The sequence below is a fragment of the Myxococcus sp. CA023 genome (genome assembly GCF_010998615.1).
In the GTDB taxonomy this organism is placed as follows: domain Bacteria; phylum Myxococcota; class Myxococcia; order Myxococcales; family Myxococcaceae; genus Myxococcus.
The window spans coordinates 115,344-162,695 of the sequence record NZ_JAAEAH010000009.1 but is presented as its reverse complement, the minus strand read 5'-3'; the positions used below and the strand labels follow the sequence as shown (position 1 = coordinate 162,695).

Here is a 47,352-nt window from a genome sequence, read left to right as displayed (position 1 = left end):
GCCACCCCCACCCCGCCTGCGTTGCAAACGCCCACTGCCCAGCCCACCTTCCGGCGAAGGATGCCCGCGCGTGAACGTGACAAGACCGATGTGCTGGAGTCGCCCTGGCTCTCCCAGCAGGCCATGGCCCAGTTGTTCCGGGGGGAGCTGAGCCGCTCCGATACCTGGCGCACGCGCCTGGACACCACCACCAACTGGGCGCTCACGACGACGGCGGCGGTCATCTCCTTCGGCTTCGCGTCGACGCAGAGCTCACACGTCACCTTCCTGGTGGGCATCTGGATGGTGGTGTCGTTCCTCCTCATCGAGGCGCGGCGCTACCGCTACTACGACTTGTGGAACCGCCGGGTGCGCCTGCTGGAGGACGGCTGGTGGGCCCCCATGCTCCGGCACGAGCCGGTGGACCCGGACGCCCTGCGCGAGCTGGCCCTGGAGCTGGAACGGCCCCAAATCCAGCTTTCCCTCTTCTCCGCCATCTCCACCCGGCTCAACCGCGCCTACGGGCCCATCCTGATGGTCCTGATGATGACGTGGTTCGTGAAGGTCTACAGCCACCCGAAGCCGCCCGCGGACCTCGACGAGTTCCTGGCGCGGGCGGGGGTGGCCTGGATTCCCGGCGAGGCCGTGACGGCCACCCTGCTGCTGCTCACGCTGACCGCGTCCTACCTGTTCCTGTCGTCCTTCTTCATCCGGGCGCCCCTGGGTGAGCTGCGGACCCGGCCCCGGGGACGCCGGGCGGCCCTGTGGGAGTCCTTCTACCGGCCCTATGCCATCCACACCCGGCGCAAGCCCACCCGGCGCCCGCGACCGTCCTCCACGTCCGAGCACTGACTCTCGGAGCGGATGCCCTCCCGCCCGGAAACCGGCCGGGTGACCCGCCAGAGTGTGCCTACCTCATGGCCCCCATGCCTCCGGCTGAATCCCAGGCGTTTTCGTCCTTTCGACACCAGGGAAATTGTGCTGTGACTCCGCACCCATGGCGACCACACGAACTGTCACGATCATCAATGGCGATGGCATTGGCCCCGAAGTCATGGCGGCCACCGTTCGCGTCCTCGAGGCGCTCAAGGTCCCCCTTGATTTCGAGTACAAGGACGCAGGCACGGAGGTGGTGGCCAAGTACGGTACCAACCTGCCTCACGAGACGGTGGAGGCGGTGCTGCGCAGCGGCATCGCGCTCAAGGGCCCCACGGGCACAGTGGTGGGCGGTGGCCTCCCGTCGGCCAACGTGGGCCTGCGCAAGCGGCTGGACCTGTACTCGTCGCTACGGCCCGTGAAGAGCGTACCGAACGTGAAGACGCGCTACGAGGGCGTGGACCTCGTCGTGGTGCGTGAGAACACGGAGAGCCTCTACGCCGGCCTGGAGCACATCATCGTCCCGGGCGTGGTGGAGTCGCTGAAGATCATCACCGAGAAGGCCTCCACGCGGATTGCCCGCTTCGCCTTCGAGTACGCCCGCAAGCACGGCCGCAAGAAGGTCACCGCCGTGCACAAGGCGAACATCATGAAGCTGTCGGACGGCCTCTTCCTGGACTGCTGCCGCAAGGTCGGCCGTGAGTTCCCGGACGTCACCTACGAGGAAGTCATCATCGACAACCTCGCCATGCAGCTCGTGAAGGACCCGACGCGCTTCGACGTGCTGGTGGCGGAGAACTTCTACGGCGACGTGCTCAGCGACCTGTGCGCGGGCCTGGTCGGCGGCCTGGGCGTGGTGCCGGGCGCCAACATCGGCGAGCGCACCGCCGTCTTCGAGGCCGTGCACGGCACCGCCCCGGACATCGCGGGCAAGGGCATCGCGAACCCCACCGCCCTGATGATGTCCGCGGTGATGATGCTGGACCACCTGGAGATGGGCGAGGCGGCGCGCCGCATGGAGAACGCCATCTTCAAGGTGTACGGCTCGGGCGAGGTCCGCACCGGCGACCTCGGTGGCAAGGCCACCACCCGCGAGTTCACCGACGCCATCATCGCCGCGCTGTAGTTCGCACGGCGCAGACTGTGGATTCAGGCCCGGGACACCTTCACGGTGGCCCGGGCTTTTTCGTGTCCGGGTTACACCTTCGTGAACTTCACGCCGGTCCCTGACGCCCCTACCTCTCGGTATCCAGGTCCACACGAAGTGCGGGAGAGCCACCGAAGCGGGCCAAGCTCACTCCGTTTGAGAAGGCACTGACGTAGGGGGCACTTGCTCCGGGCCATCCTGTATCGGCGGCACAGAAGATGACTGAGCGTCGGGATTCGGTGGCTGAGCCGGGGCAGACGGGGACGTTCGTGCGGGCGAAGCAGTGCCTGTGTCCCGAGCAGGCTCGACGGGATGCGGCGGCATTTGAGGCGGTGACGCTGGAGGCTCCTCGCTCGTCGGAATCGGAGCCTTCGCGACCACCTCCCCCTGAGCCGTCACTGCATAGACCTCCCACCAGTCGAGGACACGTCCACTCGGACCGCCACAGCGGTCAAAGCGTTGGTCCACCGCCACGAAGTACAAGCCCGGCGTCGGCCCCGCGAAGACGGAGACGTCCAAGCCCTGCTCCGGACTCGAACACCCCCCGAAGAGGTTTGGAAATGGGTTGGTCCTCACCACCTCGCGAATTGCGCCCGAGGCAGCCAACGCGGCACCAGCCTCCATGGGTTCTACGACGGTTCTGGACGAATGCTCATCCGGCCACGGGACTTCACCCTTCCAAGCGGATGCAGGCGCGGCGCACCCTTGAAGCACCGCGACCAACCCTGTCACCGTCAGCGCCTTGCTCATTTTCCCGACCCTAATCACGGAGTAACTGCAAACCCCCGCTACGACATTGGGGGGCAACGTTCCGAAACGGAGGACGAGGAGGAGTGGGGGCACAGATGCCCAGCGTGACCCAACTGCCCCTGGCTTCGCTCCACTGCTGGACCTCGCCCGTGGGGAAGTAGCGAAGGAAGAGCCGAGTCCCATCCTGGCGCTCCGCCACCAGTGCGGATGCCATCTCGATGACGGAGCCCATGAAAGCTGCTGGAGCAGGGTTTCCAGGTATCAAGCGCACTTCCGCCATGGAAACGAAGGGCTTGAACGCGTCCGTAGGCCACACGCTCAAGTCCTGCGACGAAGGTGCTGCGGCACACGGATGGTTGTGGACGAAACCCACGACCCACACCTGCGAAGATGGATAGTCCTCATCCTTCACCGCGAAGAACGGACGGCAGGAAGCATGACTCCCCCGAACGGGCTCTGCCACCCGCCAGGACAAAGAGTCTCGACCGCCCGCTACGTACACCGTCGAGCAATACTCCGTGGAGAGCCCCACGACGGGACGCCGTGTTCCCGGGTCGCACGCAGTCGCCCCAGGGAGCTTCAGCAGCGCCTCCGCCACATCCCGAAGAAGGCTTATCGGGATGGAAGCATCTCCTGTGGGCATCTCGACAGCGGGGACTTCTGTCCACGGGCCTCTCGCAACCTCCGCGTCGGAAGCGGTCATTGGGGGTGGAGTGGAACCTGCGCATCCCGCCACGAGGTGGAAAAGCAAAGCGCCAAGCCTGATGGAGCCAGAGAAAGCCATCGGCACAAATTATAGACGCGGTTCAACACACAGAGCGAACATGCGCCAGACGCACAGCGAAAGCGACACACGCTTCGACCTTCGCCGTACCCGCTTTGTCACCTGACATGGCCGGAGCGTGGTGGGCCAGTTCCTGGTGGAGAACACCAGGCCTCGCCCTCCGCGAGCAAAGCCCGACGCCCAGCGCGTCAGCCGACCGTGACCTTCCGCACGCCCCGCGCCTCGAGCAGCGCGGGCAACCGCTCACGCTGGTCGCCCTGGAGCACCAGCGTGTCGTCCTCCACCACGCCGCCGCAGCCGAGCGAGTTCTTCAGCGCCTTGAGCCACACCTCGCGCTGAGCCACGGGCAGCTCCAGGTGCTCCACCACCGTGACTTCCTTGCCGCCACGGCCCTTGCGCTCCATGCGAACCACCGCGCGCGCGGGGCCCTTGGGTTCGGCCTTCACAGGCGCCTGAGCCACGGGCGCGGCGGGAGCCTGGGGCAAGGCCTCCCGCTGCACCGCGAGCGCGGCGAACGGATTGTTGAAAGGAGCCGCCGGTGCCACCGGCGGCTCACCCTTCTTGTCGCGCTTGCCCATGGTGCGGGTGCCGCGTCCTCAGTGGTTGTGGCCCGCGTGGTCGTCGTGGCCGTGGCCATGGCCACCGGCCGGGCGCGGGCGCGGCGGAGGCAGCACGTCGAAGCCAGGGGCGCTCGGGTTCCCGTCCGCCATCACCAGCGCGTAGAGGAACGGCGCGGAGGGCGCCGTCTCGCGGCCGTTCACCAGCACCAGCGGCGTGCCCTGGATGTGGTGGCGCATGGCGTAGCGGGAGTCCTCCTGAATCTTCGCCGCCGTGGCCGGGCTGTTCATGCACACCTCCAGCTGCGAGCGCGGCACCGAGCCGGAGGACGCGATCTCCACCGCCCGCTCCGTGTCCAACACGGCCTGCGCGGCAAACATCTTCTCACGCAGCTCCCAGTAGTCCGGCGCGCCCTCCAGGCAGATCTGCGCACGCGCCGCCACACAGCGCACGCTGGGCGCATCCGGGCCCCGGCGCGGAATCGCCGGGTTGCACGCGCCATCCAGCGGGAACTGGCGAGCCTCCAGCGACATCTTCCCTTCGGGAACCCGCTTCTTCAGCGCGGACAGCTCCTCCACCAGCATCTTGCAGTGGGGGCACTTGCTGTCCGTCCACTCGACAATCTTCACCGGCGCATCCACCGGACCGTAGCGGTGGCGCGCGGGCGACGCGGCGGGCTGCGGCGTCCCACTGCGGTACGCGGCCAGCGCGTCCGCGATGAACTGCTGGTGCTGCGGCGGCAGCGAGCGCAGGAACTCCTCCAGCGACGCGGGCGGAGGCGGCGGCGTCTGCGGCGTCACGCCCGACATCGGCGTGCTGGCCACCTGCGGCGCGGGCGGCAACAGCGCGGCACCGGACGCCTCAGACGCCTTGGGCGTTGCCCCGCCGGGCAGCAGCGTCGCCAGGAAGACCGCGACAGTGACACCCGCCGTCCACTTCAGCGTGGCGCCCCACTCGCCCGCGCCGGGCAGCAGCGGTCCGGGCAGGCCCTTCCAGGCCACACCCGCGAAGGCCACCACCAGCGCATAGGTCGCCAGACACGTGGGGCACAGCGCGCCCGACTGCGCGCTGGCCACGGCGAAGACAACCACGGACACCAGGCCCGCGGCGGCCACCAGCCGCAGCCCGTTGGCCGCCGGACGCACCGGACGGCCCGAGCGAGCCCACGCCAGGAACAGCGCGGACAGGCCCACCGCAACCAGACCCCACACGAGGCCCAGGGCCGCCACGGGCAGGCCCACCAGGTCATGCACGCGGCTGGCGAAGGCGGAGTTCCACACCGTCTCGCAGTTCACCGTGTCGGAGACGCCGCACACGGTGGAGCCGCCACCGCGCAGGGTGAGCAACTGCATCCACTGGAAGATGGACAGGCCACTCTCCGCGAGGCCCAGGACCAGCAGCGCCAGCGCGCCACGAGTCGCCACGGGAGTGGGCGAAGGGGAAGACGTCGAGCTCATGCATGCTCCGGGGGCGGGGACATCAGAACAAGGAGGCGGGCGGCATCGGGGCCGTCGTTGGCGACGCCGTGTTCGGCGCCCGCGGGGGCGAAAATGGCGGCGCCAGGGCCGTGGACTTCCTCTTCGGCGCCCACGCGAAAGCGGCAGCGCCCGTCGAGGACGACATACACCTTGTCCGACGTGGCATGGCGGTGGGGCTTCTGGGCCTGTCCCGGCAGGAGGCAGTACACGTCCAGGAAGAAACGGCCGGACTGGAAGACATTGTGCTTCAGGAGCTTCTCCGGTGAGAAGTCCTGGAAGGACGACAGGTGCTTCACATCCATCGTGGCATTCGCTCCTTCGCCTCTATATAGCGACGGACATGGAACCGCTGTCTCTGCATTTTCTTCACGAGAAGGCGGGCGCCCGCTTCGGCGCAGTGGGCGGCCGGGAAACCGTGGCCGGGTATGGAGACTCGGAGGGAGAGTACCGGGCGGCGAAGGCGTCCGTGGCCCTCCATGATGCCTCCTACCGCGAAACCCTCCGAATCACTGGGGAAGACCGGGCCTCTTACCTACACGGGATGGTCACCCAGGAGGTGAACAACCTGCCAGTGGGCACCGCGGCCTATGCCGCCATGGTTACCGTCAAGGGGGCCATGGTGGCGGATGCCCGCATCCTCAAGCGGGAGCCAGACCTCCTCCTGGATTTGGAGCCCGGCACCGGCACCAAGGTGCGGGAGTTCCTGGATAAATACCTCATTTCCGAGGACGCCGAGCTCCACGAGGCCACGGGGGAGCTGGCCCTGCTCCGGCTGCTCGGGCCCCTGACGGCAGACGTCCTGTCGGCCGCCCTGGGCAGCCCCCATGCGCCGCTGTCGCACCATGCCGCCCGCACGGCCACGCTGGCGGGCCATGAGGTGTGGCTGCTGGGGAGCACCGCCATCGAGCCCCATGGGGTCGACGTGTGGGTGCCGCGCGCCGGCCTGGAGGACGCCTGGCGGGCCCTGTCCGACGCGGGCGCCGCTCACGGACTGAAGCCCCTGGGCTTCGAAGCCCTGGAGCTGCTCCGAGTGGAGGCCGGCGTCCCCCGGTACGGCCAGGACATGGTGGACACCACCATTCCGCTGGAAGCCAACCTGGCGAACGCCATCTCCTACAACAAGGGTTGCTACATCGGGCAGGAGGTCATCGCCCGAGCCACCTTCCGCGGCCACATGAACCGCAAGCTGACGGGGCTGTTGCTGGGCGACGCGGACGTGGCCCCTGGCACCGAGCTGCGGCGCGGGGAGAAGAAGGTGGGCTGGCTGACCAGCGTGGTGCAGTCGCCTGTCGCTGGGCAGCGGGTGGCCCTGGGCTACGTGCACCGGGACTCGCTGGAGCCGGGCACCGAGCTGACGCTGGCGGCGGGCCCCGCCACGGTGAAGGTGGCGTCCCTCCCCTTCTCCGCGTGAAACAGTCCCAGCATACTGGTGAGCCATGTTCCCTGGCTCACCGAGCACCCTGCTTCGGCCCGCGCTACTGCTCACGGCGCTGTCCCTCTTCCTGACGGGCTGCTTCAACGTCGAGCAGGACCTCTGGATTGAGCCAGGAGGTTCGGCGCGCCTGGTCGTGGACATGGGGATGCCCAAGTCACTGACGGCGCTGGCGCGGCTGGGCGGCGCGACGGAGGCCAAGGAAGCGTTGCTCGCGAAGGCGCGCGAGGCGGAGCAGGCGCTGCGCCAGGACCCGGAAGTCTCCCAGGTGATGCTCCGGGACTACGAGAAGGACGGCCAGGTCCATCTCGTCTACGACGTGACGGTGAAGGACGTCACCCGGCTCCCGGAGCTCTACCGCCGCGCCGCCGAGCAGCACACCCAGGGCCAACCGTCGTCGCCGAAGGATGCGTGGGACTTCCGCATCGAGCGCCAGGGCGGGGACTACATCTACACCCAGCGCTTCAACCCGGAGAAGGCCTTCGCCACGCCGGTCGGCATCGGTGACGACGCCGCGGAACAGGCCGCTCAGGAGCTCGCGAAGGGCATGGTGAAGGCCATGCTCGTCAACAACCGCTTCACCCTCCGCATCCACGGCCCTGGCATCGGCGAGACGAACGGCACGGTGAACGAGCAGAAGGACACCGTGGAGTGGAAGCTCAACCTCGCGGAGCTGATGGATGCACCCGCCGAGGGCCGCGAGTTCCGCGCCGTCATCCACGGCGGCGAGCCGCTCTGGCTGTGGCCGCTGGTGCTGGGCGTCCCCCTGGTGGTGCTGCTGCTGACGGTCGTCGCCGCCCGGAAACGCCGGGGCGTCGCCGCCCGATAGCACGCCCCCCTGGCACGCCTGTCGCGGTGCCCCTGCCGTCGCTGTCCCTCCCCATCAATGATTTCGAGGACTTCGCGCTGGAACGGACCTTGCTGAAGCAAGCGTCCGAGCATGCGATCCACGTCTTCGCTGACATGGCTGTCCTTCATCACTGGCGCGACCGTCATGGCGTCGGAGATGGCGGCGTCACGACTGATGGCGCCCTATTTCGGCAGCAGCACGCCCGTCTGGGCCGCGCTCATCTCCCTGGTCCTGGGTGGGCTCGCGCTGGGCGCGCATCTGGGAGGCCGCGTGGCGGACCGCTCGGGGCGCCTGACACTGCTGCTGAGCGCGCTCTGCCTCTCCGCGCTCGCCCTGGCCATGTTGCCCTTCCTCGCGCGGGCGCTGCTGCCCGGCGCCACGGCCGCGGTGCTGGGGGGACGCCCCATGGAGGGGCTGGGCCGCGTGGCATTGCTGATGATGGTGGCGATGCCGCCCCTGCTGGTGCTGGGCGCGGTGGGGCCGTACGTGCTGCGCGTGGGACTGGTGGGAGTGGAGTCAGCGGGCACGCATGCCGGACGGCTGTCTTCCGCATCCACGGTGGGCAGCATCACCGGAACGCTGCTGGCGGCCTTCGTCGTGCTGCCGCTGCTGGGCACCGCGCGCACCATGGCGCTCTTCGCGGCGGTGCTGGGGCTCACGGCCTCCTGGCACCTGAGGTGGCGGTGGCGACTGCCCGCCGTGGGCGTGCCCGTGGTGGCGCTGGCCCTGGGTGTCCACGCCCTGCCCCGCGACCCCAAGGCCGTGGACGTGGCCGAGTCCCCCTATGCCTTCATCCAGGTGGTGAAGGACGAACACGGCACCCGCTCGCTCGTCTTCGATGAGGGCTACGCGGTGCAGAGCGTCCACCGGCCTGGCCTGCCTGTGCGCGGAGAAGTCTTCGGGCACTACCTGCTGGTCCCCGCCATGGCGCAGACAGCGCCACGAGCACCCCGGGTGCTCATCCTGGGCCTGGGCGCGGGCACGAGCGCCAGGGGCCTGCGGGAGACGTACCCCGGCGTGGAGGTGGTGGGCGTGGAGCTGGACGCGGAGGTGGTGCGGCTGGGCCGTGCGCACTTCGACCTGCCCTCCGAGGTGGAAGTCCACGTCGGAGACGCGCGCGCCTTCCTCGCGAGCGACACCCGCCAGTACGACGTCATCCTGGTCGACGCGTTCCGCTTCCCCTACGTCCCCTTCCACCTGACGACGCGTGAGTTCGCCGCCGCCGTGGCCACGCGCCTGAAGCCCGGTGGCGTGGCCTGCTTCAACGTGGGGCGCTACGCGCAGGAGCGCGCGGTGGTGGAGGCCGTGGGCGCCACGCTGGCCACCGTCTTCCCGGAGGTGAAGGCTGCCGACGCGCGCAACCACAGCAACACGCTGCTCTTCGCCGGAGCCCCAGGGCTCGCGGAGCGGCTCGCGGAACGCACGCCGTCCCTTCCCACCTCGCTGCGCCCGCTGGCGGAGCGCGTGGCCGGAGAGCTGAAGCCGGTGCCCGCGGGCGAGCCGCTGACGGACGACCAGGCCCCGGTGGAGCTGCTCACGGACGCCATCCTCCTGCGGGCCCTTTCGAGCGGGAAGAGGCTCCAATGAAGCGCCTGCCCGCGATGCCGGAGTTCCTCGCGCCGCTGCCCCTGTTCGCGGTGGCGCTGATGGCGGTGAATGACCGCTGGCTCAAGCCCGCCTTCCACAACGCCCTCACCGGCAAGCTGTCCGACGTCGCCATCTGCTTCTTCCTGCCGCTCTACGTGTCCGCGCTGCTGGCGCTGGTGACGCGCTGGCCCAGGGCCCGCAGGGTGGCCGTGGGCGCGGCCTTCACCGCATGCCTCTACACCGCGCTCAAAATCTCCCAGCCCGCCGCGGACCTCTTCTGTGAGCTGCTGCGGCCCCTGGGCGTGCCGCTCGGCATCCGGAGCTTCCGGGCCTGGGCCGACCCCACCGACCTCGTCACGTTGCCGCTTGTCTGGGCGGCGGTGCGCTACAGCCGCGCAGCCGCCCGCGAACCGTCGTCCCTCCCTGCCTCACCCTCCACTGGAGTCAACGCGTGAAAGTCATCCTGATGAACCTCGCGGCCACGGCCGCGCTCGCCACCACGGCGGTGCTGCTCGTCGCAGACTCGGGAGGGAAGGGCTGCCACCAGCCCGCCCAGAGCGTCACCTTCGACGTGGGCCACAACACCTGCGGAGCGCCGGGCATCCTCCAGGTGAGCACCCCCCAAGACACCTGTCGCCTCGACGTGGAGGTGGAGGAACGAACGGGCCTGCCCATGACGGGGGACGTCTACGACGGCACCGTGGACCTCCGCCAGGGCATCAACTGGTACCTGGCGGATATGAACGTCTTCATCCACTTGAACACCGACGGTGGAACCCCGCCAGCCGACACGGACAGCGGGACACCGGTCGAGGTCAACCGCGCGTGCGAAGTCCTGCTCGAGGGCGAGGTCCTTCGGCTGAAGTGCACCGCGCGCAATGCGAACCTCGCCAACGAGCAGGTGCACGCCTGCGAGGCCGTGCTCACCCCGCGCTAAGGCCCCCGGCGGCCAGAACCCCCACGCAGCCGCCGCCCAGCACCAACCACGCGGAATTGACGCGATAGCGGATGAGCAGCACGGCGGCCACGGCCGCCAGTGCCACCGGCAAGGGACTGACCAGCACGGCCCGCCCCAACTGCCACGTCACCACCGCCATCAGCGCGAGCGACGCCACGTTGACGCCGTCCAGGAAAGCGCCGGCCACCCACGAGCGGCGCAGCCGTGGCACCAGCGGGCCACTCAGCGCCACGAAGACGAAGGCGGGCAGGAAGATGCCCGCCGTGGCCACCACCGCGCCTGATGGGCCGCCCATCACGTAGCCGATGAAGGTGGCCGTGGTGAACACGGGCCCCGGCGTCACCTGCCCCACCGCAACCGCGTCCAGCAACTGGGCTTCGGTCAGCCAACCGTAGCGCTCCACCAGCCCGGTGCGGAGGAAGGCCAGCAGCACGTAACCGCTGCCGTACAGCACCGAACCCACCTTGACGAAGAAGAGGAAGAGGCCGTGCAGGGTGAAGGGGGCGGCGGCCGTGGCGGTGGCGGCACCCAAGGGCAGCAACGGCCACAGCGGCGCCACCCCCGCCCGAGGCGCGCCTTGCCGCTGTCGTTCCATGCCGCGCCACGCGAGCACGACGAGCCCCGACAGGAGCAGCAGGAGCAGCTCATTGACGCCCATGAAAGCCGCCGCCACTGCAGCCGCTCCCACGCTGGCGGCCAGCGGTGTCCGCACGACGGTGCGCAGCAGCCCCCAGAGCGCCTGGGCCACCACGGCGATGATGACGGCCTTTACGCCATGCAACACGGCGTCCACCTTCGGCAGCGTGCCGAATCGCGTGTACGCCCAGGCGATGGCCGCGACCATGAAGAAGGCGGGGAGGATGAAGCACGCGCCCGCCACCAGCAGGCCGGGCCAGCCCGCGCGCCGATGGCCGATGTGGATGGCCAGCTCCGTGGAGTTGGGCCCCGGAATCAGGTTCGTGGCGCCGAGCAGGTCCACGAACTCCTCGCGCGACAGCCAGCCGCGGCGGCGCACCACCTCGTCCTCCATCATCGCGATGTGGGCCGCCGGCCCGCCGAAGGCGAACGTCCCCAGCCGGAGGAACAACCCCGCCAGCTCCCGCAGCGCGGTGGCGCGGTCCACCGGCGAAGCGGGAGACGACGGAAGGCCACCCTGCGGGGACGAGGAGGGACGCATGGGAATCGAGTGTCCCGAGGCGCGCTGACGGCGACCGCGCCCATGACAGGCGCGGCCGCCACACCGGACTCAGGCGGGAACCGCGTCCGGCTGCCGGTCGGCCTGGGCGGCCTGGAAGGCGGGCAGCGCCTGGCACTCGGCTTCAATGCGCAGCAGCGTGGGGTACGGCGACAGGTCCACGCCGAAGCGGCGCGCACCGTAGAGCTGCGGCACCAGGCACACGTCCGCGAGCGACACCGCATCCCCGACGCAGAACCGCCCCACCGTGGACTGCACCGCCGCCTCCAACGCCTCCAGGCCCCGCGTGTTCCAGTAGGCCGACCACGCCTTGTCGTCCGCGTTCAGCGCCTGCTTGATGTGCTGCATCACGGACAGGTTCTGCAGGGGCTGGATGCCGGAGTTCACCATCTCCGCCAGCATCCGAGCCTTCGCCCGGAGGAACGCGTCAGCGGGCAGCAGCGCGGGCGCCGGGAAGCGCTCCTCCAGGTACTCCAGCACCGGCAGCGACTGGGACAACCGGCGCACCGAGCCATCCGCCTCCGTCCACTCCAGCGTGGGCAGCGTGCGCATGGGATTGACCGCCCGGTACGCGGGGCTGTTCTGCTCGCCGCCGTCCTTCACCAGGTGCACCGGCACGTAGTCGAACTTCAGCCCCTTCAGGTGCAGGCCGATGCGCACCCGCCAGGACGCGGACGAGCGCCAGTAGCTGTAGAGCCGAAGGCCCGTCATGGAACCTTCACCACCTTCTGCGAGATGCGGCCGAACACGCTGCGGCCCTCGGCGTCCGTCATCTCGATGTCGATGGTGTCACCCGGCTTCATGAAGGGCGTCTTGGGCGCGCCCTGCTCAATCGTCTCAATCATCCGGCGCTCGGCGAGGCAGGAGATGCCGCGCTCGCGGTCCGCGTTGGACACGGTGCCGCTGCCCAGGATGGTGCCCGCCGTGTAGCTGCGCGTCTTGCACAGGTGCTGGATGAGGTCGAAGAAGGAGAAGTGCATCTCCGGACCCGCGTCCGTGTCGCCCACCTGCTGCCCGTTGAGCACCGAGCGCAGCCGCAGGTGGATGCGCCCGTCGTGCCAGGCCGCGCCCAGCTCGTCCGGCGTCACCGCGAAGGGGCTGAAGGCCGTGGCCGGCTTGCTCTGGAAGAAGCCGAAGCCCTTGGCCAGCTCGTTGGGGATGAGGTTGCGCAGGGACACGTCATTGGCCAGCATCAGCAGCTTGATGTGCGGCGCCGCGTTCTCCGCCTTCGTGCCCTGGGGCGTGTCGCCCAGGATGGCGCAGACCTCGCCTTCGAAATCCAGGCCCCAGGCCTCGTCGGCCAGGGGGATGTCGGCGGTGGGCGCCAGGAAGTCCCCGGAGCCGCCCTGGTACACCAGCGGGTCCGTCTTCAACGTCTCCGGGGGCTCGGCGCCGCGCGCCTTGCGCACCAGGATGACGTGGTTGAGGTACGCGCTGCCGTCCACCCATTCGTAGGCGCGCGGCAGGGGCGCGTGCAGGGCGTTGACGTCCAGCGGGCGGCTCTGCACCGTGCCCGCCTCCAACTGGGCGTCCAGCGCGCGCAGTTGGGGTTCCTTCGTCTCCCAGTCGTCCAGCGCGGCTTGCAGCGTGAGCGCCACGTTGGTGGCCAGCGCATAGGCCGTGTTGTCCCGCTTGACGACAATGAGGCGGCCGTCACGGGTTCCGTCCTTGAGCGTCGCGAGCTTCAATGCCGGGCTCCCCGGCGGCCTCCGAGGAAAATAGCCGGGCCGCCTCGTGTGTCCGGGCTTTTCCGACGGAGATTCCGGGGTGTCAAGCAAGACGGACACGCACCGCCGGAGAAAAGCGAACGGCCGACACGTCGCGAAAAAAGAGCGCACGGGCGGAACCGGCCGCCCGTGCGCTCCTTGCTGCTTCAGTCACTCACGCCCGGAGCGGATTCACGACCTCGGGGCAGTGCCAGTACGTGTACTCGCAGGCCTCCTGCTCGGCATCGCAGGGCACCTGGATGATGGTGATGGCCTCGCACGGATGGCGTGGAGCCTTGCTCTGGCCTCCACCCCTCGTGCGGCCTTCGTCGGGGACCGCTCCCTGGGTCTCCAGCGCGTCCTTCGCGTCTGGAGGTGGCGTCACCCCCGCCGGATGGACGGGAGCGGATGCGCCCTTCGCCGGGCCTCCCCGGCCCTTTCGAGAAGTCCCGCGCGAGTCCTGACGCGACTCCTGCGTGGACGCCACCGGCGGCGCCGACACCACCGGCAGCAGGCCCGGGGCGGCGCCCAGCACCGCGCCCAGGACGTACAACTTCGTGTTCATGAAACCCCCTTGCCGGGTGCAGCCGCCGTCGCGCCCCTTCGGCGCGCCGGTACCGGAGCAGCGGCAAGGACGTCAGTACCAGGTGGGTCTGACATTCCCTGCCCTTCCGGACAGGGCCGGGAAGGTGCCGCCAGGGCGCCCCTTCCGCCCTCCCGCTCTAGACGTGTCACCGGCTGCGGCTAGGATGGCGCGCCCGCCCGGAGCCCGTCACCGTCATGCCATTCCAGATCACCGTTCACTCGCAGGACCGCATCCTCGAGGTTGTCTATCCCCCGCAAGTCACGACCGCGGACCTGGCCGAGTACCTGGCCGACGTGAAGAAGGCCATCAACGACCTGGCCGGTGAGTGGTCCGCCCTGGTGGACCAGTCCCAGCTCCGGGTGATGCCCAGCGACGTGGTGACGGCCATGGCCAGCCTCAACGCCTTCGCCCAGCTCCACGGCATGAAGCGCTCCGCCCGGGTCGTCAGTGACGCCCCCTCCGGACTCCAGGCCTGGCGGATGACGAAGCGCGCCATGCTGAGCATCCCCACCCGCACCTTCGAGACGCGGGGGGAAGCCCTCCAGTGGCTGCGCGACCCCGACGCGGACTGAGGCGCGCGCGGACTGTCCGCCAGCAGACAGCAGGAACGCCTTTTTTCACATATATTGCGGCGGCCCGCCCCCGACGGGGCTGGGCCTCACATCTCCCGTAGGAGTGGTTGTCTCATGCGTATCCCCCGGACCGACGCCCGCAGGAAGCTGCTCGGCGCGCTGTTGTGTACCTTCTCCGTCGCGGCCTGTGGACCGGCCCAGGAGGGCGAGCCCGCCGGCAGCGGCTCCACCGAGCAGCCCGTCGTCTATGGCAACGACGACCGGATGGACGTGTACGCGCACCCCGACGCCACCCTGCGGCAGTACGCCATGCAGGCCAGCGCCGTCATGGTCGATCCGTTCGAGATTGACGACTCGGACCCCAACAACGTCGTCTTCGACAGCCCCACCCTGGGCGAATACGTCAACCTCTGCGCGGGCCAGCGCTTCATCGACGACCCGTCGCCCGGCTACTGCTCGGGCACGCTCATCGACGATGACCTCCTGCTGACCGCCGGCCACTGCGTGGAAACCGCGGCCGACTGCAGGGACTTCAAGTGGGCCTTCAACTTCTACCGGCCTGACGCGAACTCGGTGCAGACCATGACCACGCAGGACATCTTCAGCTGTAAGGAGATTGTCGTGCGGCGGGACAACACCTCCAGCGGCCGTACGCTGGACTACGCCATCATCCGCCTGGACCGTTCGGCGGCGCCGCGCTTCACGCCCGCGCCCATCCGCCCGGGCAACGCCGCCTTGACGGTGGGCGCCAACGTGGCCGTCATCGGCTCTGGCAGCGGCATCCCGCTCAAGATTGACTCGGGCGGCAGCGTCCGCAACGGCCGCGCCAGCACGCTGGACTACTTCGTCGCCACCACCGACACCTTCGGCGGCAACTCCGGTTCGGCCGTCTACGACATGTCGAGCCACACCATCGCCGGCATCCTGGTGCGCGGCACGACGGACTACGTCTACCAGGGCAGCTGCCGCGTCGTGAACCAGTGCGCGGAGAACGGGTGCAGCGGCGAGGACATCACCTACGTCCGCCCGGCCATCGAGGCGTTCTGCGCCGCCAACACCAGCGCCCGGCTGTGCAACACCACGCCGCCGCCGCCGACGTCCTTCGACTTCACGGCCAGCGACACCCGCAACGCCACCGTGAACACCACCCGCCACACGGTGGAGCTCACCGCCGGCCAGAGCCTCACCGTGGGCACCTGCGGCCTGACGGGCGCCAGCGCCACCGGTGACACGTGGCTGCGCGTCAATGGCCCCAGCGGCATCGAGGTCGCCTCCAACGATGATGGCTGCGCCACGGGCCGCGGCTCCAAAGTGACTTTCACGGCCGGCGCGGCTGGGAACTACGAAATCATCGCGGGCTGCTACGACAACACCAGCTGCAGCGGAAAGGTGACGTGGACCATTGGCACGGCGACGCCGCCGGCCACCTCCGGCACGTTCAACTACAGCTCGGTCAACTCCGACAGCGCGCGGCAGAACACCACCAACGAGAACGTTACCCTCACGGCCGGCCAGAGCCTCTCCTTCGGCACCTGCAACGTGGCGGGCGCCTCCGGCACGGGTGACTCGTTCATCCGCCTGTACAACGCCGCCGGCACGCAGGTGAAGTTCAACGACGACGGCGCCGGTTGCGGCTCGCTGTCCCACGCCACCTACACGGTGCCGGCGGGCGCGGGCGGCACGTATCAGATTCGCGCGGGCTGCTACGGCAACACCAGCTGCAGCGGCACGGTGGGCTGGAGCGTCCAGTAGTCACGTTCCACCGACGAGGTGGGCACCGCGGGGCGCGTCACTCTTCACGGAGTGGCCGCCCCGCTGTCGCATCTGGCCACCCGCTCGCGGTTGAAGGTCCTCCCCGTAAAGCGTTAAAATTCACACATTCGGCCGTTCGGTCCCGGAGCGTGCGTGGTCCTGAGGATTCGACCCGAACAGATGGCGTGCCTCGACACCTCGGTACACGGCGCCTACGTGAGCAGCGTGGTGCGCTTCCTGAGGACGCAGCTTCCCCAGGAGAGCGCGGACCTGAAGGAGCAGGAACTGCGCGCGCGGGCCGAGCGCGGCATCAACGCCGCGGCCCAGCATGGCATCACCGCGCGCTGGGACGTGGCCCGCTTCATCGCCTGTCAGCTCTGCCTGGGCGAGCACTTCGACACGGACCCGGCCCATGCCTGGCCCCAGGCCGTGCTCGCGCGGCCGTACCTCACGCCTTCCCGGAAGATGGACTGGATTGAGCGCCACTACCTGCGGCCCCGCCGCGGGCGCTCCCCAACCGTGCCCTGACCATGCCCTACCTCCCCCTGCGCTGCGACTGGACGCACTTCGCTCCTTCCCAGGAGACGCTCGCCGTCACCTACGACCCGCCGGATGAAGGGCGGCTCGTCTCCGTCCAGTTGGAGGTGCGCGACCACGCGGACACCCTCGTGTACCGCTCGGACGCGCTCGACTGCCGCGGTGGCCCGGCGGCCATCACCTGGTCGGGCGCGCTGAACGTGGGCAATGACTCCGTCCAGGAACCCTTCGCCACTCCGCTGAGGGCGCCCTACACGCTCCGGGTCGAAGCCGTCATCGAAGCGGATGCGCGCGAGGACCTGCGCCAGCCCGAGGACATGCCCAACACCGAGCTGGGCAGCGTGGCGCCCTGCGAGGCCCGGCGCGACGAATCACTCCCGGAGGAAGAAGCGAGGGAGCTGCCGCCCCCACCACCCACCACCGCGCGAGTCAACGTCCTCTACCATTCGGTGGAGGTCGTCCGCGGACCCTGGCTGGCCACCGGCGAGGTCTTCGTCCGAGGCACCGCCGACAGCATCTGCCACAAGCTCAACCAGCTCGGGTACTACGCCGGCCCTCCGGCACGCGCGGCGGCCAACACGGACCTCCTGGACAAGGCCAAGGAGCGCTTCCGTCGCAACCACGGCACCTTGCGCCTCCAGGCCGCGCCCACGAACAACGACTTCGAGAACGCGCTGGACGGCGCGCTGGGGCACGCCCATGGCGCACGGCCAACGCTGGCCGATGACCAGAGCAACCCCGTCCCGGAAGGCACCGCGATTCCCGGAGGGAATGGAGCGCCGCTGCGGGTCTACGTGGAGGCCGTGGGCTTCGACGAAGACCTCGCCAACCAGACCGACGAGTTCATGCGGCAGATTCCTCCCAACCGGGGCAACGCCGCCATCGACTGGAGCACGCTGCACAACAAGACGAGGAGCGAGGCCGGCAAGCTCAACCGCCCGCTCGTGCCGCTCGAAGCGGTCATCTACCTCAAGGGCCATGATGGAAGCCGCGTCGCCGCCCCCCGGGCCGTGGGCGCGGTGCGGGTGGACTGGTCCGCGCTCGAGCCGGGCGAGGACGTGTCGCACCTGCCCTTGAATCACGGCCTGCACTTGGGAACCCGGGCCTACGTCAACCGCGTCTTCGGCAGCGACTTCGTCGACCTCGCGGGCGACGGTGGCACGAACTGCCCCGTGGCCTACGGCGGCATCCGCACCAAGGACGGCAACTTCCGCAACCCCTTCTGGCGGGAGCCCCAACCCTATGCCCCCTACGCAACGCCCACGGAGGACGCCAGGGCCAGGAAGCTCTGGGTCCCTGCATTCACGGATGGCGCCGCGCATCCGAACCGCGTGGGCCGCTCGGGCATCTACCTCCAGCCGTCACTGATTGCCGGCGACCGTTACCAGGTGCGAGCGCGGCTCAGCTACGCGGGCCGCGGCAATGCCATGCAGCTCGAAGCCGCCAACCCCGTCTGCCAGTACGAGACGAAGCCCATCGTCGTCTGGCGCCGGGTGGAGGTCTTCGGCATCGTGGGCTGGCCGCTGCGCAACCACGGGAACCTGCCGCAGAAGTGCCGGGACCGCTACGCGGAGGCCTACCTGGAGGTCGACTTCTCCCACACGCTGTACCGGCGCATCTCCCAGGTCATCAACGACACGGACTACTCGGACTGGTTCACCCACATCCGGACGCACGTCAAGCCGACCGTCGCCAACGTCGTCGGCCTGCTGGACACCACGCATGTGCATGACGCCAGCCCCGTCGTGCGGCTCAACCCTCACGCGAAACTCAGCGACACTCAGAAGAACAACATCTGGTTTTTCGTCAGCGACATGTTCAACGAACTGGTCAGCACGGCGAACGTCCGCAGCGCCGGCGGCTTCCTGCTCTCGCGCATCTCCGACAGACTCCGCACCGGGCATGCGCCCTGCGGCGGCATCGTCATGCTCGAATACAAGCTGTCGGACGACATCGTGGACGCGCTCGAGACGTCGGACGCCGGAGAGGTGCCCACGACCTCCAACGGCAACGGCGACCTGCTGGGCATCATCGACCAGAGCGCGGATGCGAACCCCGACTTCGTCTTCACCCACGAGGTGGGCCACTGCTTCTGGTTGACCCACCACGAAGCCTCCTCGGGCGTGGTTCCCCAGCACCACGACCCGCTCGACCACAACTGCATGATGAGCTACCCCGACTGGGAGCAGAAGCGGCCGCAATACCCGCATCATGCGCCGGCCCGCTTCGACCCGCACTTCTGCGGCAAGTGCAACCTCAAGCTGCGGGGCTGGGACATCACCCACGACGACATCCTGGCGCTCGACCCGCCCGCGCCGGTCGACAAGCTCAGCACCCTCTTCTATTACGACCGCGCGGACCCCGGGCTGCAGTGGAATGTCGAGCTGGGGCACGTGAGCGACGCCTTCGCCCTTGCCTCACGGGGTCCGTTCCGTGAGCGCTTCTTCGACCGGGACGCGAACTTCGACACCTGGGTGGACCAGCTCGGCGACTGCGACATCTACCACCACGTCACCCACGGGAACGTGCGCTGCTCGAAGCACGCCGTGCGCCTCGCGTCCATGGACATGGCTTATCCCCGCTACCCGACGTGGTGCAGGAATGACCAGTCCAAGGTGAAGGGGCTGGCGGCCAAGGAGGAGGAGATCTGCGTGGACACCCGCTTCGACCCGGTCGCGCTCACCCAGTGGGCCAAGGAGTCACTCATCATGCCGAAGCTGGGCTGGAGCCTCTTGAGCCCCGACCACACGCTGAGAAGCGTCATCCAGTGGACCGTGGACGACAACGACAGCAGCCGCGACGTCGAGTTCACCTACGAGGCCATCGAGCGGGCCTTCAAGCGCGGCAAGAAGCCGCCCCGGCTGCTCGCCTTCTTCAGCTCGTGCCTGATTGGCTGGGAGCACCACTTCGCCCGGCTCTTCATCGACCATGGCACGCCCTATGTCATCGCGTTCCGCAGTCGCTACCAGACCTCCCAGGCCCTGCCCTTCAGCCAGGAGTTCTACCGCATCCTGGCCCTGGGCAAGCTCGAGCCCCAATTCATCCACCGCGCGTTCCAGACCGCGGCGACGGGCCACCCCCACGCCGAGCCCTGCCTGTTCACGAAGGACAACATCGTCCGCTGCGTCGCGAAGACCAAGGCGGGCGAGGCGGAGTTCCATGACGTCAAGTGGGACTCCAAGGAGTTCTACGAGCCGCGCTTCCCCACGCAATGACGCATGGCCCTCAAGCAGGCCACACCCCACCCTTGACAGTCCCGAGTCCCAGGTCTAACGCAAGGCGCCATGAGCACTCCCCAGTTCCCGCCCTCTCCGACGCGCGCCATCAGCAGTGACGGCCCCTTCCGAGCCCTGCTGCTGGAGAACATCCACCCGTCCGCGGGGGAGATGCTGGCCGCCGAGGGCTTCCAGGTGGAGCGCGTCTCGTCCGCCCTCAAGCCGGACGAGCTGGCGGAGCGGCTGAAGGGGGTGCACCTGCTGGGCATCCGCAGCAAGACGACGGTGCCGCTCGCCGCGCTGGAGCACGCGGAGAACCTGCTAGCCATTGGTGCCTTCTGCATCGGCACCAACCAGGTGGACCTGACGTCCGCCAACACGCACGGCGTCCCCGTCTTCAACGCGCCCTTCAGCAACACGCGCAGCGTGGCGGAGATGGTGATTGCGGAAATCATCGTCCTGACGCGGCAGCTCTTCGACCGCAGCCGGGAGGTCCACGCGGGCCAGTGGCGCAAGGTGGCCACCGGCAGCCATGAGGTGCGCGGCAAGACGCTGGGCATCATCGGCTATGGCCACATCGGCTCGCAGCTGGGCGTCATCGCCGAGGCGCTGGGCATGCGCGTCCTCTACTTCGACGTGATGACCCGGCTGCCGCTGGGCAACGCGCAGCCGGCCATCACCCTGGAGGAGCTGCTCGGCGCTTCCGACTTCGTCACCCTCCACGTGCCCGCGCTGCCCACCACGCACATGATGATGGGCGCCGAGCAGATTGCCCAGATGAAGAAGGGCGCGTGCCTCATCAACGCCAGCCGCGGCACGGTGGTGGACATCGACGCGCTGGCGCGGGCGCTCCAGTCCAAGCACCTGGGCGGCGCCGCGGTGGACGTCTACCCGGAGGAGCCGGAGAGCAACTCGGACGGCTTCGTCACCGCGCTCCAGGGCCTGCCCAACGTGGTCCTCACGCCGCACATCGGCGGGTCCACGGAAGAGGCTCAGGCCTCCATCGGCAAGGAGGTGGCCACCAGCCTGCTGAAGTACTTCAAGGCGGGCGCCAGCACGGGCGCGGTCAACTTCCCGCACATCGAGGCGCCGCTCATCCCGGGCACGCACCGCATCCTCAACGTGCACCGCAACATCCCGGGCGTGCTGCGCGACATCAACCGCATCGTCTCCGACCTCAACGCCAACATCCACGCCCAGGTGCTCAGCACGGACGCCAACATCGGCTACCTGCTGATGGACCTGGACCAGGACGTGTCCACCCCGGTGTGCGAGGCCATCGCCGGGCTGGAGACGGACATCAAGACGCGCATCCTGTCCTGACGTCCGGCGCCCTCAGGCATCCACGACCTTGCCCGGGTTGAGGATGCCTCGAGGGTCCAGCGCCCGCTTGAGGGTGCGCAGCAGGGCCAGCTCCGCCGGCGCGCGTGAGTAGCCCAGGTAGTCCTTCTTCAGCAGGCCGACGCCGTGCTCGGCGGAGATGCTTCCGCCGTGCTTCTGCACCAGCGCGAACATGGTGGGGTCCGCCTGCTTCGTGTGGGCCAGAAACTCCGCCTTGTCCATGGCGTCTGGCTTCATCACGTTGACGTGCAGGTTGCCGTCGCCGATGTGGCCGAAGAGGCAGATTTCCCAGCCCGGGTAGCGCGCGCTGAAGATGGCCTCCAGCTCCGCGCAGAAGGCCTCCAGCCCCGCCACCGGCAGGGAGATGTCGTTCTTGTGCGGCAGGCCGGTGGCGGAGAGGCTCTCGCTGATGCCCTCGCGCAGCGCCCACAGCTCGGCCGCCTGCGCCGCGCCCTGGGCCTGGACGCCGTCCGTCACCAGCTCGCGCTCGAAGAGCGAGCCCAGCCAGCCCTCCACCGCCGCGGCGTCCTTCGCCTCCGCCTCCAGCAGCACGTAGCACTCGCTGGGCGTCTCGAAGGGCGGGCGCAGCTTGCGGTGGCGGCCCAGGCGCGCCATGCACCTGTCGGTGAAGAACTCGTAGGCGGAGATGCTGAAGGCGTTCTGCCGGCGCGCGTCGCGGAACAGCCGCAGCACGGCCGCCACGTCCGGCACCGCGAAGAGGAACACGTCCTGCTTGCCGGGGAGCTGGGTGAGCTTGAGGGTGGCCTCGGTGATGACGCCCAGGGTGCCCTCGCTGCCGATGAAGAGCTGGCGCAGGTCGGTGCCGGTGTTGTTCTTCTCCAGCGCGCCATTGAGCTCCAGCACTTCCCCCTGGGCGGTGACGACCTGGAGCCCCAGCACCCACTGGCGCGTGAGGCCGTAGCGGATGACCTTCACCCCGCCCGCGTTGGTGGCGATGTTGCCGCCCACCGTGCTGGAGCCCTTGGAGGCGAAGTCCACCGGCCAGGTGAGGCCGTGCTCCGCGCAGTGGTGGTGGACGGCCTCCGTCACCGCGCCCGCCTGCACGCGCACCGTGTTGCCGAGCAGGTCCACCGGCCCCATGCGCGTCATGCGCTGGAGGGACAGGACCAGCTCACCCCGGGCCGCCACCGCGCCGCCGGCCAGCCCGGTGCGGCCACCGGAGGGCACCACGGCGATGTGATGCTGGTGGCACAGGGCGAGCAGCCGGGAGACCTCGTCCGTCGTTCGAGGGAGCGCCACGGCGGCGGGGGCGGGCGTGTAGACGCGCGTCCAATCACGGCCGTACTCCTGGAGCTCCCCTGGCTCCCGAGTGAGGAAGTCTACGGGGAAGCCCTCGGTGATGGCCTGGAGGAAGTCGGCGGGGAGCGCGGCGGTGGACATGCCTCTAGGCGTATTGCAGCCGGACGGCTGTGACAAGGTGCAGCACGGGGCGCGTTGGCGCCGAATCCGCCAAGGAATCGAGCGTAGGGCGTATAGGGCGGAGTGGGCCCACGGCGGAATCCGCCCGTTTTTAGCCCCTCCGCGAGGAACCCCTTATGCCGAAGTCCCTGTCCCGGCGCATCCAGGCCCTTCCCTTGCTCGCGGCCCTGTTCGCGGCCTCCACCGCGGTGGCGGAGCGGGCTGAAAGCGGCCGGGAATACGTCTTCACGACCGTGGATAGCTACACCGTCCGGCTCGAAGGCAGCATCGAGATAACGGGTGTGCTCCAAGGCGAAGCATCTCCCCGAACGCTGACCTTCTCGGCGCCAAACAACACCCAGAACAGTGCGGTGGCATACCGCGACCGCTGCGACCGACTGGCCCTGCTCGCCATGACCAAACCTGGCGCCTACCTGTTCACCACGTCGTCGGGAGGCAGCATCAGTTACCACCAATTCGCCTGCAACCTGACCCGCGTCCCCTAGCACCGCACGTCGATGGCACGAACGGCGCCCATGGGGACGAACCGAAAGACGTGGCTGGCGTTGACGCTGACCGTGGTGGGACTCCTCGCGGGGTGTTCTCCGGAAGCAGGCCCCACGGAAGAGGACGCGGACGGGGACGGTGTCGCGGACGCGGCGGACTGCGCGCCCGGCGATGCGAGCCGGTGGCGGCTCCTGGAAGGCTCCGCGGACGATGACCGCGACGGCGTGGGCGCTGGCGCGATGCGCGAGGTCTGCGCCGGCGAGCGCCTCCCCGAAGGCTGGAGCCAGCAGAGCGGCGACTGCGCTCCGGGCGACGCGACCCGCTGGCGGGAGCGGGCCGGGCTCTATCCGGACCAGGATGGAGACGGAGCGACCGCGGAAGGCCCGGTGACGGGCTGTGTGGGAGAGCCGCTCGTGGGCTACCGCGAGCAACCCGGCGCGCCGGACTGCGACGACAACGCCCCTCGCTTCGCCGCCTCCACCCAGCTCTGGCCGGACGTGGACTTCGATGGCATCGGCAACGGCGAGCCCATCTTTCACTGCGCGGGCAGGGACCTGCCCCGGGGCTACGCGGTGGTCGACGGCGACTGCGCACCCGACGACCGCGCGCGCTCGACGTGGCGCGACTACACCCACCGGGACGCGGACGGCGACGGCTTCACCGTGCCCGAGGAAGGCCGGGTCTGCTCCGGCATGACACTGCCCGCCGGCTACGCCCTGGAGGCGCGCGGCCTGGACTGCGACGACACGAACGCCGCATGGTGGCAGGAGCGCACCGTCTACGCGGATGTGGACGGAGACGGCTTCGGCAGTGGTGGCCCCGTCATGCGGTGCACGGGCCGCACGGCGCCTCCCGGCTACGCGCTGGACTCCGTTGACTGCGCGCCGGAGGACGCCACGCGGTGGCAGTGGCGCTCCTATGCCCACCGGGACTCGGACGGTGACGGCGACACGGTGCCCGAACAGGGCGTAACCTGCAGCGGCGCGGCGCTTCCTCCGGGCTATGCCCAGTGGCCCACCGGTCATGACTGCAACGACCGCGATGCCACCGTCATGGTGACCTGGCACGTGTATTCCGACGATGACGGGGACGGCTTCGGCGCAGGCACGCGGCAGACCTTCTGTGCGGGCCGGCAGATTCCCGTTGGGTACTCGGCGGTGAACACCGACTGCGACGACACGGCCCCCCTCCTCTGGAGGCTCCTGGCCTACTCGCACCGGGATGCGGACGGTGACAGCTTCACCGCGCCGGAGGTGGGCACGGTGTGCTCGGGCATGGCGCTGCCGCCCGGCCATGCCACCACACCACGAGGGAACGACTGCGACGACGCGGACCAGAGCATCCACACTACCGTCCAGGCGTGGACGGATGCGGACGGGGACGGCGTAGGCGCGGGGGACGCCGTCGCGCTGTGCACGGATGGCACGGTGCCCGCGCCGTGGTCGGCTCAGGGGACAGACTGCGCGGCGGAAGACGCGGCGCGCTGGCGACAGGTGGCCTACGCGCATGTGGACCGGGACGCGGATGGGCACACCCACCCCGAAGCAGGGACCGTGTGCACCGGTGCATCACTTCCCGAGCCCTACTTCACCCAGGCCACGGGCAATGACTGCGATGACACGGACGCCGCGCGCTATCGTTGGACGGTTCTCTACCCTGACGTGGATGGTGACGGCGTAGGCACCTCGCCCCGCACGATTCCCTGCATCGGCGCACAGACGCCCCTGGGCTTCTCCCTCAAGGGATACGACGTAGACGACTCGGACGCCTCCATCCAGGAGGACCCCGAGGACGACCTGATGGTGGAGCTCATCCTCGACTAGACGCAGACGCTGGCAACGCCAGACGCAATTTGAATTACAATTCCCAGTCGGCGACAGGTGGCTGCCACAGGCACTCTTCCGCGTCGAAGGCCTCCACCTCCGGCCCGAGGAGTGCTTCCCCCGCACACACTGGAGTCCCGCCGATGCGTCTCGCAAGAACCTCATGGCTCTGGGCCCTCCTCCTGGCCCTTTCCGCCTGCACCCCTGACAGTCCCGCCCCCACTCCCGACGCCGGCACACAGCCACACGACTCAGGGACACAGCTCGGCCGCGTGACGGGGCAGGCCCTCCTCGAAGGGGAGAGCCACCATGAGGGCACCACCGTCATCCTCTCCGGCGTGAGCGACAGCGTGACCACGGACGCTCAAGGCCGCTTCACGTTCGACAACGTCCCCACGGGAACGCACACCGTGGCGGCCCATCGGAGCAACTACGAGCAGGCCGAGGACACGCTGGAGGTCCAACCGGGTCAGACGACGTCGGTCGACCTGTCGCTGAGCCGCCGCCAGGAAGCCCTGGTGCTCGAGGCGCCCGCCCTCACCGTGCAGCGGGGCCACCTGAAGCTCACCGGCTCCGGCTTCGGCGAGGCGCGCGACACCTCCCGCGTCTCCATCGGCGGCGTGGACGCCGAGGAGTACCTGTCCTGGTCGGACACGGAGGTGGTAGTGCGCGTGCCAGGGAGCCTCGTGCCCGGCGAGCAGGAGGTCGTCGTCACGCCTGGCGTGGATTGGAAGCCCACCGCCACCGCGTCGCTGCGAGTGCTCCGGCAGCGGACCCTCGCGTATGCGGCCAACTGGGGCATTGGCGTCCTGCCAAACAACACCGTCACCGTCTGGGGCTCGGCCGACTCCCCGAATGATGTCACTCCGACTCCAGCGGGACTTTCCGATGTCGTGAGCGTGGGCGCGGGGGCGACCTTCGCCGTGGCCCTGCAGGCGGATGGAACCGTGGTCAAGTGGGGCGGCCCCGACCCCGTCCCGGTGCCCGCGGGCCTGTCGGACGTCGTGGACATCAGCGCGAACGGAGTCCTGGTCCTCGCGCTCAAGCGGGATGGGACGGTCGTGGCCATCGGTTCGGAAATCGACCAGCAGACGCATGTCCCTGACGGGCTTCAGGACGTGGTCGCGGTATCCGCGGGGGCATACCACGGCATGGCGCTCAAAGCGGACGGCACCCTCACCGTCTGGGGGCAGGACGTGTTCGACCTCCTCGTCGTCCCGGCGGGCCTGGACGACGTAGTGGCCATCGCCAACACGAGCAGCAGCGCACTGGCGCTGCGGGCGGACGGGACCGCGGCCGTCTGGGGATTTGGCGCGGCGTACTACGACCTCGCGCTCACCCCGGACCTCAGCGATGTCGTGGATGTCGCGGGAGGCGAACACCACTACATGGCGCTCCGGTCCAACGGCACCGTCGTCGCCTGGGGGAACAGCGCCTATGGCCAGACGACGCTCCCCGCGGGATTGGCGGATGTCGCCGCCGTCGTGGGCCAGGCCTTCAACAAGAGCCTGGCGCTCCGGCGCGACGGCACCATCGCGGCCTGGGGAGACACCTCCTCTGCCTGGAACCTGCCTCCGCCGGGCCTGGTCCTCCGCGTCCCTGCCCGATAGCCCCACGCCGCTCCTCCGGCGCCTCACCTCGAGAGCCGGAGTGACAAGCATTCCGAGGAATACAGGTTGCACATGGAGTCATGCGGAGGAACACTCCGGCATGCTCGCAATCCAACGGAGAGACGCGGCGATGACAGCTCCCGTCCAGCTCGACGCGCCCGACATCCAGGATGTGGTGCGGAGCCGAACGTTGGGGCTGGCATATGTCGGCACGGTGCTGGTGGTGGCGCACAACGCGCAGCCACCGGCCCCCGACGACTGGGCGCGCTACTGCGAGCTCATCGCGCGTCACCAGGACACGGCCACCGGGCAGCTCGTCCTGGCCGAAGGGCCCGGGCCCAATGCCACCCAGCGACAACAGGCGCTCAACCAGGTGCCCAAGGACTACGTCATTCCGCCCACGGCGGTGTTCACCGAGTCCCCACTGGTCCGCGGCGTCGTGACGCTCTTCAACTGGTTCACTCCCCGGGCCATGCGCGCCTTCATTCCGGGGGACGTCCCGGGCGCCGCGCGGCACCTGGGCTTGAGCGAAGAACAGGTGCGGCGGCTGGTGGACATCGGCAAGACGGTGCGGCCGGCACTGCCGTGACACGCACCGGCTACGGCTGGATGCCCTGCTGGATGCGCAGCTCCCGGATGCCCTTGAGGATCCGGGGCGCCGTCAGCAGCATGTTCTGGTTGAGGAGCTTGCCGTCCACGGGGATGCAACTTCCCGACACACATGCGGTGTACGCGGGGCACGGTGACTCGCACTGGAAGGACTCCGTCGACACCTGGCAGGTCTCCGAGCAGTAACCGGAGAGGCAGGCCTCGTGCCGCATGCACGGCTGTCCATCTGGAAGCTGGCACAGCTTCGTCGCGCCACACTGCGTGGGCGAATGACATTCGGCGTTGCTGTCACAGCGTCCGTCATCGCGGTTGCATTTGCGCTCCGCGTTACAGAAGAAGCTGGCGCAGTCGCGGTCGTGCTCGCAGGACTCCTCCGGCTCGAGGAGACAGACGGACGAGCCCAGCACGTCGGCACACGTCAGCGCGCCCGGGCAGTCCTCCGGGGAGGTGCACTCCTTTCCCAGCGGCACCGTGCACCCCACGCCGGGCTCACAGAAGCCGGTGATGCACTGGGAGCCCGCCTCACAGGGCTGGCCTTGCGATGCCAGGCACACGCCCCCATCGAGCTGCTTCGCGCACGTCAGCCCCTTGCCACAATGCCCATCTGGACAGGGCGCCCCGGGGCTGGGCTGCCGCGCCCTGCCCGCGGCGAGCAGGGAGGCCACCGTCCCCAGCAGGATGAACGTCCCCACCGCCATGACAGCCCAGTTCATGGGGAACGCCCTCGCGGCGGGCGGCGAGGAGACCACCTCGACGGTGACGGCGGGCCCCTGTGCGAACCGCGCGTCGGGGCCGTCGCAGTCCTCCACTCGCAGGTGGAAGGTGAAGTGGCCCGGTAGCGTCCCCGCTGGCACGCGGAGCCGGATGAGGATTCGCTGCGCGCCCGTCGGAGGAAAGTCGCGCTGGGTATCGCCGTCGATGAAGAACCACTCGCGCCGGGCGCCTGCGTCAGGCACCACCGAGAGGCGCGCGCGCACAGGTGCACGCGAGGCGTTGATGACGTGGAAGACGGCCTCCCCCGTCCCGCTGGGGGACAGACGGAGGGTGTCCGTGACCGCGGAGATATCGAAGACGCGAGACATCGACCTGCTCTCTTGGAGGACCGTGCGGCATTGAGCGAGTCAGGCCAGCGCTCCCGCCTCAAGCCCGGCGGTTCCCCCATCGCCCGGCCTGTCGCGGAAGGCTGTCCGTTCCATCATTCGCCTCGACGTCGCGTCCCTGCGGTGGCCACGGGTGGAGGCTCGCTCCGTTCCCAGGCCTCCGACGTGGCCGCCCGAAGGCCCCGAGCCGCCGGGCTCAGTGCATACGCCGCGAGCAACTCTGGCCCCACGCCCCACGCATCGGAGACACCGGGAATGGAAGCCACAGGGCCCACGCTCCACGCATCGGGCGCACCGGAGACGGACGCCTTCAGCCGCGCGCTCCACGCATCGGGGAAGGACGCCTCGGGCGCCATGCCCCATTCATCAATCCAGGACGTCTCCAGCGTCCCGTGAGCAGGGTTCGGCGCGGTGGCACTCGGTGGCGTCTCCTCGGAGGTGACAGGCGACGGGTGGCTTTGCGGCATGTCACTCCTCCTTCAACGGCAGGCGGATGAGCAGGGGCTGGGGCTCGGCGGCAAGCACCTCCGGGTCCAGCTCGAGCAGCTCACCCTTGGCGCGCACTTCCAGCCGTCCCAGCGTGGCCACAGGGGGCACGCTGGGAAAACGGAAGCAGCCCTTGGCATCCGTGCGCGTGGTGAGCTTCAGCGTGGGCAGCTCGACGAGCGCGCCCGGAATCGGCACGTCCCCCGGGCCAACGACACAGCCCAGCAGCGCCTCCGCGGGTGTCGGCGTGGCCTGGGGCGTGGCGGGAAAGAGCACCCGGTGGATGACGGGCATCGCGCGCTCCCGCCGCACCGGGACGCGCAGGCGAAAGCAGGGACGCGGCGCGGTCCTCAGCCCGGCCCACACCGTGGTGGGCACCGGCGTGAGCTCCACCTCGAAGTCCGCCTCCTCCATGGCCGCGAAGACGAGTTCACCCAGCAGCCGGTGCGCTCGCTCCGGGGACTCCGCCCCCGCGGTGATGAGGTAGCAGACCGAAATCTGCAGCGACGCGCGCCCCCCGCCCCCGCTCCGGACCGGAGGCGCGGGCCCCAGCTCCAGCAGGTACAGACAGACGCCTCGCTCGAGCGATTCGCGGTCCGGCACGCCCAGGAACACCGGGACATCACCGGCAATGCGGCCCACCCACGCCTTCAAACGTTGATCGACTTCGTCGATCATCCGGACCCCCCGTCCTGGGCCGGTCGACCCGGGCCACTCGCAGCCCGGTGCTTTCCGGACTTGCAACGTGTCACCGGCTTCCAGGTGCAGGTATTGACCGGCGGGGCGGAGCGACGTCCGGCCTTCAACAACCCCCGGCAATCTCAGGGGAAAAGAAGGCGCACAACTTCCGGACGGCTGGGACGGATAATTCCAAGACGCGCCACCCCCACGCGCACCGGGATTCCTCTACCATGGCCACGAAAGTCAGCGACAGCCCGCGTCCTCTCCCCTCACTTCCGCCGCGCGCCGCCGTGGCGAAGGACGCCCGGGCCTCCGAGTCCCCGGCGAAGCCCGCCAGCGCGCCTCCCGGTTGGAACGCGGACCGCTTCGAGTCCTCGGCCCGCGCGCCCCGGCCGCTCGTGTGCACCGTGCCCACGCCGCCGCCCACCGCGCCGGTGGAGCCGGCACCCGCGCCGGAGCCGGAGGTGGACAGCGTCGCGGTGGACTCGGACCCGATGACGCACATCGCGCACCTGTCCTCGGACGAGCTCCAGGGCCGCGACAGCCCGTCAGCCGGTCTGGATGCCGCGTCGCTGTACGTGCAGCAGCACGTGCAGAAGTACGGCCTCGTCGGCCCCAACACGAACAACCCGGACAACGCCTTCGAGCAGCGCTTCGACGTGTACTCGTTCGCGGGCCGGCCCGGGGTGCGCGGCGAGTCGGGCGAGCACGGCCACACGCCGAACACCTACGGACACGCGCTGTTCGAGGGCGGCTTCTACCTCGACGACAACATGCCCAAGGAGACGCTCGCGCTGCTCAACCAGCAGTACGAGAAGTCGATGAGCGCGCGCGGCCTGCCCCTGGCGCCACCGCGCGAGGGGGCGCAGCGAAGCGTGGAGGAGCTGCGCCAGCTGGCCTCCGCGTCCGGACAGGCGGTGAACACCATGGCGCTGCTGCCGGGCTCGGGGCCGAACAAGGACGAGGTCATCGTGGTGATGGCCCACCTGGACCACGACGGCGTGGACCGGCGCGGCAACGTCCTCAACGGTGCGGACGACAACGCCTCCGGCAGCGCGGTGCTGATGGCGGCGGTGCCGGAGCTGGCGGAGGCGGCCAGGCGCGGCGAGCTGGACCGCTCCGTGCTCTTCCTGTGGACGGGCGCCGAGGAGAAGGGCCTGGTGGGCTCGCAGTACTTCGTGGACCACCCGATTCCGGGGCTCGGCATGGAGGAGATTGCCGGCGTCATCAACGTGGACATGGTGGGCCGCTGGGATGACCAGCGCCTGTCGGTGGTGGACACCAACTCGCGCGGACAGCCCAACTACTTCCGGGACGTGCTGGACCAGGCGAACGCGAAGCTCGATGACCCGTTCGACCGAATCAACCGGGACATCAACGTGTTCCGCGACCGGCAGGACGGTGCGTCCTTCGGGCGCAAGGGCGAGGACGTCCTCTTCATGTTCGAGGGCCTGTCCAACCCCAACGGCGGCGGAGACCTCATCCCCGAGTACCACCGGGCCGACGACGACATCGACCTCATCCTCCGCGACAACGGCGGAGAGAAGCCGCGCCGCATCAAGGATTTGATGGTCAACGTCATCGGGCTCGCCGCCAATCGGACGACAGAGCCCTGAAATACCGGCGGCCCTGGCCGCCAATGTCGGATACCAGCGCCGAAGCGGCCTCTTCCCGTCGTCATTTTCCCTGACGCCGCTTCTTTTTCCGCCCGGTCGCGCGAATGATGGCCACCGGGCCGGAACACGCTGGAACACGACATGACGATGGCGACATCCTCGACGAGACGACGAAGGACATTCCTGCTGGGGCGGCACGGCGCGGCGCTCACGTGCGCCCTGGGGCTGGGGGCCGCGACGCCGGCCCTGGCCGACGGGTCGGATACCCCTCACCGCTTTGGCCTCATGCTTGACGCGGGCGCGCCGCACGGAGTGGGCCTGTCCGCGGTGCTGCGGCCGCTGCCGTGGCTGCGCTTGCAAGCGGGCCCCACCACCAACACGCTCAGCTTCGGCTTGCGCGGCGGCTTGAGCATCCTGCCGATGCAGACCTTCCTGGCGCCGTCCTTCAACGTGGAGGCGGGGCACTACTTCGGCTCGAACTACAACGAGGTGGTGGACTGGCTGGGAGCGACGCCGAGCCGGGCCAGCGCGGCCATTCGCGACGTGACGTACAACTACGTCACCGGCAGCGTGGGCCTGGAGGTGGGCGCGGCCAGCCGCTTCAACTTCTTCCTGCACCTGGGCCTCAGCTACGTGGACCTGGGCGTGGACGACGCGAGCGCCCTGCTCCAGGACGCCACGGATGACCCGGACATCTCGGCGAGGAACCTGTCCGTGCGCGCCACCATGCCCTCCGTGAAGCTGGGCTTCATCCTCTACTTCTTCTGAGCCAGGAGCTTTTCAACCATGCGAACGACTTCCTTCCGCATCCTGTTGCTCTCCAGCCTCGCGCTGCTCACCACCGGCTGCAGGTCGCTCTTCTTCATCGAGGCCGAGGCCGAGGAGATCTGCAAGACGGAGCGCGACCTGGCATTCCCCGCGGCGCTGCCACTCACCGTCAACGTGGAGCGGAGCATCACCTTCCCGCTGGGCGACTTCGCCGACCCGCTGCCCGAGGACACGGACATCGAAACCGAGCTTCGGCTGCGCCTCTTCGAGGTGACGGCCGACACGGACCTGAGCGGCGTGGAGCGCGCCAACGTCTCCGTGCGCCAGCCGGGCTCCAACGACACCCACGTCATCGGTGAGTACACGCGCACCAGCACCGCGCCCACGCGCACCATCCAGCTCACCAGCACCGGCCCGGTGGACCTGCTGGACCTGGCCCGGCAGCCCGAGCTCGAGTTCATCTTCGACGCCCGGGGCACGCTGCCTTCCGAGGACTGGACCGCCTCGCTGCGCGCCTGTGCGGGCGTGAAGGCGCACGCCAACTACTTCGACCTGGTGTTCTAGGCCGCCCCGCGGTCAGCGGAGCCCGGAAGCCGCCGCCGCGCGCTTCCGGGCCTCCACGGGTGCGGGCACGGGCTGCTTGGACGCGGGAGGTTGCACGTTGAGGAACTCGCGCCGCGTGCCCATGACCAGGTCGAAGAACGGGTGCGTCACGCACCAGTTCGCGTTCTGGTCCTTGCCCATGTGGTGGTCGTAGTGCCACGGCAGGTGCTCACGCGCCCACTTCGGGTCCAGGTGCGCGCGCCGGTGGACGAAGTAGTAGTTCGCCGCGCAGGCCCACACCGTCCCCACGAAGAAGGGCGCCACCGGCAACAGCGGCGCGTGGGCCAGCGCCAGCACCGCCAGCCCCATCAGCTCCTTGGTCTGCGCCGACCAGCTCCACAGCGAGCGCATGTACTGGTCATCCACCATGTCGTGGCGCCGCGACTTCTGGTGGTGCTCGTGCCAGTGGAAGCTCCAGAAGCTCTTCCGGTTCTTCCCCAGGCCGTGCAGGACGGACCTGTGAAGGACCCATTCACCGAAATTGGAGTAAACCCAGCCCAGGGGGATGCCGATCATGGTCGCCTCCGGCGAAGCGCCCGGCCGGCGCTTCGCTGCCCATAAATGACTATTTGGTCACTCTTTTTCTACCGCGCAATGGACTGGAGCGCACGGCAATGGCGAGCCGGGATGGCACGCGGGCGGATGACGCCCAGGAGACGGGCAAGCCGCCCGCACGGCCCGGAGGCCGCCGCGAGGCCCACCGCCGAGAGCGCGAGCAGGCACTGGAGGACGCCGCGCTGAAGCTGTTCCTGGCGCGGGGCCTGGATGGCGTCACCATCGACGACATCACCCAGGCGGCCGGGGTGGCCAAGGGGACGTTCTACCGGTACTTCGACGACAAGGCGGCGCTGGTGGACGGCCTGCTGGAGCCGGTGCGCCGCGAGCTGCTGGCCGGGCTGGAGACGTGCGGCCACTCCCTGGCGGAGGCGCGCAACGTGGAGGCCATGTTCGACGCATACCGCGCGGTGGCGGCGGTGATTGCCAGTGCCCTCCTCCAGTACCCGGGCGTGGTGCGGCTGTACCTCCAGGAGTGCCGGGGGCCCGCCGTGGGGGCGCGGACGAAGGTGGCGGAGCTGGCGCGGCTGGTGGCGCGTCACGCCGTGGACATCACGCAGAAGGCGCACACCAGCGGGCTGCTGCGCCCCATCCGTCCGGCGGTGAGCGGACTGGCGGTGGTGGGCGCCGTGGAGCGGCTGCTGCTGGCGGTGCTGAGCGAGGAGGACATCGGCAACCCGCTGGAGCTTCCGGACGCGCTCACCACGCTGGTGCTGGACGGGCTGCGCCTGCCCCCGGAGGTCCGCCCTGGGCGCCGGAAGTTGGACGGAGGCCCCAAGCGCCCCTAAGGGTGGAGGGGTGGGACGCAAGCGGGCGGCACGGCGTGAGGGGATGACGGTGCCCGGGTGGGCGTGGTGGTTGCCGTGTGTGCTCGCGCCGGTGGTGCTGCTCAACGTCGCGGTGGCCTGGTTCGGCAACAGCTTCGTGTCACCGCTGTCCTTCTCGTTCCTGGAGGCCAAGGCGGGTGCCCTGCGCGCGTATCTGGCGCACCGGCCGTCGTGCCTGGTGGAGGGACACGCGCCCCTGGAGCCCGTCATCGACGCGGCCGAGCGCCGACACCGCCTTCCCGCGGGGCTGCTGCGCGCGCTGGTGCAGGTGGAGTCGGAGACGCGCGTGCACCGCATCTCCCCAGCAGGAGCCATGGGGCCCGGACAGCTGATGCCCGGCACCGCGGCCATGCTGGGTGTGAAGGACCCGTTCGACCCGGAGCCGGCGATTGATGGCAGCGCGCGCTATCTGGCCCAGCAACTGCGGCGCTTCGGTGACGTGCGGCTCGCGGTGGCCGCGTACAACGCGGGCCCAGGCTCCGTGAATGGCCGCGTGCCACGCAATGGCGAGACGGAGTTCTACGTGCCGAAGGTGCTCGCGGCGTGGGAGCTGACGCGCCCGCCTCCGCCCCGGAAGGCTCCGCCCGCGGTGAAGCCCGTGGCGAAGCCGAAGCCGGCGGCTCCGGCACGCTCGAGCGCACCGGCGTCCGCGGCGAAGGAGCCGAAGAAGCCCGCCGCGCCCGCGGGGAATGGCCGGAGCTGAGGCGGGCGCAGCGCCTTACAGCGCGCGAGCCGCCGCCGGGTCCAGCCACACCTCGACGTCCGGGTGGAGCTGGAGGAAGGAGGCGGGACACCGGGGGGACACGGGGCCCTCCACCATGCCGCGCACCGCCTCCGCCTTGGCCTCGCCGAAAGCCAGCAACAGCGCCTGCCGTGCCTGGAGGATGCTGGCCATGCCCAACGTGAGCGCCTCCATCGGCACGCGCGACGGGTCATCCCCGAAGAGCATGAGGTTGGCCTCGCGCGTCTGACGGCTCAGCCGCGTTCGGTGACACCGCGCGCGCAGTCCGTCCGCCGGCTCGTTGAAGGCCAGGTGCCCGTTCGAACCGAGCCCCAGCAGCACCAGGTCCAGTCCGCCCGCTTCGGCCAGCCGGGCCTCGTAGCGCGCACACTCCGCCTCCGCGTCCTCCACCGCGCCATCCAGGAACTGGATGTGCGCAGGCGACAGGTTGACGTGCTGGAAGAGGTGCCGCTCCATGTAGGCGCGGAAGCTGCCCGCGTCGCCCGCCGACACACCCAGAAACTCATCCAGGTTGAAGGTGCGGACCTGGGCCCAATCCAAACCGCCGCGTGTGAACAATTCCACCAGCTCCCGGTACACGTTGAGCGGCGTGCGCCCCGTGGGGAGCCCCAGCACCAGGGAGGGGTGTGTCGCCACCGCTCGGGCGATTCGCTGGGCGCACGTGGCGGCGGCCTCCCGCTCGGAATCGAAGACGCGGATGCGCATGGGACCGAAACATAGGCATGCACCGGGTGCGCTTCCAGGTCGCGTGAATCATGACAGAGTCGGGGACATGGACCCCTTTGTCAGTCTCGACGCGACGGCACAGGCGGAGCTCGTCCGGCGCCGAGAGGCCACGCCGCTCGAGCTCGTGGATGCGGCGATTGCCCGCATCGAACGCCACAACCCGACACTCAACGCGGTCGTCCAGACGCATTTCGACCAGGCGCGCGAGCGTGCCCGGGGAACACTCCCCGCGGGCCCCTTCACCGGCGTCCCCTTCCTGCTCCAGGACCTGCTCACGGCCCAGGAGGGCCACCCGCTCACTCACGGCTCGCGCTTCGGGAAGGACTACATTCCAGACCAGGACAGCGAGCTGGTGAAGCGCCACCGGCGCAGCGGCCTGGTGGTGCTGGGCAAGTCGAACACGCCGGAGATGGGGCTGCTCCCCACCACGGAGAGCGAGCTGCACGGGCCCTGCCGCAACCCCTGGGACACCTCGCGCTCTCCGGGCGGGGCCAGCGGCGGCGCGGCGGCGGCGGTGGCCAGCGGCATGGTGCCCTTTGCCCACGCGACGGACAGCGGCGGCTCCATCCGCATCCCCGCCGCCGCATGTGGCCTCTTCGGCCTCAAGCCCACCCGGGGCCGCAACCCCATGGGCGGCGACATCGCGGACGCCGTCCACTGGCTCGTCACCGAACACGCCCTCACCCGCTCCGTGCGAGACAGCGCGGCGCTGCTCGACGTCACCTGCGGCGCGGACGCGGGGACGCCATACCAGGCCCCAGCCAAGGCCCGGCCCTATACCCAGGAGGTCAACACGCCCCCGGGCCGCCTGCGCATCCGCGTGGCCATACGAAACCCCATGGGCGCCGCGATCCACCCCGAGTGCCTGGCCGCCATCCACTCCGCAGCCCGGCTGCTGGAGGACCTGGGCCACATCGTGGACGAGGGCAGCCTGGAGGTGCCCGGTGATGACGCGGTGGGCCAGCACTTCATCACCGTGTGGACCGCGGGCGTCGTCTTCAGCATCGACGCGATGGCCGAGCGCCTGGGACGCAGTCCGGAGGCTTCGCACTTCGAGCCCTTCACCTGGGCCCTCTACCAATATGGCCTGGACCAGGGCCTGTCCGCCTATCTGCGCGCCAGCGCGGAGCTGCAGCGCCACAGCCACGCCGCGCTCCGTCACTTCGACGACGTGGACGCATGGCTGATGCCCACCCTCAACGAGCTCGCGCCGCCGCTGGGCACGTTCTCCTCGCCACCGGGTGAGCCCTTGGCCCCGCTGCTCCGTGCGGCCGCATTCGCCTCCCACTGCCCGATGGCCAACACCGCGGGGCTGCCCGCCATGAGCATGCCGCTCCACTGGAGCCCGGACGGCCTGCCCGTGGGCGTTCAGTTCATGGGGCGCTTTGGAGACGAAGCCACCCTGTTCCGGCTCGCCGCCCAGTTGGAGGCTGCCCGCCCCTGGGCCCAGCGTCGTCCGGCGGTGTTCGGGTAGAGGGTTGGAAGGTCCCCGGGTGAGCGCTCGGGCGAACTTGGACATCGCGTCCGGCGCCGGGCGCGATAGAACGTTTCTCCATGAAAGTCGCCGTGCTCACCGGCGGGGGCGACTGCCCCGGCCTGAACGCCGTCATCCGCGCCGTCGTCCGCCGCGCCAACGCCCACGGCTTCGAGATGATGGGCCTCCGAGATGGTTGGAAGGGGTTGTTGGAGGACAACCACTTCCGCCTCACGCGTGAAACCACGTCCGGAATCCTCCACCGGGGCGGCACCATCCTCGGCACCTCGCGCGTCAACCCGTTCAAGGTCGAAAACGGACTGGAGCGCGTCAAGCGCGCCATCGAACGCAACGGCATCCACGCCGTCATCGCCATTGGTGGTGAAGGCACGCTGTCGGCCGCCACGCGCATGTCGCAGGAAGGGCTGCGCATCGTCGGTGTGCCCAAGACCATCGACAACGACATCAACGCCACGGACTTCACCTTCGGCTTCGACACGGCCGTCGCCATCGCCACCGAGGCCATTGACCGGCTGCACTCCACCGCGGAGTCGCACAAACGCGTCATCGTCTGCGAGGTGATGGGCCGTCACGTGGGCTGGATTGCCACCTACGCGGGCATCGCTGGCGGCGCGGACGTCATCCTGGTGCCGGAGATTCCCGCCGACCTGGCGAAGGTGGCCGAGCACATCCAGCGCCGCCACGCGGGCGGGCGCACCTTCTCCATCGTCGTGGTGGCGGAGGGTACGCGCATCAAGCTGTCCGCGGACCAGCAGGAGCAGCTCGTCACCAGCGGGGCGCTGGACGAGGCAGGCAGGCCGCGGCTCGGTGGCGTGGGCACCATCCTGGCGCACGAAATCGAGCGGCGCACCGGCTTCGAGACGCGCGTCTCCGTGCTGGGCCACATCCAGCGCGGCGGCGCCCCCACCGCGCATGACCGCGTGCTCGCCACCCGCTACGGCGTCCACGCCTGCGACATGGTGGCCCGCGGCGAATTCGGGAAGATGGCCGCGCTGCGAGGCAACGACATCATCAGCGTGGACCTGGCGGACGCCACCCGCGAGCTCAAGCGCGTCCCGCAGGAGTTCTTCGAAGTCGCCCAGGTCTTCTTCGGCTGACGCGACGCAGCATCGCGGAGCGTGGATGAAGCACGGGTCCGCGCTCCGTTAGCATCGGCACCTCCTCACGCCGTCACAAGGAAGGGTGCCGATGCTGCCAGGCCGCATGATGGATTTCCCGCTCACGCTGAGCCACTTGATGGAGCGTGCACGGACGTTCTACCCGCGCTCGGAAATCGTCAGCCGCAACCCGGACAAGTCGCTGCACCGCTACACGTACGCGGACTTCTACGCGCGCACGTGCCGGCTGGCCAACGCGCTGACGCGGCTGGGCGTGAAGGCGGGGGACCGGGTGGCCACGCTGAGCTGGAATCACTACCGGCACCTGGAGGTGTATTACGGCGTGCCGTGCATGGGCGCGGTGGTTCACACGCTCAACCTGCGCCTGCACCCCAATGACCTGGGCTACATCGCGCGGCACGCGGAAGACTCCGTGGTGGTGGTGGACCGCTCGCTGCTGCCGCTGTTCGAGAAGTTCAAGGACGCGGTGCCCAGCATCCGCCACGTCATCGTGGTGCCGGACGCGGGCCCCGCGCCAGAGGGGACGCTCGACTACGAAGCACTGCTGGCGGCCGAGTCCCCGGACTTCGACTTTCCCCAGCTCGATGAGAACTCCGCGTCGATGCTCTGCTACACGTCGGGCACCACAGGCAATCCGAAGGGCGTGCTCTACAGCCACCGCTCCACCGTGCTGCACGCCCTGGCGTGTTGCATGACGGACGTGACGGGCATGCGCGAGGCGGACGCGGTGATGCCGGTGGTGCCCATGTTCCACGCCGCCGCGTGGGGTCTGGCCTTCGACGCCGTCCTCACGGGCGCGAAGCTGGTGCTCCCCGGGCCGCACCTGGACCCGCCCTCCCTGCTGGACTTGATGGCGGCGGAGAAGGTCACCCTGGCGGGCGGCGTGCCCACCATCTGGATTGGAATCCTGGCGCTGCTGGACCAGTCGCCGAACAAGTGGGACCTGAGCAGCATGCGGTCGATGCTGATTGGTGGCTCGGCGGCGCCTCCGTCGCTGATTGAGGGCTTCCAGCAGCGGCATGGACTGGAAGTGGTCCACGCATGGGGCATGACGGAGATGAGCCCCGTGGGGACCATGGCGAAGGTCAAGGGACCGCTGCGGCAGGCGGCGCATGAGGCGAAGTCCTCGGCGAGGGCGTCCCAGGGGTTCGCGCTGCCGTTCGTGGAGACACGCGTCGCCAGCGACGACGGCACGCTGCTGCCCTGGGATGGGGAGACGATGGGCGAACTGGAGGTCCGTGGGCCCTGGGTCGCGTCTTCCTACTTCAGCGACGAGGGCGAGGACCGCTTCACGAAGGACGGCTGGTTCAAGACGGGCGATGTGGTGACCATCGACTCGCACGGTTATGTGCGCATCTGCGACCGCAGCAAGGACGTCATCAAGTCGGGCGGTGAGTGGATCTCCTCCGTGGCGCTGGAGAACGCGCTGATGGCGCACCCAGCCGTGCTTGAGGCGGCCGTCTTCGCTGGGAAACATCCGAAGTGGGATGAGCGCCCGCTGGCCGCGGTGGCACTGAAGGAGGGGCAGCAGGTCACGAAGGAGGAACTGACCGCGCACCTGGCGAGCCAGTTCGCGAAGATGTGGCTGCCGGATGACTATGTCTTCGTCCCGCAGGTGCCGCGCACGTCCACCGGCAAGTTCCTCAAGACGAAGCTGCGTGAGGACTACGGCGACCACCTGCTGAAGAATCCGAAGGCGGACGCGGCGACGTAGACCGCGACGAAGCAGTCACCTCCACGCGTCCGCCTCTGACGCGCGGAGGTGACTTCTGGCCCTGCGCTAGTTGCCACCAATGCAGATGCCGTCGCAGGTGACCTCCACCTGTCCGTTTGGCCGCAGGAACCGGTCCACCTGCGCCCGTCCGTCGTCGTCCCGGCGCACGCCTTCGTGAACGGCATTGTCGGCGGCCGGCAGGTCCGCAACGGTTCCGGGCAGCGGCGGCGGTAGCCCGAAGTCGAACTGCACCAGCGCCGAACCCGCCACCGTTCCCTCTGCCGCGGGCAGCATGGGCACGCGCCAAGTGGCGGGCAGTTGCTGCGTCAAGCCCATGGCGCGGGCATGCAGCTCGGTGGCCACGTTGGGAACCTGCGCATCCCCCAGGCCGTACTGCACCAGCACCCGGCGCGACGCGGGCGCTCCGGGATACAGGTCGCCGAGCACGTGCGGCGCATAGGTGAGCGGGTCGATGCGGTCGAAGGACGTCTGCGTCAGCGCCGCGAACTTCTGCTGGTCGAGCGCGTCCGGCACCGTCTGGGCAATCGCATCCAGGAACATGCCGAAGGGCCGGGCGCGGAACATCATCAGCGAGAAGTCCGCCCCGCCCACGCTGAACACGGCGCGCGAGACGTGCGGCGACAGCGCGACGTACGTTCCGCCCAGGATGTGACCCTGGCTGATGCCGTAGAAGTACGTCTGCTCCGGGTCAAAGACGCGCACGCCGTCGTCCTGCAGCTCGGCCAGCGCCCCCAGGGTCGTCCGAGCCGCGTACGTCACGGCGAGCTGATTCACCATGCCCTGGTGGACGCGGTCGGTGAAGCGCATCGTCTGGCCAGGGTTGCCCGCCATCGCCTGGAGCACGCCCGGCGCGTCCGTCTGCGACATGCCCCACCAGTCCACCGTCAGCACCACCATCCGCGTGGCCTGGATGAAGGGCCGGACGAAGGAGCCATCCGCCTCCGCCTGCCGGCCGAAGAAGCCGTGGCCGTACTGGAGGAAGCGCACCGGCGCCACCGACTGCCCCCAGACGCTGCGAGGAATCTGGAGCGTGAAGGGCACCTCCGCGTCGCCATTGCGGCGCACACGGCCGTCCTCGTCACGGGCGAGCAGCGCACCGGGCTGGTCGCTCTCCATGAAGAGCGGGACCCGCAGGGTGCCGGTGATGCGCCGGGCGACGTTGGCGTCCACGTCATCTCGCACTTCCGTCACCGTGACGGCGGGGGGCGTGGCCTCCAGCGCCTCCATCGCCAGGCGGCGGACCTGGAGCATGTCCTGCGTGACGCCCTCTTGCGACTCGGTGGTGAAATCCCACGCGAGCTGGAGTTCCGAGCGGGGAACGCCCGCGGCCTCCAGCGCCGGGAAGATGTCCGCTTCGTACCTGGCGGCCAGGGGCGCCAGCAGCGGGTCTCCCGCCGTCTGGCCATCCCGGATGCGTCGGAAGCCCTCGGGCACCGGCACGGGCGTGCCGTCCTTCGCCGTCAGCCCGCGCAGGGCGATGATGTAGCGGGCCGTGTTGCGCAGCCGCACCACGGGCCGCAGCAGCAAGGCGCGGCGCGCGTCGTCCGGAGCCCTGGGGTCCAGCTCCGCGAAGTGGAGCACGCCCTCGCCGCGCTCCGCGTCGAGGAACACCGTGTTCCCGTTCGTCGCGGCGGTGGGGCTCGTCACCGACGGCAGGCGCGCGTCATCCACACCGTCCGGAAAGAGCGCGAGCACCTGCGTGCCATGGGAGTAACCGTCCGCCGGATGGAGGTCCGTGAAGTCGAACGCGGCCCCGTCCGGAGCCTTCAGCTTCGCCGCCTCGGAGAGCCGAACCCGGTGGCCGGACGGCAGCGCCACATCCTCTTCAAGGAAGTAGTCGGAGGGGTATGGCAGGAGGCAGTCATGCTCGGAGGCCAGCGGGTTGCAGCCCGCGGGCACCAGCAGCGGAGGCAGCTCCTCACCCGCATCGGGCGTGCCGCTGTCTCCCCCATCCGGAATCCCACTGTCGCCCGCGTCGGGCAATCCCGCGTCCGGTGGCGCGCCTTCATCCGAGTCGCCACAGGCGGGAGCCACCGCCAGCAACCATGCCGTCAACAGTCCAGCGCCATACCGCTTCATCCGCATCATCATGTCGTCGCTCCTGGAGGGCTTCGCGGAAGGGGTTCAGCTGCCCCGGCGCGATGAAAGCGGACGCATTTCCCCCAAGAAAGGTCGCGCGCGTCATGGCGCGGAAGGACGGCGCGGCTCCCGACAGACGGTGGACACTCCGCGAGGGAGGGCGGCAGTCCCGCGCCAACTTCTCGCAACGCGGTTTAAGGTGCGGGCACCATGCCGTCCGTCAAGCAACTGCGCCCGTTCGCCCTGGCCACCCTGGAGGCCTTCCTCGAAGCATCCGGCCGCGTCGTGCTGGTCCAACAACCTCCCGAGCCCGTCTTCCAACAGGTGGCCATGCGGCTCGGCGAGGCACGCACCGTGGGCATGGCCCACCGGACACGGCTCGTGGACCGGCTGTTCGTCATGCTGCGCGGGTTCGATGCCCTGGAGGTCCACTTCCTCAGGCCGGAGGCGGAGGGAGAGGAGTTCTCCGTGGGGCGCATCGAAGGCTGCTCCCTGGTGGTACCCGACCCGTCCGTGTCCAAGCAGCACGCGACGCTGCGGTGGCACGCCCAGGCCGGTGATTGCTCGGTGCGTGACCTGGGTTCCATGAATGGCACCTGGGTCAACGCCTCCCCGCTGGGGCCGGACCAGGACCGGATGCTCAACGACGGCGACGCCCTGGCCTTTGGCGATGCCCAGTTCCTCTACCTGCGCACGGAGACGCTCCACGCCCACCTGCGGATGGCCAGTCCCAGCCGGGGCTGAGGGGCCCGGGGACGGAATATTCCTTCCAGCTCCAGCCACTTCCTGCGGCGCATGTCGCCCGCCCCGGCTATGACTGTTCCCCTTCACGCCAAGGGAGCACCGTCAATGGGCAGGCTGCTGTTCCTCCTCGTCTTCAACGTCGGCGCCTGGGCCGTGCTCCGGTCGCTGTGGCCCGGCCTGCTCCGAAAGTGGCGCCTGGGCGTCTTCGCGCTGGGGACCTTCCTGTCCCTGGTGGCGTGGCTCTACTCCGCGGTGGCCGGACGGCACGCGCAGCTTCCCGTGGGGGATGCGGCCCTGCGCGTCTTCTCCGTGGGCTGGTCCATCGCCATCATCATGATTGTCCTCACTGGCGCGCCCTTCCTCCTGCTGCGCAGGTGGCTGGACCGGCCCGCCCGTAAGGAGCCGCCCCTCACCGCGCCCGAGGCCAACCCCGCCCCGCCGGTGAACATGGCGCGCCGCAACCTGCTGACGAACGCCGGCCGCGCGGTGCCACTGCTGGCGGCCGGGACGAGTTCGGTGGGGCTCGCCAACGGCTACACGCAGTTCTCCGTCCGCGAGGTCGACATCCACCTCTCCGGCCTGCCTCCGGCAATGGACGGGTTCCGCATCGGCCAGATTACGGACGTCCACGTCGGCACGTTCATCGACACCCAGTACCTGCAAGACGCCGTGCGGGCGATGAACGACGCCAAGGTGGACCTCCAGGTGATGACGGGGGACCTCATCGACGACCTGGACCAACTCGACGGCACCATGGCGGCGCTGTCGGAGTGCAAGGCCCGCCACGGCATGCTCGCCATCCTGGGCAACCACGAGCACTGGCGCGGCCTGGAGGCCATCCTCCAGGCCTACGCAGACGTGGAGGCGCGCGGCGGCCCCGTGCGCCTGCTGGTGGACACGTCCCATGCCTTCGAGCACGCCGGCCAGCGCGTGCGCGTGGTCGGCGTGGACTACCCCATGTCCGGCCGTAGTCACCGCGTGAAGGCGGCGCGCATGCAGCAGTCCGCGGAAGCCGGCTTCCGCGACGTGGCGCCCGAAGAGGTGGTGCTCTGCCTGACGCACCATCCGGACTTCTTCCCGCTCGCGGCCGAGCGCGGCGCCCGGCTGACGCTGGCCGGCCACACGCACGGCGGACAGGTGGCCTTCCTGGGTGTCTCGGCCTTCTGGTTCGCCTTCAAGTACATGCTGGGCCGCTACCGCCAGGGCGACCACCAGCTCTATGTGTCCGGCGGAACGGGGCACTGGCTGCCCTTCCGCATCGGCGTGCCGACAGAGGTGACGGTCCTCACTCTTCGCGCGACGGGGGCGTCGGCTGCTGGCCGTACGTCTTGAACTTCTCCAGGACGCGCGCCATCTCCGCGCCGTCCAGCAGCACCGGTTCACCCACTTGGAGCGCCCGCCAGTACATGGCGGCCAGCGTCTCCACTTCGACGGCCAGCTTGAAGGCCGCCGGTAAATCCCTGCCCACCGCCACCATGCCGTGGTTCGCCATCAGGCAGGCCTTGCGCCCTTCCAGCGCGGCCAGCACGTGGGCCGCGAGCTCCGCCGTGCCGAACGTGGCGTAGGGCGCGCAGCGCACGTCCGTGCCACCCGCGGCGGACACCATGTAGTGGAAGGCGGGAATGTCCCGGTGCAGGCACGCCAGCGTGGTGCAGAACATGGAGTGCGCATGCAGCACCGCGCCCACCTCCGGCCTGGCAGCCAGGATGTCCCGGTGGAGCTGCCACTCCGAGGACGGACTCCGGCGACCCTCGTGGCTGCCGTCGAAGCGCATGAGGACCAGGTCCTCCGGCACCAGCGAGTCGTAGTCCATGCCGGTGGGCGTCAGCAGGAAGCCGGCCTCCACCCGCACGCTCAGGTTGCCGGAAGTTCCCTGGTTGAGCGCGGACGCATTCATCCGCCGCGCGGTGGCAATCATCGACTCGCGCAGGGCGAGGTGCTCGCACGCACCGCTCATTCCGCCCTCCCGCGCCGCTCCGGGAAGAGCGACAGCAGCCCGTCGTGCGAAGCCGGGCACACGCCGCGCTCGGTGATGAGCGCCGTCACCAGCCTCGCGGGCGTCACGTCGAAGGCGTAGTTCGCCGCGGGGCTCCCCTCCGGCGTAATCCGCACCGAGGCCACCTCGCCCGACGCCAACCGTCCGGTGACGTCGCTCAGCTCCGTGCCGTCGCGCTGCTCAATCGGAATCTCACGCACCCCATCCCGCAGCGTCCAGTCGATGGTGGGCGAGGGCAGCGCCACGTAGAAGGGCACGCCGTTGTCGTTCGCCGCCAGTGCCTTGAGGTAGGTGCCAATCTTGTTCGCCACGTCGCCCTGGGCCGTGGTGCGGTCCGTGCCGACGATGCACAGGTCCACCTGCCCGTGCTGCATCAGGTGGCCCCCCACGTTGTCCGCGATGACAGTGTGCGGGACGCCGTGCTGCCCCAGCTCCCAGGCCGTGAGCTGCGCGCCCTGGTTGCGAGGGCGCGTCTCGTCCACCCAGACGTGCACGGGGATGCCCGCGTCGTACGCCTGGTAGATGGGCGAAAGCGCGGTGCCGAAGTCCACCGTGGCCAACCAGCCGGCGTTGCAGTGCGTGAGCACCTCCAGGCGGCCCTGGCGCCCCTTGCGCGCCCAGGCGTCCTCCAGGAGCTTCAGGCCGTGCGCACCGATGGCGCGGTTGATGGCCACGTCCTCGTCGCTGATGGCCTCCGCGCGGCGAAGCGCGGCAGCCACCCGTTCAGCGGGAGGCAGCGGCGCCAGGAGCTGACGCATGTCATCCAGGGCCCAGTGCAGATTCACGGCGGTGGGGCGCGTGCCCCGCAGCACCGCGAGCGCGTGCTCCAACGCGCCGTCCGAGGCATCCGCGCGCAAAGCCAGCCAGACGCCATAGGCCGCGGTGGCACCGATGAGGGGCGCGCCGCGCACCTGCATGCTCCGAATGGCATGAGCGGCTTCATCCAGCGTCGCCAGCCGCACGGTGACGAGCGCATGCGGCAGCCCCGTCTGGTCAATGGCCTCCGCGGCCTGCGCGTCTAGCGCCAGCCAGATGGAGCGCATCGGCTTGCCATGGACCTTCATCGGCGCAGCACCCGGCCCGCCACCGCGGACAGCTTCTCCACCATGGCGGCGTCCCAGGCCGTGGGCGCGGTGATGACTGCGTGGTCCAGCGCCTTGTGGCAGCCCTGTGCACAGGAGCCGGTATGCGCCCCGAGCAGCGGCACCACGTTCTTCACCAGCCCCTTCGCCTTGCCCGCGTTGCCCAGCAGCACGGAGACAACCTGGTCCACCGTGACGGCGTCATGGTCCGGATGCCAGCAGTCGAAGTCGGTGACCATGGCCACCGTCGCGTAACAGAGCTCCGCCTCCCTCGCGAGCTTGGCCTCCGGCATGTTCGTCATGCCGATGACGTCACAACCCCAGCTCCGGTACACGTGGCTCTCCGCGATGGAGGAGAACTGCGGCCCCTCCATGGCCAGGTACGTGCCGCCCCGGCGCGCGACGACGCCCAGGCCCTCGCACGCGGAAATCACCGCGTCCCCCAGCCGCGAGCACACCGGCTTCGCCATGGAGACGTGCGCCACCAGCCCCGTGCCGAAGAAGCTCTTGTCCCGGGCGAAGGTCCGGTCGATGAACTGGTCCACGACGACGAAGGTGCCCGGTGGGTACTCCTCGCGCAGGCCCCCCACGGCGGACAACGACAGCAGGTCCGTCACCCCGCTGCGTTTGAGCGCGTCGATGTTCGCGCGGAAGTTGATGTCCGTCGGCGCCAGCCGGTGGCCTCGCCCGTGACGCGGCAGGAAGACGACGTGGTGCCCTCCGAGCGTGCCGAAGCACAGCTCGTCCGAAGGCTCACCGAAGGGGGACGTCACCTTCTTCCATTCGACGTCCGTCAGGCCATCCATCTGGTACAGGCCACTGCCACCAATGATGCCGATGACGGGCGAGGTAGGGCTGGACATGCGGCGGGCTCCCGGTGGACGCCGGCACAAGGACTGCACCGGCGGCAGGGAGCGTAGGAGTCGCGACGGCCTCGAGCAAGCCAGAGCGCGGTCCTGTCCAAGCGCTCATGGGGCCGTGCGCCCGGTCCCCGTCAGCGTCAAATCCACCCGGCTCCGCCGCTCAGGGTTCTCCCAGCGCGAATGACGCCATCCGATGTCTGTAGACCTTTCCGGGGTCTTCGAGGACATCGTTGTGCCCCGCCCCGGCCACTGTCTCCACGACGGCCTGGGGGAAGAGCGTGCCCAGCCGGCGCCCCATGTCCACGGGGATGAGGGTGTCCTCCTCGCCGTGGATGATGAGCACGGGGAGCTTCACGGCGGCGGCCTTGGACGCGGTGTCATACCGGTCCCGGGCCAACAGGCGGACGGGCAGGAAGGGAAAGGCCGTGGCCCCGATGTCCGGGATGGACGTGTACGGACTCACGAGCATGACCCGCGAACCGTGCCCGCGCCGCGCCATCTCCACCGCCACGCCCGTCCCCAGACTGCGGCCACTGAGCACCGTCTGCTCGGCGCTCACACCCTTCGCGCGCAGCCAGGCGAGCGCCGCTTCCGCTGCGGCGTAGATGCCTTCCTCCGTGGGACGCCCCGGTGATGCGCCATAGCCCGGGTACTCGACGGTGAGGAAGCCCAGCCCCCGCGCTTGCATCAAGTTGCCCAGGCCAATCTGCGTCAGCACCTCCTCCCCGTTGCCGTGGAAGTGCACCACCGTGGGCGCGCCCGGAGGCGCCGGCAGGTGGAACAGGTCCACGTACAAGCCTCCCTCCAACGGGAGGCGGCTGAAGCCGTCACCTTCCGCCAGCGGCGGCGTGCCCTTGGGAGCCGG

The 47,352-nt window shown here is 69.5% G+C and carries 44 protein-coding genes (1 of these 44 cut by a window edge); 26 read left to right on the top strand and 18 right to left on the bottom strand.

The features are described from left to right. Window positions 1–60: 60 nt before the first annotated feature. Both F8M74_RS06185 and F8M74_RS06180 read left to right on the top strand, forming a co-directional pair. Window positions 61–831, top strand: a complete 771-nt coding sequence (locus F8M74_RS06185; protein WP_141252652.1) for a DUF2270 domain-containing protein — start codon at window positions 61–63, stop codon at window positions 829–831. A gap of 145 nt (window positions 832–976) precedes the next feature. After that, entirely contained in the window at window positions 977–1,981 is a 1,005-nt protein-coding gene (locus F8M74_RS06180; RefSeq protein WP_141252653.1) for an isocitrate dehydrogenase (NAD(+)), read from the top strand. Window positions 1,982–3,724: 1,743 nt separating this feature from the next. On the opposite strand, the gene F8M74_RS06170 is transcribed toward F8M74_RS06180, so the two are convergent. From F8M74_RS06170 to F8M74_RS06160, 3 genes are read right to left on the bottom strand one after another with little or no spacing between them, the layout of a single operon-like run. After that, window positions 3,725–4,114, bottom strand: coding sequence for a translation initiation factor (locus F8M74_RS06170; RefSeq protein WP_141252655.1), 390 nt, complete (start codon window positions 4,112–4,114; stop codon window positions 3,725–3,727). Between the two features lie 18 nt (window positions 4,115–4,132). Continuing rightward, complete coding sequence (locus F8M74_RS06165; protein WP_171410167.1) at window positions 4,133–5,551, bottom strand: thioredoxin domain-containing protein; 1,419 nt, start codon at window positions 5,549–5,551, stop codon at window positions 4,133–4,135. Further along, the gene (locus F8M74_RS06160; protein ID WP_141252656.1) at window positions 5,548–5,874 is read right to left on the bottom strand and encodes a cupin domain-containing protein; all 327 of its coding nucleotides are present in this window, start codon (window positions 5,872–5,874) and stop codon (window positions 5,548–5,550) included. Before F8M74_RS06160 ends, F8M74_RS06165 begins: the two co-directional genes overlap by 4 nt. 38 nt (window positions 5,875–5,912) lie before the next feature. Between F8M74_RS06160 and F8M74_RS06155 the strand changes: the two genes are divergently transcribed. The 5 genes from F8M74_RS06155 (at window position 5,913) to F8M74_RS06135 (ending at window position 10,378) form a co-directional block, all read left to right on the top strand. Then, window positions 5,913–6,983: a folate-binding protein YgfZ gene (locus F8M74_RS06155; protein ID WP_141252657.1), complete on the top strand. Its 1,071-nt coding sequence runs from the start codon at window positions 5,913–5,915 to the stop codon at window positions 6,981–6,983. 25 nt (window positions 6,984–7,008) lie between these two features. Further along, entirely contained in the window at window positions 7,009–7,833 is an 825-nt protein-coding gene (locus tag F8M74_RS06150; RefSeq protein WP_141252658.1) for a hypothetical protein, read from the top strand. 111 nt (window positions 7,834–7,944) lie between these two features. Continuing rightward, window positions 7,945–9,441 (top strand): spermidine synthase, encoded by a 1,497-nt coding sequence (locus F8M74_RS06145; RefSeq protein WP_141252659.1) that lies wholly within the window; start codon window positions 7,945–7,947, stop codon window positions 9,439–9,441. Further along, a complete protein-coding gene (locus tag F8M74_RS06140) occupies window positions 9,438–9,896 on the top strand; it encodes a hypothetical protein (RefSeq protein ID WP_141252660.1) in 459 nt (152 codons plus the stop codon). Before F8M74_RS06145 ends, F8M74_RS06140 begins: the two co-directional genes overlap by 4 nt. Continuing rightward, window positions 9,893–10,378: a hypothetical protein gene (locus F8M74_RS06135; RefSeq protein ID WP_141252661.1), complete on the top strand. Its 486-nt coding sequence runs from the start codon at window positions 9,893–9,895 to the stop codon at window positions 10,376–10,378. The genes F8M74_RS06140 and F8M74_RS06135 overlap by 4 nt, the downstream gene beginning before the upstream one ends. On the opposite strand, the gene chrA is transcribed toward F8M74_RS06135, so the two are convergent. From chrA to F8M74_RS06115, 4 genes are all read right to left on the bottom strand, one after another. After that, window positions 10,365–11,576 carry a chromate efflux transporter gene (gene chrA / locus F8M74_RS06130; RefSeq protein ID WP_141252662.1) on the bottom strand — a complete coding sequence of 404 codons (1,212 nt, stop codon included), beginning with the start codon at window positions 11,574–11,576 and terminating at the stop codon, window positions 10,365–10,367. The genes F8M74_RS06135 and chrA overlap by 14 nt on opposite strands. 69 nt (window positions 11,577–11,645) lie before the next feature. Then, on the bottom strand, window positions 11,646–12,305 hold the full coding sequence (gene maiA, locus F8M74_RS06125; RefSeq protein WP_141252663.1) for a maleylacetoacetate isomerase: 660 nt from the start codon (window positions 12,303–12,305) through the stop codon (window positions 11,646–11,648). Continuing rightward, window positions 12,302–13,282 carry a fumarylacetoacetate hydrolase family protein gene (locus F8M74_RS06120; protein ID WP_141252664.1) on the bottom strand — a complete coding sequence of 327 codons (981 nt, stop codon included), beginning with the start codon at window positions 13,280–13,282 and terminating at the stop codon, window positions 12,302–12,304. Before F8M74_RS06120 ends, maiA begins: the two co-directional genes overlap by 4 nt. Before the next feature lie 193 nt (window positions 13,283–13,475). Further along, window positions 13,476–13,865: a hypothetical protein gene (locus tag F8M74_RS06115; protein ID WP_141252665.1), complete on the bottom strand. Its 390-nt coding sequence runs from the start codon at window positions 13,863–13,865 to the stop codon at window positions 13,476–13,478. Window positions 13,866–14,080: 215 nt separating this feature from the next. On the opposite strand from F8M74_RS06115, the gene F8M74_RS06110 reads away from it, so the two are divergent. The 5 genes from F8M74_RS06110 to serA all read left to right on the top strand — a co-directional run bounded on the left by F8M74_RS06110 (window position 14,081) and on the right by serA (window position 21,285). Continuing rightward, entirely contained in the window at window positions 14,081–14,458 is a 378-nt protein-coding gene (locus tag F8M74_RS06110; RefSeq protein ID WP_011556283.1) for an STAS/SEC14 domain-containing protein, read from the top strand. A gap of 114 nt (window positions 14,459–14,572) precedes the next feature. After that, entirely contained in the window at window positions 14,573–16,210 is a 1,638-nt protein-coding gene (locus F8M74_RS06105; protein ID WP_141252666.1) for a serine protease, read from the top strand. A gap of 180 nt (window positions 16,211–16,390) precedes the next feature. Then, window positions 16,391–16,738: a hypothetical protein gene (locus F8M74_RS06100; protein ID WP_216619815.1), complete on the top strand. Its 348-nt coding sequence runs from the start codon at window positions 16,391–16,393 to the stop codon at window positions 16,736–16,738. 2 nt (window positions 16,739–16,740) lie between these two features. Beyond that, the gene (locus F8M74_RS06095; RefSeq protein ID WP_141252668.1) at window positions 16,741–19,962 is read left to right on the top strand and encodes a hypothetical protein; all 3,222 of its coding nucleotides are present in this window, start codon (window positions 16,741–16,743) and stop codon (window positions 19,960–19,962) included. A gap of 69 nt (window positions 19,963–20,031) precedes the next feature. Further along, the gene (gene serA, locus F8M74_RS06090) at window positions 20,032–21,285 is read left to right on the top strand and encodes a phosphoglycerate dehydrogenase (RefSeq protein WP_141252669.1); all 1,254 of its coding nucleotides are present in this window, start codon (window positions 20,032–20,034) and stop codon (window positions 21,283–21,285) included. A 12-nt stretch (window positions 21,286–21,297) separates the two neighbouring features. On the opposite strand, the gene F8M74_RS06085 is transcribed toward serA, so the two are convergent. After that, the gene (locus F8M74_RS06085) at window positions 21,298–22,704 is read right to left on the bottom strand and encodes an FAD-binding oxidoreductase (RefSeq protein WP_141252670.1); all 1,407 of its coding nucleotides are present in this window, start codon (window positions 22,702–22,704) and stop codon (window positions 21,298–21,300) included. A gap of 155 nt (window positions 22,705–22,859) precedes the next feature. Between F8M74_RS06085 and F8M74_RS06080 the strand changes: the two genes are divergently transcribed. The 4 genes from F8M74_RS06080 to F8M74_RS06065 all read left to right on the top strand — a co-directional run bounded on the left by F8M74_RS06080 (window position 22,860) and on the right by F8M74_RS06065 (window position 27,251). Continuing rightward, window positions 22,860–23,228, top strand: a complete 369-nt coding sequence (locus F8M74_RS06080; RefSeq protein ID WP_141252671.1) for a hypothetical protein — start codon at window positions 22,860–22,862, stop codon at window positions 23,226–23,228. A 30-nt stretch (window positions 23,229–23,258) separates the two neighbouring features. Then, the gene (locus F8M74_RS06075) at window positions 23,259–25,052 is read left to right on the top strand and encodes a hypothetical protein (RefSeq protein ID WP_228559489.1); all 1,794 of its coding nucleotides are present in this window, start codon (window positions 23,259–23,261) and stop codon (window positions 25,050–25,052) included. Window positions 25,053–25,324: 272 nt separating this feature from the next. After that, entirely contained in the window at window positions 25,325–26,662 is a 1,338-nt protein-coding gene (locus tag F8M74_RS06070; protein ID WP_141252674.1) for a carboxypeptidase regulatory-like domain-containing protein, read from the top strand. Between the two features lie 130 nt (window positions 26,663–26,792). Further along, window positions 26,793–27,251 (top strand): STAS/SEC14 domain-containing protein, encoded by a 459-nt coding sequence (locus tag F8M74_RS06065; RefSeq protein ID WP_171410172.1) that lies wholly within the window; start codon window positions 26,793–26,795, stop codon window positions 27,249–27,251. 10 nt (window positions 27,252–27,261) lie between these two features. Here F8M74_RS06065 and F8M74_RS06060 read toward each other — a convergent pair whose 3' ends face one another. The 3 genes from F8M74_RS06060 to F8M74_RS06050 form a co-directional block, all read right to left on the bottom strand. After that, entirely contained in the window at window positions 27,262–28,353 is a 1,092-nt protein-coding gene (locus F8M74_RS06060) for a hypothetical protein (protein ID WP_141252676.1), read from the bottom strand. A gap of 113 nt (window positions 28,354–28,466) precedes the next feature. Further along, a complete protein-coding gene (locus tag F8M74_RS06055; protein WP_228559485.1) occupies window positions 28,467–28,838 on the bottom strand; it encodes a hypothetical protein in 372 nt (123 codons plus the stop codon). A gap of 1 nt (window position 28,839) precedes the next feature. Continuing rightward, window positions 28,840–29,535 (bottom strand): carboxypeptidase-like regulatory domain-containing protein, encoded by a 696-nt coding sequence (locus tag F8M74_RS06050; protein ID WP_228559484.1) that lies wholly within the window; start codon window positions 29,533–29,535, stop codon window positions 28,840–28,842. A gap of 233 nt (window positions 29,536–29,768) precedes the next feature. Between F8M74_RS06050 and F8M74_RS06045 the strand changes: the two genes are divergently transcribed. From F8M74_RS06045 to F8M74_RS06035, 3 genes are all read left to right on the top strand, one after another. Then, window positions 29,769–31,154, top strand: coding sequence for a M28 family metallopeptidase (locus tag F8M74_RS06045; protein WP_141252678.1), 1,386 nt, complete (start codon window positions 29,769–29,771; stop codon window positions 31,152–31,154). Between the two features lie 141 nt (window positions 31,155–31,295). Then, on the top strand, window positions 31,296–31,922 hold the full coding sequence (locus F8M74_RS06040) for a hypothetical protein (RefSeq protein ID WP_141252679.1): 627 nt from the start codon (window positions 31,296–31,298) through the stop codon (window positions 31,920–31,922). 18 nt (window positions 31,923–31,940) lie between these two features. Further along, window positions 31,941–32,486 carry a hypothetical protein gene (locus F8M74_RS06035; protein WP_141252680.1) on the top strand — a complete coding sequence of 182 codons (546 nt, stop codon included), beginning with the start codon at window positions 31,941–31,943 and terminating at the stop codon, window positions 32,484–32,486. A 12-nt stretch (window positions 32,487–32,498) separates the two neighbouring features. On the opposite strand, the gene F8M74_RS06030 is transcribed toward F8M74_RS06035, so the two are convergent. After that, entirely contained in the window at window positions 32,499–33,041 is a 543-nt protein-coding gene (locus F8M74_RS06030) for a sterol desaturase family protein (RefSeq protein ID WP_141252681.1), read from the bottom strand. 98 nt (window positions 33,042–33,139) lie between these two features. On the opposite strand from F8M74_RS06030, the gene F8M74_RS06025 reads away from it, so the two are divergent. Then, window positions 33,140–33,868 carry a TetR/AcrR family transcriptional regulator gene (locus tag F8M74_RS06025; protein ID WP_141252682.1) on the top strand — a complete coding sequence of 243 codons (729 nt, stop codon included), beginning with the start codon at window positions 33,140–33,142 and terminating at the stop codon, window positions 33,866–33,868. 10 nt (window positions 33,869–33,878) lie between these two features. After that, window positions 33,879–34,610 (top strand): lytic transglycosylase domain-containing protein, encoded by a 732-nt coding sequence (locus F8M74_RS06020; protein ID WP_141252683.1) that lies wholly within the window; start codon window positions 33,879–33,881, stop codon window positions 34,608–34,610. 15 nt (window positions 34,611–34,625) lie between these two features. Here F8M74_RS06020 and F8M74_RS06015 read toward each other — a convergent pair whose 3' ends face one another. Further along, entirely contained in the window at window positions 34,626–35,354 is a 729-nt protein-coding gene (locus F8M74_RS06015; protein WP_141252684.1) for a glucosamine-6-phosphate deaminase, read from the bottom strand. Window positions 35,355–35,421: 67 nt separating this feature from the next. Here F8M74_RS06015 and F8M74_RS06010 point away from each other — a divergent pair, with 67 nt between their 5' ends. The 3 genes from F8M74_RS06010 to F8M74_RS06000 all read left to right on the top strand — a co-directional run bounded on the left by F8M74_RS06010 (window position 35,422) and on the right by F8M74_RS06000 (window position 39,702). Continuing rightward, on the top strand, window positions 35,422–36,849 hold the full coding sequence (locus tag F8M74_RS06010) for an amidase (RefSeq protein WP_141252685.1): 1,428 nt from the start codon (window positions 35,422–35,424) through the stop codon (window positions 36,847–36,849). A gap of 80 nt (window positions 36,850–36,929) precedes the next feature. Beyond that, window positions 36,930–37,967, top strand: coding sequence for a 6-phosphofructokinase (locus F8M74_RS06005; RefSeq protein ID WP_011556305.1), 1,038 nt, complete (start codon window positions 36,930–36,932; stop codon window positions 37,965–37,967). 91 nt (window positions 37,968–38,058) lie between these two features. Further along, window positions 38,059–39,702, top strand: coding sequence for a long-chain fatty acid--CoA ligase (locus tag F8M74_RS06000; RefSeq protein ID WP_141252686.1), 1,644 nt, complete (start codon window positions 38,059–38,061; stop codon window positions 39,700–39,702). 66 nt (window positions 39,703–39,768) lie between these two features. Here the strand turns inward: F8M74_RS06000 and F8M74_RS05995 are convergent, their stop codons facing one another. Continuing rightward, window positions 39,769–41,814, bottom strand: coding sequence for a hypothetical protein (locus tag F8M74_RS05995; protein ID WP_141252687.1), 2,046 nt, complete (start codon window positions 41,812–41,814; stop codon window positions 39,769–39,771). A gap of 198 nt (window positions 41,815–42,012) precedes the next feature. On the opposite strand from F8M74_RS05995, the gene F8M74_RS05990 reads away from it, so the two are divergent. Together F8M74_RS05990 and F8M74_RS05985 are read left to right on the top strand one after the other, a co-directional pair. Next, window positions 42,013–42,546 (top strand): FHA domain-containing protein, encoded by a 534-nt coding sequence (locus F8M74_RS05990; protein ID WP_141252688.1) that lies wholly within the window; start codon window positions 42,013–42,015, stop codon window positions 42,544–42,546. Between the two features lie 105 nt (window positions 42,547–42,651). Continuing rightward, window positions 42,652–43,878, top strand: coding sequence for a metallophosphoesterase (locus tag F8M74_RS05985; protein WP_171410168.1), 1,227 nt, complete (start codon window positions 42,652–42,654; stop codon window positions 43,876–43,878). On the opposite strand, the gene F8M74_RS05980 is transcribed toward F8M74_RS05985, so the two are convergent. The 4 genes from F8M74_RS05980 to F8M74_RS05965 form a co-directional block, all read right to left on the bottom strand. Then, the gene (locus F8M74_RS05980; RefSeq protein WP_141252690.1) at window positions 43,832–44,503 is read right to left on the bottom strand and encodes a class II aldolase/adducin family protein; all 672 of its coding nucleotides are present in this window, start codon (window positions 44,501–44,503) and stop codon (window positions 43,832–43,834) included. The genes F8M74_RS05985 and F8M74_RS05980 overlap by 47 nt on opposite strands. Continuing rightward, window positions 44,500–45,606: an S-methyl-5-thioribose-1-phosphate isomerase gene (mtnA, locus tag F8M74_RS05975; RefSeq protein ID WP_141252691.1), complete on the bottom strand. Its 1,107-nt coding sequence runs from the start codon at window positions 45,604–45,606 to the stop codon at window positions 44,500–44,502. Before mtnA ends, F8M74_RS05980 begins: the two co-directional genes overlap by 4 nt. After that, window positions 45,603–46,487, bottom strand: a complete 885-nt coding sequence (locus tag F8M74_RS05970) for an S-methyl-5'-thioadenosine phosphorylase (protein WP_141252692.1) — start codon at window positions 46,485–46,487, stop codon at window positions 45,603–45,605. Before F8M74_RS05970 ends, mtnA begins: the two co-directional genes overlap by 4 nt. 160 nt (window positions 46,488–46,647) lie before the next feature. Beyond that, a protein-coding gene (locus tag F8M74_RS05965) for an alpha/beta hydrolase (protein WP_141252693.1) crosses the window boundary here: on the bottom strand, window positions 46,648–47,352 show its 3' portion. It continues 105 nt past the right edge of the window; 705 of the gene's 810 nt are visible here — the last part of the coding sequence; the start codon falls outside the window, past its right edge; it ends in the stop codon at window positions 46,648–46,650.

What these genes read in the sequence shown, in the direction of transcription:
- F8M74_RS05970 (WP_141252692.1), bottom strand. Translation starts at nt 46,487, where the DNA reads ATGTCCAGCCCTACCTCGCCCGTCATCGGCATCATTGGTGGCAGTGGC.
- F8M74_RS06185 (WP_141252652.1), top strand. Translation starts at nt 61, where the DNA reads ATGCCCGCGCGTGAACGTGACAAGACCGATGTGCTGGAGTCGCCCTGG.
- F8M74_RS05980 (WP_141252690.1), bottom strand. Translation starts at nt 44,503, where the DNA reads ATGAGCGGTGCGTGCGAGCACCTCGCCCTGCGCGAGTCGATGATTGCC.
- F8M74_RS05985 (WP_171410168.1), top strand. Translation starts at nt 42,652, where the DNA reads ATGGGCAGGCTGCTGTTCCTCCTCGTCTTCAACGTCGGCGCCTGGGCC.
- F8M74_RS06010 (WP_141252685.1), top strand. Translation starts at nt 35,422, where the DNA reads ATGGACCCCTTTGTCAGTCTCGACGCGACGGCACAGGCGGAGCTCGTC.
- F8M74_RS06050 (WP_228559484.1), bottom strand. Translation starts at nt 29,535, where the DNA reads ATGATCGACGAAGTCGATCAACGTTTGAAGGCGTGGGTGGGCCGCATT.
- F8M74_RS06140 (WP_141252660.1), top strand. Translation starts at nt 9,438, where the DNA reads ATGAAGCGCCTGCCCGCGATGCCGGAGTTCCTCGCGCCGCTGCCCCTG.
- F8M74_RS06170 (WP_141252655.1), bottom strand. Translation starts at nt 4,114, where the DNA reads ATGGGCAAGCGCGACAAGAAGGGTGAGCCGCCGGTGGCACCGGCGGCT.
- F8M74_RS05990 (WP_141252688.1), top strand. Translation starts at nt 42,013, where the DNA reads ATGCCGTCCGTCAAGCAACTGCGCCCGTTCGCCCTGGCCACCCTGGAG.
- chrA (WP_141252662.1), bottom strand. Translation starts at nt 11,576, where the DNA reads ATGCGTCCCTCCTCGTCCCCGCAGGGTGGCCTTCCGTCGTCTCCCGCT.
- F8M74_RS05995 (WP_141252687.1), bottom strand. Translation starts at nt 41,814, where the DNA reads ATGATGATGCGGATGAAGCGGTATGGCGCTGGACTGTTGACGGCATGG.
- F8M74_RS06075 (WP_228559489.1), top strand. Translation starts at nt 23,259, where the DNA reads ATGGGGACGAACCGAAAGACGTGGCTGGCGTTGACGCTGACCGTGGTG.
- F8M74_RS06025 (WP_141252682.1), top strand. Translation starts at nt 33,140, where the DNA reads ATGGCGAGCCGGGATGGCACGCGGGCGGATGACGCCCAGGAGACGGGC.
- serA (WP_141252669.1), top strand. Translation starts at nt 20,032, where the DNA reads ATGAGCACTCCCCAGTTCCCGCCCTCTCCGACGCGCGCCATCAGCAGT.
- F8M74_RS06015 (WP_141252684.1), bottom strand. Translation starts at nt 35,354, where the DNA reads ATGCGCATCCGCGTCTTCGATTCCGAGCGGGAGGCCGCCGCCACGTGC.
- F8M74_RS06000 (WP_141252686.1), top strand. Translation starts at nt 38,059, where the DNA reads ATGCTGCCAGGCCGCATGATGGATTTCCCGCTCACGCTGAGCCACTTG.
- F8M74_RS06035 (WP_141252680.1), top strand. Translation starts at nt 31,941, where the DNA reads ATGCGAACGACTTCCTTCCGCATCCTGTTGCTCTCCAGCCTCGCGCTG.
- F8M74_RS06080 (WP_141252671.1), top strand. Translation starts at nt 22,860, where the DNA reads ATGCCGAAGTCCCTGTCCCGGCGCATCCAGGCCCTTCCCTTGCTCGCG.
- F8M74_RS06165 (WP_171410167.1), bottom strand. Translation starts at nt 5,551, where the DNA reads ATGAGCTCGACGTCTTCCCCTTCGCCCACTCCCGTGGCGACTCGTGGC.
- F8M74_RS06110 (WP_011556283.1), top strand. Translation starts at nt 14,081, where the DNA reads ATGCCATTCCAGATCACCGTTCACTCGCAGGACCGCATCCTCGAGGTT.
- F8M74_RS06095 (WP_141252668.1), top strand. Translation starts at nt 16,741, where the DNA reads ATGCCCTACCTCCCCCTGCGCTGCGACTGGACGCACTTCGCTCCTTCC.
- F8M74_RS06160 (WP_141252656.1), bottom strand. Translation starts at nt 5,874, where the DNA reads ATGGATGTGAAGCACCTGTCGTCCTTCCAGGACTTCTCACCGGAGAAG.
- F8M74_RS06005 (WP_011556305.1), top strand. Translation starts at nt 36,930, where the DNA reads ATGAAAGTCGCCGTGCTCACCGGCGGGGGCGACTGCCCCGGCCTGAAC.
- F8M74_RS06040 (WP_141252679.1), top strand. Translation starts at nt 31,296, where the DNA reads ATGACGATGGCGACATCCTCGACGAGACGACGAAGGACATTCCTGCTG.
- F8M74_RS06100 (WP_216619815.1), top strand. Translation starts at nt 16,391, where the DNA reads ATGGCGTGCCTCGACACCTCGGTACACGGCGCCTACGTGAGCAGCGTG.
- F8M74_RS06060 (WP_141252676.1), bottom strand. Translation starts at nt 28,353, where the DNA reads ATGTCTCGCGTCTTCGATATCTCCGCGGTCACGGACACCCTCCGTCTG.
- F8M74_RS06030 (WP_141252681.1), bottom strand. Translation starts at nt 33,041, where the DNA reads ATGATCGGCATCCCCCTGGGCTGGGTTTACTCCAATTTCGGTGAATGG.
- F8M74_RS06150 (WP_141252658.1), top strand. Translation starts at nt 7,009, where the DNA reads ATGTTCCCTGGCTCACCGAGCACCCTGCTTCGGCCCGCGCTACTGCTC.
- maiA (WP_141252663.1), bottom strand. Translation starts at nt 12,305, where the DNA reads ATGACGGGCCTTCGGCTCTACAGCTACTGGCGCTCGTCCGCGTCCTGG.
- F8M74_RS06155 (WP_141252657.1), top strand. Translation starts at nt 5,913, where the DNA reads ATGGAACCGCTGTCTCTGCATTTTCTTCACGAGAAGGCGGGCGCCCGC.
- F8M74_RS06055 (WP_228559485.1), bottom strand. Translation starts at nt 28,838, where the DNA reads ATGCCGCAAAGCCACCCGTCGCCTGTCACCTCCGAGGAGACGCCACCG.
- F8M74_RS06180 (WP_141252653.1), top strand. Translation starts at nt 977, where the DNA reads ATGGCGACCACACGAACTGTCACGATCATCAATGGCGATGGCATTGGC.
- F8M74_RS06045 (WP_141252678.1), top strand. Translation starts at nt 29,769, where the DNA reads ATGGCCACGAAAGTCAGCGACAGCCCGCGTCCTCTCCCCTCACTTCCG.
- mtnA (WP_141252691.1), bottom strand. Translation starts at nt 45,606, where the DNA reads ATGAAGGTCCATGGCAAGCCGATGCGCTCCATCTGGCTGGCGCTAGAC.
- F8M74_RS06065 (WP_171410172.1), top strand. Translation starts at nt 26,793, where the DNA reads ATGACAGCTCCCGTCCAGCTCGACGCGCCCGACATCCAGGATGTGGTG.
- F8M74_RS06085 (WP_141252670.1), bottom strand. Translation starts at nt 22,704, where the DNA reads ATGTCCACCGCCGCGCTCCCCGCCGACTTCCTCCAGGCCATCACCGAG.
- F8M74_RS06105 (WP_141252666.1), top strand. Translation starts at nt 14,573, where the DNA reads ATGCGTATCCCCCGGACCGACGCCCGCAGGAAGCTGCTCGGCGCGCTG.
- F8M74_RS06115 (WP_141252665.1), bottom strand. Translation starts at nt 13,865, where the DNA reads ATGAACACGAAGTTGTACGTCCTGGGCGCGGTGCTGGGCGCCGCCCCG.
- F8M74_RS06145 (WP_141252659.1), top strand. Translation starts at nt 7,945, where the DNA reads ATGCGATCCACGTCTTCGCTGACATGGCTGTCCTTCATCACTGGCGCG.